This is a genomic window from Pedobacter gandavensis, from assembly GCF_032678745.1.
Taxonomy (GTDB): Bacteria; Bacteroidota; Bacteroidia; order Sphingobacteriales; family Sphingobacteriaceae; genus Pedobacter; species Pedobacter gandavensis_C.
On sequence record NZ_JAVTST010000005.1, the window covers coordinates 173014 to 230684 of the forward strand.

A 57671-nucleotide genomic window follows, 5' to 3' on the forward strand; every position below is an offset into this window, starting at 1 on the left:
TTTTTGACAAAATAAATCAATTTTATGTATAGACCATTGTTTTCTATAATGTATTTTTGATTTTTTATGGCAGAGCAAGAAAAATTACGGATAGATAAGTACTTATGGGCAATAAGATTATTTAAGACCAGGAGTTTGGCGACAGAGGCTTGTAAGGCTGGTCGTGTAAAATTTAATGGTAATAATCTTAAAGCTTCTGCAATAGTCAAACCTGGAGATGTGTATCAGGTATCCAAAGGAATAGAGAAGAAAGTGATTGAAGTGGTAGAGCTTTTATACAATAGGGTAGAGGCGAAAATTGCGGTGACAAAGTATAAAGACATCACTCCTTTAGAGGAGACTCAGGGCTATAAATCGATGTTTCATTCGCCAGTATTGATCAGAGACCGTGGAGCAGGCAGACCAACAAAGAAAGACCGTCGAGAGATTGATGATTTGACCGGTGGTCTTTTTGAAGAAGAAGAAAAGCAGTAAGGACTATTTCAATAGTCTCATCCTATAGGCTTGCATTGCTGTTGTGCCAAGTTGTTTAATCAATTGATAATTGGCAACAGCACCCACAGCAGCTCCTACTATTGGTAATAGCTGGGCGAGTTTGGCAAGATCAATGTAATCCCGGTATTCCTGTTGAAAGGTTTTCCAGTCAAAACTGTCCACATTTCCGGGAAGTATATGTAGTTTTTCTTCCCAGTTTTCCATATGCATGAAAACTTTTGTACGTCCCTGCTGACTGGAGAAGGCCAGTTGGAAAATGTACAACAAGTATAAACGCTCTCTATAATCTTTTACGTCGAAACCATATAGGGCGGCGATTTCAAACAACAGTTTCATTTTTATACTAATGAGGATTGGAAAATCAGCCATGCTCATTAGAAAACCACCGGCACCTGTAATTCCACCTTCAGCAGCTCCGGTTTTACAATAATTGTCAATTTTCGACTTCACTAACGCTTCTCTATGGACCAGACTCATTTCCAATGCAGGTGTGTTAGAAGTGGTGTAGGTAGAACCATAAAGCACTCCTTTGATCATATTTTTGATGGTAACCGTAATCGCAGTATGAACTTTTTCAGGGATATAGCTGTTGATTTTCTTCTGAATATTATTGGTCATTTTATTGAAAAATGAGGGTTTAAGTCTCATTTTCCGTTTCCAGAATTCCAGTTCTATGGTTATTTTTTCTTCGTAATTCACGATTGCATATTACAATAATTATTCCTTAAAGATTAAATTTTAAGTAGTTGCTTATTACAATTGAAAACTATATATTTAGTTATTCCTAATTAAACCTAAATTCCTAATTATGTTCAACTCAAAGAAAATTATTTTTTCACTATTGTTGTTCAGCTCAGCTTCTGCTGGGGCTCAGCAGGTAGTGTTTAGCACTAAGACCCCCAAGGGAGGCGAGCCCCTTAATTTTACTTATGATCCAACTGGTGGTAGTTTTGCTAAAGAAAAGGAGATTCAATGTAAGGTACAGTCTTTCGTGAATCTTAAACGACAACTTGTAAATGTTACGCTTAAAAAAGAAGGGAATGTTTTTAAAGGAATGTTCATTCCTGCAGATAGCACAGATCTGGTTTGCTTAGTTTTTTCTGCGAAAGCACCTACTGAACTTAGTCCGCAGGGATATTATACATTGTTCTACGATAAAGGAGCAGTAAAAGGAAATGCTTACATGGCAGAAGCGCAGTTACTCACTGTAATGAGTAGACAGGTAGGCTTAAAGGCCGATCCGGCTAAAGCTGTGAAATCTTATGAGCTGGCATTTGCTACAAACCCAGCTTTAAAAGCCGCGTTTAGCGGAGACTACCTGAGTACTGTTTATGGGGTAGATAAAGTGAAAGGAACAGGATTGATCAATAGTAAGATTAAAGGCTACCAGGTACAGAAGGATCCTAAAGAAGTTGATCTGATGACTTTAATGACATTGCATCTTTTACTCAAAGATAAAGCAGCCGCTGACTCTTTAAGGCCAATCATTATTGCCCGTTATCCTACTGGAAATTTAGCTTTTAATGCTGCAAGAACGCCAATATATAAGGAGAAAGACCCTGATCAGATAGCGCTGAAATTAGAGGAGCTGGTGAAAAAGTTTGGCCTGGACCCAGAAAAAAAAGAGGATGCGTTGAAAATCAGTAGTTTATACTGTCCGCTGGTTCACCTGTATGCCACGAAAAGAAATATGGATAAGTTTAATTTGTATTCAGCAAAGATTGTCAATAAAACAGCCTTGGCCTCTTTAGCTAACTCCGTGGCCTGGGGCTTAGCAGAGAAAAATCAGGAAATCGACTTTGCAGAATTGTTATCAAAAAGATCTCTGACATTGCTTGAGTAGGCTAAGAATGAAGAAGTACCAGATTATTATTCCTCAAAAGATGAATACATTCAAGGTATTGAACGTTCATATCAAACAAATGCGGATACTTATGCCTTGATCTTACATCATAAAGGAAATGATAAAGAAGCAGTGATATATCAGGAAAAAGCATTGTCTGCCGCAGATGAGGAAGGTAATGACCGTTATGTCATGTACCTAGAATTAGCAGGTGATCCTGAAAAGGCATTCAAAGTTGCTGATGCTTATTTGAAAGAGGGGAAAGGAACTGAAGCGATGAGAACCAGGTTTCAAAAGCTATACGAAAAGAAGAATCTAGCTGTTCCTTTTGGTACTTATATACTGGATGTTGATAGAGCAGCAGTTGCAAATATGCGTGCAGCTTGGGCAAAAAAAATGATTAACCTTCCTGCCCCAGCGTTCAGCCTGAAAAACTTAAAGGGAGAATCCATTAGCTTGGCTAGTCTCAAAGGAAAAGTTGTGATTCTGGATTACTGGGCTACCTGGTGTGGGCCATGTGTGGCTTCTTTCCCAGGGATGCAGAAGGCTCAGGAGAAATATGCTACTGATAAAAATGTGGTGTTCTTGTTTGTGAATAGCTGGCAGAGAGAAGACAACAGAGAGCAGTTGGTGAGAGACTTTTTAACAGAGAAGAAGTATGATTTTAATGTGCTTTTTGATACGAAGAACAAGGAGAACCCGGAAATATTTGATGTAATCAGCGCTTACAATGTAAGCGGAATTCCTACTAAATTTATCATCGGTCCGGATGGAAACATCAAGTTTAAAGCAACTGGATTTTCAGGATCAGCTGAGGGGGTGGTAGAGGAGTTGGATCAAATGATCAGTCTTGCCAAATCAAAATAATGTAAAGCCATCCTGAAAGCGTATTATTGAAGCCTGCAACAATTTCTCAGCTGGACATTCCTTTCAGGATGACTTTCTTTATTAATCTAATAGGTTACTCTCATTTGAGATTGCTCCCAAAGTTTAAAAGCCTGTATGGCTTCATCTCTTAGCATTTGCTGTATAGGCAAGCTGCGCTCAATCATTGGCTTTTCCAGTTCTTCATAGATGAATTGATCATCGAAGCCGATATTTGCTGCGTCCACCTTAGTATTGGCGTAATAAATAGTTGTTATTCTTGCCCAATAGACAGCACTCAGGCACATCGGACAAGGCTCGCAACTGGTGTAAATAACACAGCCACTCAGGTCAAATGTTTTTAGTTTTTTACAGGCGATTCGAATAGCCGATACTTCTGCGTGAGCTGTTGGATCATTTGTACTGGTTACTCTATTGCCACTTTTTGCAATTACTTTACCATCTTTTACCACTACTGCACCGAATGGACCACCAAGTTGCTCGGTCACATTCTTTTCAGAAAGGCCGATGGCTAGACGCATGAATTTCTCGTGTTGTTGTTTTGTAACGTCCATTTTAATAATTTAGATTGTTTGAAGGAATCCTGTTTAGATTCATAGCATCACTTCCCAGGTAAAATTCAGAGCAAAAAAAATGCCCCGATTACTCGGAGCATTTAGGTTCATCAGAAGATGATTATTTTTTGTCTTTTGAATAAGCTGCGTTTAATCCTACGATTACTTCACTAGTAACATCTAAAGATTCATCAGCGAATAAAATCGCACTGTTGCCTTTTGAATAAGTTAGAACCATTTTGAAGCCTTTTCCTTTTGCATAAGTTTTCAAGTATTCTGCAACTTTATCATATAATTTTTCATTCTCAGTAGCTTGCTCGTTTTGAAGTGCAGCACCTGCATTTTGAGAATAAGCTTGTAATTCTTGTTGTTTACGTGCTAATCTTTCTTCTGTAGCAGCTCTTTGATCAGCAGGCAAAGTGTTTTGTTGTTGTTGATATTGAGCTACTTCACGTTGGAAAGCCTGTTGCTTAGAAGCAAGGTCTGTCTGTGCAGTTTTCGACTTTGCATCAAGTTTAGTTTTTAAGTCTTTGAAATACTGATATTTTGTTAACAGGGAATCAGAGTTCACATAGACGATTTTCTCTGCAGCTGCTACTGTGGTCGATTCAGATTTTGGAGCAGTTGTTCCTGCGTTTTCTTTGTTCTGGCATGAGGCCATTACGGAAACTAATGCAACTGCAGTAGCAATGCTGCCAAGTTTTAATGTTGATCTTTTCATCTAATGATTATAATTGATTTTTTGTTTTAATTTTTTGAACCTATCCTCCTTCCAGCTGTTTTAAAACTGGTTTTTCTGGATATCTACTTCCCCCAGAAATGATAAATTTCAACAAATATAAAATTTCAAATTTAGTATCCTAAAAAACTACGATTTTTAGCTCATTTTTAGTGCTTTTTTGGTCAAATAGTTATCCACATTTGCGGTTAATTGGGCTAAAATGGTTATTTTTGAATCTAATTGTTTTTTTAAAAATTATGAGCGAAGAAAAGGATCCAAAGTCAAATTATTCGGCAGATAATATACAGGTTTTAGAAGGTTTAGAAGCGGTGCGTAAGCGCCCTTCGATGTATATAGGAGACACCGGAGTAAAAGGATTACACCATTTAGTTTACGAGGTAGTAGATAACTCTATTGATGAGGCGTTGGCAGGTCATGCTGACACGATATATGTAAATATTCTTAAAGACAACTCGATCAGAGTTGAAGATAACGGTCGTGGTATTCCTACAGGAATTATGCAGAAAGAGCAAAAATCAGCTCTTGAAATCGTAATGACAGTATTGCATGCCGGGGGTAAATTTGATAAGGATACTTATAAAGTTTCCGGTGGTCTGCATGGTGTTGGGGTAAGTTGCGTGAACGCATTATCAACGCATTTAAAAGCAGAGGTTCATCGCGAAGGAAAAGTTTGGGAACAGGAATACGAAAAAGGAAAGCCACAGTACGATGTTAAAATCGTGGGTGAAACAGATAAAAGAGGAACAGTTATTACGTTTACTCCGGATCCTGAAATCTTTACGCAAACTTTAGAGTATCGTTACGATACTTTAGCCAGCAGATTAAGAGAATTGTCTTTCCTGAATAAAGGAATTAAACTGACACTTACTGATGAACGTGAATTAGACGAAGAAGGAAATCCGATTACGGAACTTTTCCATTCTCAGGGTGGTTTGAAAGAATTTGTTCAGTTTTTAGATGGAGGTCGTCCTTCATTAATTGCAGAGCCGATTTATGTAGAAGGAATCAAAAATGGTATTCCGGTAGAGCTTGCTTTGCAATACAATGATAGCTATGCGGAAAACGTACACTCTTACGTAAATAATATCAATACACATGAGGGTGGTACACACATTGCAGGTTTCAGAAGAGGTCTAACCAGAACATTAAAAGCTTATGCTGATAAATCTGGATTGCTTAAAAATGTGAAGTTTGAGATTACCGGTGATGACTTCAGAGAAGGATTAACTGCTGTTGTTTCTGTTAAAGTACAGGAGCCTCAGTTTGAAGGTCAGACTAAAACAAAATTAGGTAACTCTGAGGTAATGGGTGCAGTTGATATCGCCGTTGGTGAAGCGCTGAACAATTACCTTGAAGAAAATCCAAGAGAAGCAAAGCTGATTGTAAATAAAGTAATTCTTGCTGCTACAGCACGTGCTGCTGCACGTAAAGCACGCGAGATGGTACAACGTAAGAGCGTAATGGGCGGTTCAGGTTTACCTGGTAAGCTAGCCGATTGTTCTGATAGTGATCCGGAAAAATGTGAGATTTACCTGGTCGAGGGAGATTCCGCAGGTGGAACTGCCAAACAAGGTAGAGATCGTAATTTCCAGGCTATCCTTCCACTGAAAGGTAAAATCCTTAACGTAGAGAAAGCAATGGAACACAAAATCTACGAAAATGACGAGATCAAAAATATGTTTACAGCATTAGGTGTAAGCATTGGTACGCCGGAAGATGATAAAGCACTGAACCTAACTAAACTTCGTTACCATAAGGTAGTGATTATGACGGATGCGGACATCGATGGATCACACATTACCACTTTAATCCTTACTTTCTTCTTTAGATACATGAAAGCATTGATTGAAGCCGGTTATGTATACATTGCAGCTCCACCATTGTATCAGGTTAAAAAGGGTAAAGAGCATGAATATTGCTGGAATGACCAACAACGTGATCAAGCGGTACAACGCTTAAAAGGTGCAGGTAAAGAAGAAAGTGTACACATCCAACGCTATAAAGGTCTTGGAGAGATGAACGCAGAGCAATTATGGGATACTACTTTAAACCCATCAACGCGTACTTTATTACAGGCAACTATTGAAAATGCGGCTGAATGTGACCATACCTTCTCTATGTTAATGGGAGACGAAGTTGGTCCAAGAAGAGATTTCATTGAAAGAAATGCAAAATATGCTAAGATTGACGCTTAATTAGCGGTTCAAATTAACAATTAAATAAAAAAGGAGGTACCATTTCGGCACCTCCTTTTTTATTTATAACAGAAATCTGTATGGAATTATTACCTATTTAATTTTAATGCTTAGCCTACTAATTGCTATATAAGAATAGCTTGAGCTTTTTATAATTGATTATCGCCTGATATTGTAAGAGGATATCGCTACCAATAATACCTGCAATCATGGGGTGGCCCATTTGATCATAAGCATGGTTTACAGTCTCCAGGTCTAACGCTACCGTTTCATAGTCGTTAATAACCAACCTGCCCATTTTAATCTTAGGAATGGTAGCTTGGATAGTACTGGAGGTAGCAAACAGTGTAGTGGCATGGGTTTCTTCGCTATAAGCGAGTTCTGAAATGTTGTTTTTGATCAAAGTGATGTCAAACACGGAGCGGGATGCTCCAGTATCCAAAACAGCGAAACACTTCTTCCCAAAAACAACAATTTCCACCAATAAGTGGAAACCGTCGTCTTGTAGATTTATTAAGGTTAAAGGAACAGTAATCGTTCTCATTAATTTTATACTAGTTTCATATCATGTAAAACACCGTTCATGGCACGAACGGCATCAGCACTTTTATTAAAGGAAGCTTGTTCCTCTTCAATCAATTTATAATCAATTATCTTTTCCCAGCCATTGCGACCAACAATTACCGGAACACCCAGACAGATGTCTTTCTGACCATATTCGCCATCAAGTGCTACACAGCAGGTAAATAATTTCTTTTCATCACGAACAATACTTTCTACCAAAGCAGCGCCTGCTGCACCTGGAGCATACCATGCTGAAGTACCTAGTAAGCCGGTTAAAGTTGCTCCACCAACCATGGTATCGGCAGCAACTTTATCTAAAACAGCTTTATCCAACAATTCAGTTACCGGTAAACTTTGATAAGTCGCATAGCGTGTCAATGGAATCATCGTTGTATCTCCATGTCCTCCGATTACAAAACCCTGAAGGTCATTTGAATTGCAGTCTAATGCAACACTTAAATAATATTTAAAGCGGGCGCTATCTAAAGTTCCGCCCATACCGATAATTCTATTTTTAGGTAATCCTAGTGATTTTAAAGCCAGATAGGTCATCGTGTCCATCGGATTACTGATCACAATTATGATCGCCTCCGGAGAATATTTGAGAATATTTTCTGCAACAGCTTTAACGATGCCTGCATTGATTCCGATCAATTCTTCACGGGTCATTCCCGGTTTACGAGGCAAACCTGAAGTGATCACTGCTACTGCAGATCCTGCAGTCTGACTATAATCATTCGTAACCCCTTTTATTTTTGTATCAAAGCCCAATAGAGTGGCCGTTTGCATCATGTCAATTGCTTTGCCTTCCGCAAAACCTTCTTTGATGTCTAATAAAACAAGCTCTTCTGCTAATTCTTTTCTGGCAATATTATCTGCACAAGTGGCGCCTACAGCGCCGGCACCTACAACCGTTATTTTCATAATGAATCTAATTTTATTTTTATTATAAGCGGCTTGTGGCCTGCTTACAGGGGTTAAATCTATTATTTTTTAATGCGCATTGATAAAGTAATTTACAATATAATTATTTATTAAAGCAAACCTGCTATTAGGGAGGCTTCCCGCCGAAGTTATAAATTTAGGTCAGTTTAAAAAACGCTTTTTAAAACTTTCTTCAACCTTGCTGGTTTTATGATAAAGAATTTACATTTGCTTAATAGTCGCAAACTAATGAACCCTATTATGGATAATGTACCTGTGGAAAAAGTTGATATCATGTCGTATGCAGGGAAGTGGTATTCTTTATATTCGATACCCACTTTCATTGATAAGCACTGGCGCCAAACGGTGGAAACATACGTGATCCATCCAGATGGTTATTATGCTGTTTTTACTGGTTACAAAGTACAGGGTGAGGATAAACAAAAGTATTTCAGATCTAAGCTTTTTGTAGTTCGTGGGAGTAGAAATACCCGATTTAAAGCAGAATTTATCTGGCCGGTAAAAGTAGATTACTGGGTGATTGAACTTGCTGAGGACTACTCATATGTGGTAGTTGGTCATCCGAAATTTAAATACCTTTTCATTATGGCAAGAAAACCGAACATTCCGGAAACATTACTTGTCGAAATTATAGACCGCTGTCATAAAAAGGGTTATGACACAAGTAAGCTGGTTTCTCAGGAACACAAGACTTCCGGGCCTATTCCTGTAGTCCATTCTGTGTAAAACTTACCGCTCTTCTGTGTAAAAATTAACCCCTTCAATTACTGGGAGAACTGAAATTTCCGTATTTTTGATCAATCATATTGATTTCTAAAAAGACGATTTTCTAATTACCTAGCTATGTATTTGATTTTTGATACCGAAACGACGGGATTGCCACGCAATTGGAACGCTCCGATTACCGATACGGATAATTGGCCTAGATGTATTCAGATTGCATGGCAGTTACATGATGCGCTTGGAAATCTGATCGAACATCAGGATTATCTGGTAAAACCTGAAGGTTTCAATATCCCATATGATGCAGAGCGAATTCATGGTATTTCTACAGAATTGGCTGCTGAACAAGGTATCCCTTTAGCAGAAGTATTAGAGAAGTTTAACGCTGCCCTGGCAAAATCTAAATTTGTTGTTGGACAAAATGTTGGCTTTGACGTCAATATCATGGGCTGTGAGTTTCATCGTTTAGGAGTCGAAAGTCCGATGGCTACCATGCCAGTATTGGATACTTGTACTGAGGTGACCGCAGAGTTATTGCGTATTCCAGGAGGTCGCGGTGGTAAATTTAAGCTGCCAACACTTACAGAGCTTCACCAATACCTGTTTGGTACTCCGTTTTCAGAAGCCCACAATGCTACAGCTGATGTGGAAGCAACTACGCGTTGCTTTTTGCAGCTGATCAAGATGGGAGTTTTTACACTGGAGCAATTACAGACGGATGCCAATTACATACCTAACTTTAATGAGCGCAATCCAGGAACGATAGAAAGGATTGGTTTAAACCATGTTAACTTAAAATCGGCTTCTGAAGAAATCAGGAAACGCCTTCAGAAAACTGAGGCTCCGAAAGTATCTAAAAAGACACTGGAAGAGAATAAGCAAGAATTGGCCAATGTTGCCTTTGCGCATTTACATAACCATACTCAGTTTTCGGTACTTCAATCTACTATCAATATCCCTTCATTAATTAAAGCTACAGCTGCACATAAGATGCCCGCAGTAGCAATGACAGATCATGCGAATATGATGGGGGCTTTCCATTTTGTGGCGCAGATCCTAAACCACAATAAGGGAGTGGAAACCAGAAACAAAGAGGCCATAGAAAAAGGAGAAACACCGGATGAGGTAATCATAAAGCCTATTGTGGGTTGCGAGTTCTTTGTATGTGACGACCATTTAGATAAGAAAAGAAAAGACGATGGCTACCAGGTGGTATTACTGGCGAAGAACAAGCAGGGCTACCATAACCTGGCAAAAATGTCCTCTATCGCGTATACGAAAGGATTTTATTATATCCCCCGGATCGATAAAGCTGTAATTGAACAATATAAAGAGGATATCATTGTCCTGTCGGGTAACTTGTATGGTGAGATTTCCAGTAAATTACTGAACCTAGGTGAGAAGCAAGCAGAAGAAGCATTGTTATGGTGGAAATCACAATTCGGTGAAGATTTCTATATTGAAGTGATGCGTCACAACCAGGAAGATGAAGACATTGTCAATGTCTCTTTAATCGCACTGGCTAAGAAGAACGATGTTAAGGTGATTGCCACCAATAACACCTATTATATTAATAAAAGAGATGCCAATGCTCATGATATTTTATTGTGTGTAAAAGACGGGGAAAAACAGGCCACACCTATCGGACGTGGTAGAGGATACCGTTTTGGCTTACCAAATCAGGAGTATTATTTTAAAACTCCTGAGGAAATGAAAAACCTTTTTGCCGATTTACCAGAGGCAATTATCAACATACAGGAAATTGTAGATAAAATAGAAATCTACAAACTAGCCCGTGAAGTCCTCTTACCTAAGTTCGATATTTCTGAAGAATTCCTGGTAAAAGAGGATGAAGAAGATGGAGGTAAGAGAGGGGAAAACAAATATTTACGCCACCTGACTTATGAAGGAGCGAAAAAACGTTACGGAATCATCACAGACGATATAGCCGAACGTTTAGACTTCGAGTTACAGACCATTGAGAAAACCGGATATCCTGGATACTTTTTGATCGTTCAGGATTTCATTGCTAAGGCCAGACAGCTAGATGTGTCTGTCGGTCCTGGAAGGGGATCTGCTGCGGGGTCTGCAGTAGCCTACTGTTTATGGATTACCAATATTGACCCGATTAAATACGACCTGCTATTTGAGCGTTTCTTGAATCCGGATCGTGTTTCCATGCCCGATATCGACATCGATTTTGATGACGAGGGACGTGGAAGGGTAATGGACTATGTAATCAATAAATATGGAGCCAATCAGGTAGCGCAGATCATCACCTATGGTACGATGGCCGCCAAATCTTCCGTTAAGGATACCGCAAGGGTATTGGATTTACCGCTTTATGAGGCGGAGAAAATAGCGAAGCTGATTCCTAATATGAAGCTTGCTAAAATTTTCACTTTGGATGAGAAGAGCCTTAGAGGGGCACTTCGGGCAGATGAATATGAAAAGGTAGTAGAGCTGAAGTCTTTGGCAGGAGCTAATGATTTAGGTGCTAAAACTTTGGAACAAGCGCAAATCCTGGAAGGCTCTTTAAGAAATACAGGGATTCATGCTTGTGGGGTGATCATTACACCAAGCGACATTACGAACTTTGTGCCGGTAGCCACCGCCAAAGATTCAGACCTGTATGTGACCCAATTTGATAACTCCGTTGTAGAAAGCGCCGGCTTATTGAAAATGGACTTTTTAGGGTTAAAAACATTAACCCTGATAAAAGACACTGTGAAATTGGTTAAATTCAGACATAAGATAGACCTTGATCCGGATAATTTCCCGATTGATGATGCGAAGACTTATGAGCTGTTCCAACGTGGAGAAACCATCGGGATTTTTCAATACGAGTCGAATGGAATGCAGAAGTACATGAAAGAGTTAAAGCCAACCGTTTTCGGGGATTTAATTGCCATGAATGCACTTTACCGCCCGGGACCTCTGGAGTATATTCCAAGTTTCGTACGCAGGAAAAATGGAGAGGAAGAGATTAAATACGATCTTGATGCCTGTGAAGAATATTTAAAGGAAACTTACGGAATTACAGTATACCAGGAGCAGGTGATGCTTCTTTCCCAAAAACTTGCTGGATTTACCAAAGGTGAGGCCGACGTTCTGCGTAAGGCAATGGGTAAGAAACAGAAAGATGTATTGGATAAAATGAAGCCTAAATTTGTGGCTCAGGCGGCAGAGAAAGGTCATGATCCTACTATTCTAGAGAAAATATGGAAGGATTGGGAAGCGTTTGCATCCTATGCCTTTAATAAATCGCACTCTACTTGTTATGCCTGGATCGCTTACCAGACCGCTTATTTAAAAGCGCATTACCCGGCAGAATATATGGCTGCGGTACTTTCCAACAACATGAGTGACATTAAGCAGGTAGCCTTCTTTATGGAAGAATGCAAGCAGATGGGTGTTTCAGTACTGGGACCGGATGTAAACGAATCGGGCACTAAATTCTCGGTAAATACCAGCGGCCAAGTACGCTTTGGTCTTTCCGGGATTAAAGGTGTAGGGGAGAAAGCAGTAGAAAGTATCATTATAGAACGCACAGAAAGTGGTCAGTATAAAAGTGTGTACGACTTTGCCAAGCGTTCAAATACCCGTACAGTAAATAAGAAAGCTTATGAAAGTTTCGTCTATAGCGGTGCTTTTGATGGGTTTGGATACCATAGAGCACAGTATTTTTTTGTTGGTATTAACGACAAAATGAATGGGATAGAGAAGATGATCAAGTTTGCCAATGATTTTCAGAACAATGAATCTTCAGCGCAATCTTCCTTGTTTGGTGGAACCGCCTCTGATATGGTATATGAACCAAGTCTACCAGTATCTCCGGAATGGACTTTGATCGATAGGTTAAAATACGAGAAAGACGCCATTGGAATCTTTTTAAGTGGACATCCGCTGGACAACTATAAATTAGAACTGAAAGAATTCTGCCAACATAAGGTAAGACATCTTTCTATAGTAAATAAAATCAGAACTGGTGATTCTACGGAAGAAGTACTGGCAGAGTTTGAAGGCATTAAAAACAAAGAACTGGTAGTAGGCGGATTAGTGGTGATTTCTGCACAAAGAATGACCAAAACCGGGAAACCTTTCGGAACCATTGTGTTTGAAGATTATGAAGATACTTGTGAACTGGCGCTATTTGGTGATGATTTTATCAAATTTAAACAGTTTCTTACCGATGGATATTTCTTACAGATACGAGGTAGAGTAGGGGAACGTTTCCGAAAAGAAGGAGACTGGGAGTTCAAAATCACATCTATCCATTTATTATCTGAATTGCGTGATAAACTGGCGAAAAGTGTGACTATTCAAGTACCAATTGAAAAGATAACAGATGACTTCATGCTAAAAATCAATGCTATTCTTGAAGAAAATAAAGCGAGTACCGATCACCAGAACTGTCAGTTATTATTCGATGTTTACGATAGAGAGCAGAATGTGAATGTTAAACTGCCTTCCAAATCATTGAAGATTAATCCTAATAATGATTTCTTGGAACAATTAACTGCGTTAAACGTAAATCCTAAGTTGAACTAATGTCATTTTGGCATTGTCAGGGTGATGGCATTACAATTGATTATATCTTTGCATAGAGTTTGAATTTAAAGGTTAGATTTGCCGCTTCAAACAAATAGACGATACAATAAAAAAACTAATTAAATAAAAATAAGAATTATGGCTTTGGAAATTACAGATGCAAACTTCGAGGAAGTTGTATTAAAATCAGATAAACCCGTTTTGGTTGATTTTTGGGCAGAGTGGTGTGGTCCATGTCGCATGGTAGGACCAGTAGTAGACGAGATCTCAAAAGAATACGAAGGAAAAGCAATCGTAGGTAAAGTTAATGTGGACAACAACCCTCAAATCTCTACTCAGTTCGGGATCCGCAACATTCCAGCGTTATTGTTCTTCAAAAACGGTGAAGTAGTAGATAAACAAGTTGGTGCTGTTCCAAAATCAGTATTGGCTCAAAAATTAGATGCACAGTTGTAATCAACTCAACATATACTAGTTAAAAAAGCGTTCATAGATTTATGAACGCTTTTTTTATATTTACCATATGCAGTATCCAATAGATGAGCAAGCAATCTCTTTCCATGGCAATCTTGAGTTATTAGCCAAACAAGTAGTTGAAGGCTTTATAACCGGCCTTCACAAAAGTCCTTTTCACGGTTTTTCCGTAGAATTTGCCGAACACCGCTTGTACAATGTAGGGGATAGCGTGAAAAATATCGACTGGAAGCTTTTTGCAAAAACAGATAAATTATTCAGCAAACGCTTTGAAGAAGAAACCAATCTGAGGTGTCAATTTATTGTGGATGTTTCTTCCTCTATGTATTTCCCTTCCGGAGAATACAATAAACTTAACTTTTCTATACAGGCTACTGCAGCTTTGATCTATTTATTGAAAAGACAAAGAGATGCTTTCGGACTCAGCCTGTTCTCTGACCATTTGTTATTGAATACTCCTGCCAAATCGACAACTACACATCAGAAATACTTGTTTAGTCATTTGGAGCGGGTATTAAATACCGCATCGATGAATGTAGAGACCAATGTAGCACAAGCCTTACATCAGGTTGCAGAATTGATCCATAAACGTTCATTGGTGGTGATTTTTAGTGATATGCTGAATAACGATCAAGGTGGCGATCATTTAGAAACCTTATTTTCCGCGCTTCAGCATTTGAAATTTAACAAACATGAAGTCGTTATTTTCAATGTAACGGATAAAGCAAAGGAAGTCGATTTTGAATTCGAAAACCGTCCTTACGAATTTATAGATATGGAAACTGGAGCCAGCATTAAAGCGCATACGGCAAATCTGAAAACGGATTATTTAGCCAGAATGAGCCAATATAGACAGGCCATCCAGTTGAAATGCAGCCAATACAAAATCGACATGATTGATGCCGATATTGCTGCTGGATTTCAACCTATTTTGGAGGCCTATCTGATTAAAAGACAAAAAATGAGTTAAGCGGAAGTTACTGCAACTACGTTTCTTAGGATCACTTCGCAAGCATATTTGATTTCTTCTTCTGTGATAATCAATGGAGGAGCTACACGCATGGAATTGCTACAATGAAGGAACCAGTCGCTGATTACTCCATCTGCAATACAGGCATCAATGATTTTTTTATTGATCTCAAAGTTTTCAAATTCAATAGCCATCATCAAACCTTTTCCGCGAACTTCTTTAATGGCAGGGTGAACCAGGAGCTTTTTAAATAATTCTCCTTTTTCTTCTACACCATCTACAATGTTTTCTTTTTGGATTGTCTGCAGTGTCGCTAAACCTGCAGCACAGCTCACTGGGTGGCCGCCAAAGGTAGTAAGATGGCCTAAGATAGGATTTGTTGCCAAAGCCCTCATAATCTCTGTAGAACTGATAAATGCACCAATTGGCATACCGCCACCAATACCTTTAGCCAGTAAAAGAATATCAGGAGTAATTCCGTAATGCTCAAAACCAAACATCTTTCCGGTACGTCCGAAACCGCATTGAATCTCGTCAAGTACCAATAAGGTACCTGTGGCTGTACATTTAGCTCTTAATGCTTCAAAATAAGCTTTATCGGCAATTCTGAGCCCAGCCTCACCCTGTACTGTTTCCATAAATACAGCTGCAGTGCGGTTTGTAATTAAATCAAGATCTGCTAGGACATTAAAATTAATGAAACTAATATCGGGAAGAAGTGGTCTGTAGGCTTGTTTAAATTCTTCATTGCCCATTAAACTTAAAGCACCCTGGGTACTGCCATGATAAGAATGATGGCAGGAAATAATTTCAGAGCGACCAGTAAATCTTTTGGCCAGTTTCATCGCTCCTTCTACAGCTTCTGCACCGGAATTAACGAAATAAGTACAGTTTAAATGAGCTGGAAGTACATCTGCTAAGGCTTTAGCAAAGTTTACCTGTGGACTTTGAACAAATTCACCATAGACCATGATGTGCATATAGTTTTCCACTTGTTCTTTTACCGCATTGACTACCGCAGGGTGACAATGGCCAACATTACTCACACCAATACCGGCAATTAAATCCAGGTGTTTTTTGCCTGTAGTATCATAAAGATACATCCCGCTGGCTTTAGTAAATTCTAAAAGAAGTGGTTCTAGTGTAGTTTGGGCGTTATGTTGAAGGAATAATTGACGTTGTGTAAGCATACACAAAAATACAAATTAATTCCGCTCAGGCCTTCCATTTTTGTATCTCGATAGGAGTTCTCTTTTAAAAGTCTCCTGAGCGCGGTAATATTTTCCAACCGTTTTAATAGGTAGGCTTGATTTCAATTTGTAATAATACTTTTTCTCAATTGATAAGTCCCTTTGTTTGAAGTTCAGCTCGTTCACAATAAGACTTTGGATCTCTGTATCAGATAAATTATCGATTTCAGTAATCTTTCTAAAGCTGATCATATTTTGAGCTCTTTCCTTACGTAAAGCAGACTGTTCTTTTTGGAAATCATTATATATCGGCCAGAAGATCTTTGCTTCATCTTCAGAAAGGTCTAACTTCTGAGTTAAATAGCTAATCCTTAACGACTCAATTTCAGCAGATCTTTCTCCCGATTTTTGTGCGGAAGCAAGAAAAGGTAACATAAAAAGAACTGCGGCAATAACTATATTTTTCATCGGTTTATTTTTATTTTTTAGCAAGCAATCAACTGAATAATGAATTATAAATCTGAGGCAATATCATTTTGGCTATAGTTACTGAGGATATAGTTTTCCAAATCAGCATTTGCTACAGCAGGTTGTTCCTGCGTTAGACTATTAGATTGAATGTGTTCTATAATGACATTTTCATCAATGTCAAAAAGCATTTGTTCGGTTGCTACATCGGCAGAAAGTGCTTGTGATGCGGCGTTATTTTGATAAAAATACATACCTAATGCACTAACAAGGACAAAACATGCCGCGGAGGCATATTTTAATGCCTTAGAATGCCACAAACGAACGGTTTTTGCTACTTTTTCTTCCGTGGTTTTAGCTGCAATTTTATCCTGCAGTTGCTGGAAATAATTTTGTGGTACCGTATACCCGACCACCTCTGCCTGGATTTTCGTGGAAAGCGATTCGAAGTAACCTGATGGCGTATTAAAACCTGATTCCGGCTGACTTGTTTTCAAGTCGTCCAAAAATATAGCTTCATGAATATTCGCTGGTAATCCTTCAAAATACCCTTCTGGAATAGAAAAAGGATGTTTTAGACGTAGCCCTGCCAAGTGGGGGGCTTCGTTCATCCATTCGCTATTTTCTAAATCATCTTTCATTGCACATATATTGATACATTTCAGGGCAAAAGGTTTAAAAGGTAATGTCTTCATTTAGCATAAAAGTTTCAACTTTCTTTACTGCGATATGAAAAGAAGCTTTTAAGGCACCTACACTGGTTCCTGTTATCTCTGCGATTTCTTCATATTTAAGATCGTCAAAATATTTCATATTAAAAATGAGGCGTTGTTTTTCGGGCAAAGTCAGTAAAGCCTGTTGCAATTTCATCTGTATTTTATCCCCATTGAAATAGGAGGAAGCCACCAGACTTTCTGCAAGCTCTTCAGAAACCTCATCCAAAGGGGTATTGTTCCGTTGCTTCTTTTTATTCAAAAAAGTAATAGATTCATTAGTGGCGATGCGATAGATCCAGGTATACAATTTGGAATCGCTGCGGAATTTCTCCAGATTCTTCCAGACTTTCACGAAAACTTCCTGAACAAGGTCGTCTGTGTCATCGTGGTCAATAACCAGCCGGCGGATATGCCAATAGATCTTTTGCTGGTATTTTTGAAGAAGCAGGTTAAAGGCTTCATTGCGAGTCTCTTTGTTGGAGAATTTCTCTAAAATTTCTAAATCTTCAACCTGCTTCATTTATTATGTTTAATCTGTTAATATGGACAGATATATTAAACGCCATTAAAGGCTTATTTATTGGCTCTTTTCATTACTTTTTGAACAGCTTCAACGATGTTGATCGTATCCAGGCCGTACTTCGTCATCAATTGATCAGGAGTCCCACTTTCACCGAAGCTATCATTTACAGCAACAAATTCCTGAGGTGAAGGCAATTCTGTAGACAATAATCTTGCTACACTTTCTCCAAGACCACCAAATTTATTGTGTTCTTCACAAGTTACTACACAACCAGTTTTTTTCACAGATTTTAGAATTGCTGCTTCATCCAATGGTTTAATAGTATGAATATTGATGATTTCTGCATCAATTCCTAGTTCTGCCAATTGCTCACCAGCTTCAATTGCTTTCCAAACCATGTGACCGGTTGCAACGATAGTTACATCAGTACCTTCGTTTACCATCCATGCTTTACCAATTTCAAACTTCTGATCAGGATCTGTAAATACTGGGATTACTGGTCTGCCGAAACGCAGGTAAACCGGGCCTTCAAATTCTGCGATGGCAATGGTTGCTGCTTTAGTTTGGTTATAATCACAAGTATTGATTACAGTCATGCCTGGAAGCATTTTCATCAAACCGATATCTTCTAAAATCTGGTGAGTTGCACCATCTTCACCTAGTGTTAAACCAGCATGAGAAGCACAGATTTTTACGTTTTTATTCGAATAAGCAACAGACTGTCTGATTTGGTCATAAACCCTTCCTGTAGAGAAGTTCGCGAAAGTTCCTGTAAAAGGAATTTTTCCACCGATGGTTAAACCAGCAGCAATACCGATCATATTAGCTTCGGCAATACCAATCTGGAAAAAGCGCTCTGGAAATTCCTTAATAAAGGCATCCATTTTCAACGAACCTACCAAATCCGCACAAAGTGCAACTACTTCCGGGTTTTTTTGTCCTGCTTCAAGTAATCCAGCTCCAAAACCAGAACGGGTATCTTTCTTTTCAGTATATGTGTACTTTTTCATGCTTAATAGTCTTTTAGGGTAGAAGGTAATTGTGCTAATGCTGCGGCTAATTGCTCATCATTTGGAGCAATACCATGCCATTTGTGTGATCCCATCATGAAATCCACACCATTACCCATGATGGTACTCATTAAGTTTAAAATTGGTTTGCCTTTACCGGTTAAAGATTTAGCGTAGTGTAAAGCTTTAACGATATCAGCCATATCATTACCGTTAGAAGTGATCACATGCCATCCGAAAGCTTCGAATTTAGCTTGTAAGCTCTCTAATGAAAGTACTTTTTCTGTAGGACCATCAATTTGTTGTCCATTGTAATCAATAGAAGCAATCAAATTGTCTACTTTATTGTGTGGAGCGTACATGATGGCTTCCCAATTTTGGCCTTCTTGTAATTCTCCGTCTCCAAGTAAAACGTAAACTGTGGAGTGGTCTTTATTTAATTTCTTTGCTTGTGCAGCCCCAATTGCTACAGACATTCCCTGACCCAAAGATCCGGAAGCAATTCTGATACCTGGAAGGTGTTCATGCGTGGTTGGGTGTCCTTGTAATCTAGAATTTAATTTTCTGAAAGTAGCCAGTTCGCTCACTTCGAAGTATCCTGATCTTGCAAGGGCACTATAGAAAACCGGTGAAATATGTCCGTTAGAAAGGAAGAATATATCTTCTCCTTTTCCATCCATTTTAAAATCAGTAGTGTGGTTCATGACATCAAAATACAATGCAGTCATAAAGTCTGCACATCCTAATGATCCTCCCGGGTGGCCCGATTGGCAACCGTGCACCATTCTAACAATATCTCTTCTTACTTGAGAAGCGATATCTTCTAATTCATTGATTGTATGTTTCATTAATTGGGGTTGTTGATTAATAGGACAAATGTAATTAAAAATACTTTGGACGTAACATCTTAAGCTAAAGTTCAGTAGAAAGGCATTAAATACAACTATTACCTTGTTTTTGTTTTATTTTTCTATCGATTTTTCATTATAAGCTTGATATTCCGAAGAATTCTATATTTTTAGGAACTTTTATGTTCGATTTTGATAAAAATACTAACCAAACTTCAAAAAATTGATAACAAAAAATACTCAAATTAAATCATGACAAACCAAACACAAAAATCAGTAATTTCTCCCATTGTAACCATTGGGGCTTTATTCTTCATTTTTGGCTTTGTAACCTGGGCCAATAGTACCTTAATTCCCTTTCTAAAAATAGCTTGTGGACTTAAAACAGACTTTGAAGCCTTTTTGGTGACCTTCGCTTCCTACATTGCTTATTTCTTTCTGGCGCTTCCTTCTTCATGGATTTTAAAAAAATTAGGATTTAAAAATGGAATTATTATCGGCTTACTGATTTTGGCATTCGGCTCACTGATTTTTATCCCTGCAGCAGAAACGAGAAGTTTTGGTCTGTTTTTAACGGGTATCTTCATCCAGGGTGCGGCTTTATCTTTACTACAAACGGCTTCTAACCCTTATATCAGTATCATTGGTCCAATAGAAAGTGCGGCAAAACGTATGAGTATCATGGGACTATGTAATAAATTTGCAGGCGTAATTGTACCAATTATTATGGGTACTATTTTCCTAAAGAATGCAGAAGAAATTCAGGGTAAAATTAATAACGTTGCCACTACATTTGCAGAGCGTGAAGTACTATTAGAAGAGGTATTAGGACGTGTACATACGCCATACATCGCATTGGCTATTGTGTTCACTCTTTTTGCTATTTTCATTAAATATTCAAATTTACCGGAAGTTGATCTGGATAAAGAAGAAGTAGGTGTTGAAGGTGAAGTAAGTGCCGCTAAAACATCGATCTTCCAGTTCCCACACTTGTTCCTTGGTGCATTCTGTATCTTCGTCTATGTTGCTGCAGAAGTGATGGCCGGGGATATCATTGGGGTATATGGTTCTGCTTTAGGTATCAGCCCGGATATTTCTAAATACTTTACTACCCTTACTTTAGCCAGTATGTTGGTAGGTTATGTGGTTGGTATTATTGTGATTCCTAAATACATCACACAACAATTTGCATTAAGAGTTTGTGCAATTTTAGGTATGATATTCGTAACTGGTGCTTATTTAACGCATGGTTATACCTCTGTTATTTTTGTCGGTTTATTAGGATTGGCGAATTCACTTATGTGGCCAGCCATCTTCCCTCTGGGTATTAAAGGGCTAGGTAAATTCACTAAAACAGGATCTGCGATTATGGTGATGGGTATTGCAGGTGGTGCAATTTGGCCGTTGATTTATGGTTATTTAAAAGACTATTTACATATGGATTTCCAACTTGCATTTTTTGCCAGTGTTCTACCTTGTTATTTATACATTTTGTATTTTGCTGTGGCGGGCCATAAAGTTCGTTCTAAAGGATAAGATTAAAAACCAATGCTGTGCAAATGGCATCCATAAAAAAAGGAGAAGCGAAAGTTTCTCCTTTTTTTATGGAACAAACTATTTTCGGGAAAGGATGTTGGTTTAAATTCGGGATATTTTTCATAACCCTATTTTCAGAAAACAGTTTATCTGCTTAATACTGAACAAAATGAATGCCTTCTCTGGAAAGTTAATTCCCCATAAATCATTATTTTTGTTTTCAAAGTTTGCCGGGGGGGCTTAACCTTTAATGTTTGTGTATGGCTATTTCTACCTTTAAAAGGAGGGTGAATAGTGTTTCTGTTATGGGGACATTATATCTTCTAGTCTCCCTAATTGTACTCAGCTATGGGATACTCCTTTTTACGGGTAATCCAGAGTTCCGTACCTGGTTTTCCCTTGCTTCAGCCATTACAATCCTTACTTTATGCTATATACTTGTTCGACAGTTTAGAAATGCCTTAAAAGCTAAGGAGGAAGAAGTGGTTAAGGAGCAGGCTTCAAAGCAAGAGCAACTTCATCAAATGCTGGATCATAAGAATAAGGAATTAAATGGAATAGCACAGGAGCTGGTCAAAGAGCGGGGAAATAGAGAATCATCGGAAAAAGCGAAGCAAATATTTCTGGTCAATATCAGCCATGAAATCCGTACCCCTATGAATGGGATCATGGGCTTTGCTCAGTTACTAGAGGAATCTCTGATTGATGAAGATCATCATGAATCGCTTCAAATGATCATCAAATCGGCCGATCAGTTAATGGCCATCCTCAATGACATTCTTGACTTTTCCAGATTGGAAGCTGGGGATATCAATTTTCAAAACCTTCCTTTTGCTTTAAAAGATACGGTGCATTCTATTTATAGAATGATGGAGCATGGGGCCAAATGTAAAGGATTGGATTTTAGTTATGAGATTGAGGATACCTTACCGGAAGTGCTGAGTGGGGATGCAGTTCGTTTAGGTCAGATCTTACTGAACCTGACTTCAAATGCCATTAAGTTCACCGAGAAAGGGGAGGTCAAAATCTCTCTAAAGCTGGTTGCTGAACAGGAAGACCGAGTCTCTATTGCATTTAAGGTCCAGGATACCGGAATTGGAATCCCCATGAATAAACAGCAAAAAGTATTTGATTTCTTTGAACAAGTAACCAATGATACTTCCAGAAGATACGCTGGAACCGGATTGGGCTTAAGCATCGTGAAACGTCTGGTAGAATTACAGGGAGGAGAAGTAGCCTTAGATAGTGTTTTGGGGAGGGGCTCTGATTTTCAGTTCAGGATGGACTTCGGAAAAGTAACAGATGAACTGAAAACACAAGTCATGAATACGAGGCGTAGACTTCAACAGACCGTTATACAAAATGGCAAGGGGATTAAAGTACTTATTGTCGAAGATAATCCAATCAACCAGTTATTGGTTATTAAACTTCTGGAAAATCAGGGCTATGAGATTACAGTAGCTGGCAATGGCCGGATTGCGCTGGAAGAATATGAGAAGCAAGCATTTGATATTATCTTAATGGATTTACAGATGCCGGAACTGGATGGTTACGAAACCACTAGGATCATCAGGAAAATGGAAGGAGATAAAGGCGACATCCCAATTGTGGCGATGACTGCACATACGATTAAAGGGGAACTGGAGAAATGCGTCAGTATTGGAATGAATGATTACATCTCTAAGCCTTTTAACGCTTCGGAATTGTATCAAAAGGTCGAAATGATCATAGAAAAAGCCAGGTCTATTGTCGCTGTGACCAACAAACCTTAAACCTGGCCCTTTTTTTATTTTTCTAATAATTCCAATACCTGTGCAGTAGCATTTTTGGTGTCTACTTTTGCAATAATATGTGTAATTACGCCATTTTCGTCAATCAGAAAGGTTTTTCTATTGGTTCCCATATACTTTTTACCATACATGTTCTTCTCTCCCCAAACGCCATAAGCTTCTACGATCTTTTTATCCGTATCAGCAATCAGCGTAAAAGGTAAATCGTATTTAGTAATGAATTTCTGATGTGATTGTTCATCATCTACGCTTACCCCTAATACCACAATACCCTTTGCTACCAGACCCTGGTAATTGTCTCTGAAATCACAAGCTTCCGTAGTACAACCCGGAGTATTGTCTTTTGGATAAAAATAAAGCACTACCTTTTTTCCTTTGAACTGGTTTAAGGTAACCGTATTTCCATTCTGATCTTTAGCGTTAAAATCAGGTGCTGCCTGACCTATAGTTAATTCACTCATAATGTTATTTATAAAACGTGATTGAATAATTTCTGTTGTTGCCTTTCATATCCGTCACTATGACTTCCAAAGTATGTTTTCCCGGTGCGATACTGCCATCAAAAGTATGCCACAGGCTGGCCGTTTTACTATCGAATTCCATCAAAATCCATTTGCCATCCACATAGCCATTAAAGCTTTTCAAGCCAGAAAGGTTATCTCTTAATTTAAAGGACATTTTACTAGTCCCCGCCATATTCTTTCCTTCAGAAATATTCAAAGGTGTCAGGGTCGGGGGAATGGTATCTATGGCAATATAAAAACTGCCAAAATTCCTTGGGTTTGCTTTAACATAGCCGTTGTCATAGGAGCCGCCTTGACTCGCTCCACTTCTGCTTAGGATCAATGCCTTTTCCTTATACTTGTCCAGACTGCTATCTGCCTTAATCCAAAGCTCAAACCCCAGATGTAGCGGAGTCAGGTTGTTGTGGATCTGATGTACCGCAGAAAAAGCATTTCCAGCTGGTTTAGGGAGGCTTTTATATTGGAAGTTCAGGTCGTTGTATAAAGTCCCTTTAGGTAAAATCACTTTTACTTCTGCAGTGTTAAACTCATTGATATTGCCATATGAATAAGCGGTTCCAGAAGCAGGTTCAGGTGTTTTGATGATGGCTTTTTCGTTGGCCTGCACCTTAAATGGCAATACACTCTTATTTCCTTTTGCATCCGTGATGATATATTTTAACTCGTGCAATTTGCCATCATTAAAATCTATCCTTCCATTGTTAACAAGATTACTATATATACCCAATGGATTTCCCGGATCTACAAAGCTCTTTTGTATGCTTTTCCTGGTATTGATAAATGAGGGATAGTCGATGTGTGAATTGATCGCTTTGCTGTTTTCAAATTTGAACCTTTCCATGGAAGAGGTGAAAACTATTTTACCATCCATTTCCAGCTCTATAGAATATACCCCGTTTGTACCGGAAGCACCATTATGCTTATCGGTACTGATGACGCCAAATCCAACCTCTCCAGCTAAATTGATAGTGTTGACCTGATTCAGTGCGTATTTGCCACCTGCGCCAACCACCTGAAAATATTGCTTTGGGGTCAGCTCATTAAAAGGCTTCTGATTTAAGCGGTATACATACATTGCATAGATAACCGGTGGAATATTGTCAGGAATTTCAAAACCAAATAACTGTGGATTAATCGTAGCTTCAGTTTTGGTATCCCTGATTTCAAAATGTAAATGTGGTCCGCCAGAACTTCCGGTATTGCCTGTGTAGGCGATAATATCCCCTTTGCGAACAGGAATTAAGGTAGCCGAAGGAAACTCATCGATTTCATACGATTTCTTTTGATACTGCGTGGTTTTTACCTGTTGTCCGATTTTAGGATTAAAGCGTGATAAATGTCCGTATACCGAAGTATAACCGTTCGGGTGCGTCAGGTAAACCGCCAGTCCAAAGCCACTATTTTGCACTCTTAAACGGGAAACGTAGCCATCGGCGATGGCATACACAGGATACCCTTCCCGCTGATTAGTGCGGAAATCCATTCCTGAATGAAAATGATTGGGTCTGAGTTCTCCAAAAGATCCAGCTAATGCCGGTGGTACAATATCCAGTGGAGACCTGAAATCTACCAATGGGTATTTCTGATTACTAAAAACCTGCTGTGCATTAGCTCCAAAACTATAAAGTGCCAAGGCCAGCAGTAAGAATTTTGCTTTAATCATTTAAGCTATTTTATATCAAAATTTAACAATTGCTGACCGTCCATCCAGGCTTCTAGTTTATCTCCCTCGTGTACCTGCCCAACGCCCTCTGGTGTTCCTGTGAAAATCAGGTCTCCCTTTTTCAGGGTGAAGTATTGTGATATATAAGAAATCAGATATTCAAATGAGAAGATCATATTTTGTGTATTTCCTTGCTGGCGCGTCTCTCCATTGATCTGAAGTTCAAAAGGAAGATTGTGCAGGTCGGTTAATGAAGCTTTTGGAACAAAACTCCCAATAGCAGCGCTATGGTCAAATGCTTTCGCTAATTCCCATGGCAGGCCTTTTTCTTTATGGCGGGTCTGGATATCTCTTGCAGTAAAGTCGATCCCAACACTCACCTCTTCGAAGTAATTTCCTGCGAATTTTTCAGCGATATGTTTTCCTTCTCTACAGATTTTTAATACCACTTCCAACTCATAATGAATGTCGGAAGAAAACTCAGGAATATAAAAAGGTTTGTTTTCTCTTAAGGCAGCAGTGTCCGGTTTTAAAAATATAACTGGAGTTCCCGGAACAGGGTTGTTTAATTCTTTGGCATGCGCAGCGTAGTTGCGGCCAATGGCAATGATCTTCATCTTCAGATTTGGGATTAATAATTATGGAACTAACAAGATTCGGCCCTGAAAGTTTCTTCCTCCCCAAAAATACTAAAGAATAGGGGGAATTATAAAACGGAAATACGTTTTACTATGGTTTCAGATCCAGAAACGACCTTTAGGAAGTAAATTCCACTGTTTAATCGGTTTGGAATGGTGTAGCTTTTAGTTTGTTCTCCAGCTGAAACTCGCTCATTGGCAAGGGTAACCACTTCATTTCCTAGTAAGTCCATGATTTTTACAGAAAGATTAGACTCCCGATCCAATCGCAGAATCAGGTTAATCTGGTCGGTTACCGGATTTGGATAAACTTTTAATACACTAAGAATTTTATCGCCTTTAATGTTAGTGCCTCCTTTTGAATTCGCCAGTACTTCGTTATAAGGAATATAACCGAATGTTGATTTAGGCTTATATGTAGGAACATTGGCTTTGATTTGCGGTGTCTTGTAAATCTTTTTCGCCCTTACATTAGAAATGGTGCTATCCTGGCGCTGTGCTAAAACATTTAGGCCGCAGAAAACACTCAGGCATAAAATGCAAGAAATCTTCAAGAGCAGCTTAGTTTGTAGTTTTATATTCATGCTTGGATAGTTCCAAAAATATAAATAAAAAAACAAAAAAATCAATGCTTTTGTTCAGTATTTTAATATTTAACAATATTTAACAACTTATGTCGTTCTCTCTTCTTTGTATTAGGAAACCATAATCTGTATTCTAAAATATTATTGGATTGTAAATTTGTTTATTTACTGTAATTTTACCGCATAATTAGAACAAGGTGTCGAATCAGAAAAATTTAAATGCGCTCAGTGCCGGAGGGTTACTCATTAGTTTAGGGATTGTTTATGGAGATATTGGAACCTCACCACTCTATACCCTGAAAGCGATTTTCACGGCAGTGAAAGGGGCGGGACAAGCGGTCACTCCAGAATTGGTACTTGGTGCAATCTCTTGTATCATATGGACACTAACCTTACAAACGACAATTAAGTACGTCGTCATTACACTTAAAGCCGATAACAAAGGGGAGGGTGGGATTTTCTCGCTATACTCCTTGGTGCGGAAGAATGCCAAATGGCTCGTCATACCTGCCGTAATTGGTGGTTGTGCGATGCTCGCCGATGGAATCATTACTCCCAGTATCACGGTAACTACTGCTATTGAGGGATTACAACTGAAATTCCCAGATGTGCCTGTTATTCCAATCGTTATTGCCATTATTACCGGACTCTTTATCATTCAGCAATTTGGAACCAACCTCGTTGGGAAACTGTTTGGTCCAGTCATGTTTTTATGGTTCAGTGCATTAGGAGTATTGGGGTTACTATTTGTAGTTCAGGATTTCAGTATTCTCAAGGCTTTAAATCCTTATTATGCGGTAGTATTATTGATTGATAATCCCGCGGCATTACTCATTCTAGGTGGTGTATTTCTATGTACTACTGGAGCAGAAGCTTTGTATTCTGATATGGGACATTGCGGAAAAAACAACATCAGGGTAAGCTGGGTGTTTGTAAAAGTGATGTTGATCTTAAATTACCTTGGACAAGGGGTTTGGGTACTACACCGTCCTCATTACGAGGTGGAATTGAATCCTTTCTTTGAAATTGTTCCTCCCGCGTACCTATTGTTTATGGTAGCCCTGGCTACTTTAGCTGCGGTAATTGCCAGTCAGGCGATGATTACAGGTTCCTTTACACTGATCTCAGAAGCTGTAAGATTAAACCTATGGCCGAAAGTAAGAATCAATTACCCAAGTAATCAAAAAGGACAAATCTATGTGCCTTCTATCAACTGGCTGTTGTGGCTGGGTTGTGTGGCCATCGTACTAATCTTTAAGAAATCCGGTGCAATGGAGGGGGCCTATGGTCTTGCCATTAACTTAACGTTCTTATCGACCACTATTCTTGTTGCTGCCTATATGAAACGTAAAAAAGTTCCAGTCTACGTGATTGTGATCTTCTTGGTGATTTATGGCGTATTGGAATCTACCTTCCTGGTGGGTAACCTAGCGAAATTCTTCCATGGTGGATGGATGACCGTATTGATCGGTTCAGCCCTGTTTACGGTGATGTGGAGCTGGTATGTAGCTAGAAAAATCAAAAATAGATTTGTTAAATATGTAGAGATTGAGGATTATTTTCAGATTATTTCCGAGCTGAGTGTAGATGAGTCCGTTCCTAAATATTCTTCACAACTGGTTTATTTAACCAGTGCCAATTTTAAAACGGAAATTGAGTCTAAAATCATTTACTCGATCATTCAGAAAGAACCTAAACGTGCCGATATTTATTGGTTGGTACACGTTGATGTAGTGGACGAGCCGTATACAAGAGAATATAAAGTAGAATTCCTGATTCCAGGAAAGCTGATTCGTATCGACTTTAAACTAGGTTTCAGGGTAGAGCAAAGTGTGAACCTATTGTATAGAAAAGTAATTGAAGATCTGGTTAAAAACGGTGAAGTAGACATTACCAGCCAATACACCTCTTTAAATAAGCATAAAATTGCAGGTGATTTTAGATTCGTACTTTTAGAAAAACACTTGTCTAAATTCTCTAAACTGAGCTTCTATGAGCGCAGTGTAATGGATTATTATTTCATTCTGAAACGCTTCAGTCTTTCTGAAGAACGAAGTTTCGGACTGGATTCCAGTTATGTGGATGTGGAGAAAGTTCCTTTGATCTTTGTCACACCAGACGATATAGAGCTAACGAGGTTACCGGTTTAGACCGATAATTCCATAGCTGAAGGCTGCTCATATTATTTATGAGCAGCCTTTTTTAATTTAAAAGCAGTTACGGATTCCTCTATTGAAACCGCTATGTGCTTTAGGTCAACCTGCTGTTGTGATAAAACAAAGTGAAATCGTAACTGTCATTAACAGAATTGGGCATCCTTAATTTAAAATGCTTGCGTTTTATTTATTTTTTTATTGGATAACGTAGTTTAATATCGTGCTTAATTCGCAAATTATATAGGGTATTAATGCTCCGATTTCCTATTTTAGACGGACAATACTGAGCCTAAAACCAACCGTTTAAATGCCAATACAGCGCAGCGAAAGCTGGAATGAACATGAATTATTGATTCGATTGAAGGCTGGTGAAGAACCGGCCTTCGGGGAGCTGTATGCGCATTATAGTGAAATGATTTATGCCAGATTACTAAGGTTACTCAAAGATACTGATATGGCCGACGAGGTCATTCAGGAGCTTTTTTTAAGAATCTGGGAAAAACGCGGACTGATTAATCCCTCAAATTCCTTTAAATCCTATTTATATACCATCGCAGAAAATCTGGTGTTCGATCATTTTAGGAAAGTGGCCCGCGACCGGAAATTGCAGGAGTCATTTCGCTTAATGACCACAGAGATCTATAGCCATACTGAGGAAGATCTTTTAAATAAAGAAAGTAAGGTCATCATAGAAAAAGCAATAGCTACCCTGCCTCCTCAACGTAAAGCAGCCTTCATATTGTGTAAAATTGAAGGGAAGAGTTATGAGGAAGCGGCTATAATTATGGGCATCTCCGCCTCAACAGTTAGCAATCATTTGGTAAAGGCAAATATCGCCATCCGTACTTATCTTGGTAACTCAGAAGAGTTACTTCCAGCCTTGTTTGCAATTGCCTTAATTGGAGCGATTTAATTTTTTTTCATTTTAGAGTAGTGTGTTTTTTCCTGACAAGCGTATTAGGTTGAAAAGGAAACCACTTGAAAAAAGATATAGCCCATACTGAATTGTTTAAAAAGTACCTGGATAATGCCTGCACAACTGAAGAAATTGAGTTGTTAATTGCTCATTTTGGTACACTTACCGAAAAAGACCTGAGAAAATCAATAAGTGATGCTTTGCGTGTGGAGGATGATCCTGTTGCTTTACGCCCGGATATAAAACAACATCTTGCCCTGATCTATCATAACATGCGACCTCAATTGAAGAAAGAGGTCGCGCATCAGATCAAAATACTTCCTTTTCATCAGCGTAAGGTGTTTTTATACTTTTCTGCAGCCTGTATCTCGTTAATTCTCATCGGAATAATTGCGATATTTCAGCAGGATTATTTGAAGAAAAATTTAAATAATCTCGTTTCTTCCCCATCTGTTAAAGATATTCCGGCAGGTGGCAATAAAGCAGTTTTAACGCTTGCCGATGGAAAGGTCATTACGTTGAATGGAGCAGCAGATGGTGCATTGGTAAAAGTTGCAGGAATGGTGATTCGTAAAACAGGCGACGGACAGTTGGTTTACGAAATTTCTGGACATCAAAACGCTACCTATAACACGATCACTACACCAAAAGGCGGAACCTATCAGGTTAAATTATCCGATGGTACGCATGTTTGGTTGAATGCAGCCTCCAGCATCAGGTTTCCAACGAGTTTTGCATCCCTTAAGGAAAGAACGATCGAATTAGTTGGTGAAGCTTATTTTGAAGTTAGTAAAGACGTAAAACACCCCTTTAAGGTCCATACTGCTCATCAGGAGGTAGAAGTATTAGGCACCCATTTCAACATCAGTAGTTATGTGGATGATGAGCAGGTAAAAACCACCTTGCTGGAAGGGGCTGTGAAGGTAAGTAATCTGCAGCAAGAGGGTGTTCATGTGATCCTGAAACCTGGACAGCAGTCTGTGATGGCTCAGGGACAAATTAAAATCACTAAAGCAGATATAGAGGAGGTACTGGCATGGAAAAATGGGCTCTTTGTATTCAATGATGAACCTTTGGAACACATCATGAAAAGAGTAGCAAGATGGTATGATGTGGAGGTGGTATACGAACCAGGTCTGGATAAAAATAAATTGTTCGGCGGAAGTGTTTCCCGTTTCGATAATGTATCAAAAGTATTAAGACAGCTTGAACTTACAGGCGGTGTCCATTTTAAAATTGAAGAAGGGAGGATCATTGCAATGAAATAACGCTACACTCATTTGAATGCAAATCAAGCAAACAACCCAACCAACTATTGCTGATAAAAACAACAGCGCAGGCCTTTTGAAAACCTAAGCAAAAGACCAGTACTGAAAAAACCGGAGGTGCTTGGAACCACCCCCGGTCAACTGTTTTGATTTGTCAATTCTTAAAAAGAATCAACCATAATAAGTTTTACAATTACGGGAGCCTGTTAATTTTCGAGGTTTCGAGGCTTCCGCAACTAACCAAAACAACCAAATTTATGAATTTTAATCAACTAATCAGGCATCGTTTGCCTTTAGTTATACCTAACCAATTACTCCGTATTATGAAATTGATCATTGTGATAATGACTGTTTTTTTATTACAAGTGAGTGCCAAAACCAATGCCCAAAACATTACGCTCAAGAGGGATCAGGCAAGTTTAAAAAGCATCCTTCAAGAGATCAGAAAACAAACCGGTTACACCGTGCTGTACGAAACCAAACAGCTGGATAAGACCACACCGGTAAGTGTTAATTTCAAGGAGACTCCGCTAAAAGAGGCCTTGACGAAAATTCTGGATGATCAGGGCCTGGCATTCTCTATCGAAGACAAAGCGATTTCGATTAAACCAAAGGAAAAGAGCTTGTTAGATAATTTGTACAACTACATCGTAGCTGATGACATCAAAGGCCGTGTGCTCGACGAAACCGGAGAGCCTCTGCCTAGTGCCAGTGTGGTGGTAAAGGGAACAAAAACGATAACGCGAACGGATAAAAATGGGGCATTTGTGATTGCTGCTGATAAAGGAGCTGTACTAGTGATCTCTTTTATAGGATATGATCCTTATGAGTATACGGTTAAAGACAAGAGCGAGCCGGTAGTAATCCGCATGAAAGTGAGTACAATGGCTTTAAAAGATGTAGTGGTGACGGGTATTTTTGAGCGTTCTGCTAAAACCTATACCGGATCGGCAAATACAATTACCGCAAACGATATCCGTAAAGTTGGAAACCAGAATGTATTGGGTGTCCTGGGCGTATTGGATCCTTCAGTTCAGATTCCACAGGATATCTTAAATGGTTCTGACCCAAATAAAATGGCTCAGATCAGACTGAGGGGAACTTCCAGTTTACCTACCAATACCATTATAAATCCAATGAGTAAAAGTAACCTTAGAAATGAGAAGGATTACTACAGTGCTTATGGCAAAAGTGTAGATGAGATCAAAAATACCTATACGGTAAATCCGAACCTTCCGCTATTTGTCCTGGATGGTTTTGAGGTTTCCATCAGCCAGATCAACGACCTTGACATCACGTTAATTCAGAGCATCACTATCTTAAAGGATGCTTCGGCAACGGCGATTTATGGTTCAAGAGGAGCAAGCGGAGTGATTGTTGTGGAAAGGGTAAAACCACCGACAGGCCAGTTAAGGTTCAATTACAAATTGGATTTAACGGTTGAACTTCCTGATTTACATGACTATAAGTTGTTGAACTCCAGGCAGAAACTGGAAGCGGAAAACCTGGCAGGAGTATACAATACAGGATTTACAGATATGGATCAAAATCTTAAATCGCTTTATAATGAGCGATATAAGGAGGTATTGCGTGGTCGTGATACGTATTGGCCGTCATTACCTCTTGAAAACACCCTAAGTCAAAGACATGGTTTAACAATGGATGGTGGTTCCGACCGCATGACCTATGGTCTGGATTTTACCTATAATGACCGGAATGGGGTAATGAAAGGTTCAGATCGTACCTCTTATAATGGAGGAATTTATCTTAATTTTCGCGGAGATAAGTTTTTGTTGAGCAACAGATTGAGTCTGCAATATACCAACGCCACCAACTCTCCATGGGGCTCCTTCTCTCAATATGTAAAAATGAATCCTTATTTCAGCCCTTATGATCAAAATGGAAATGTTTTACTTTACCTGCAAAGAAAGCCTGTTAGTTTTCAGGGGGAGGTATATGGAGATATTTATAATCCTGTGTACAATACCACTCTTAATGGTAAAGATTTTAGAAAGACGGGAAGTCTGATCAATAACACGGCAATTACCTACAACTTCAATAGAGACCTGAGCATAAGGGGACGGCTTTCATTAACCTCTCAAAATAACAATAGTGAGGTATTTTTACCAGCAGACCATACCATTTTCAGGGCATTGAATACCAGTGTTTTTGAACGTGGTTCCTATACCTCTGGTTATGGTAAACTGTTCTCATATGATGCCAATATCGATCTTAACTACAACCGTAAACTGGGTAAAAGTCAGATCTATTCAACGTTCAGTGCCAGAGCAAATCAAAACAGTAATGAAAATGTAATCGTCCAGGTAAATGGACTACCAAGTGCGTTGACGGATTACGTTTTTTATGGGCGTAAATATGTGAATGATCGGCCATCGGGTTCAGAATCGACGGTGAAATCACTGGGCTTCCTGGGCAATGTTAACTATAGCTATGATAACCGTTACTTCGCAGATTTTTCTTACCGCCTGGATGGTTCATCCGGACTGGGCTCAGATAGGTTATTCGCTCCTTTCTGGTCAGTAGGAGCAGGATGGAATATTCACAATGAAGCTTTTGCAAAGCAACTATTGGAAAATGGTACAATTTCTCAGATTAAGTTAAGGGGGTCAACCGGTTTAACTGGTGCCCAGCAGTTTGATCCCTATATGGCCTACCGTACTTATAATTATTTCCTCAATGAATCTTATGGTAGCACTATTGGTGCAAGTTTACTTAGTATTGGAAATGAAAGCCTGACCTGGCAAAGTACCATGAAGTACAATGTAGGTGCCGACATTACGTTGTTTAAAAACCGCCTGATGGTCAACGCGGATTATTACTACGATTATACGGATAAGTTTATCGCTGACTTTAACCTGCCGCTTTCTACAGGTTTCGAAACCTATAAAGGAAATTTAGGCTCGCTAGGAAGTCATGGTTGGGAATTGAGATCCAGTTTCCAGGCAATTACTGCTGCTAATTTCAATGATTTTAGCTTGATGCTGATGGGGAATATTGGGAGCAATAATACCAAGGTTAAAAAGATCAGTAATGAACTGAAAGCCCAGAATGAGAAACTGTTCAACTCTGTAGATAATACCAGTCCTTTTCAAAGGTATGAAGAAGGTAAATCCCTGGATGCAATCTGGGTGGTGCCTTCATTGGGTATAGATCCAGCTACTGGTCATGAAATGTTCCTTAAAAAGGATGGTACCTCCACTTTCACCTGGGATGCTAAGGACATGGTTTCATTTGGGGTTTCTAATCCTAAATACCGTGGAAGTCTTGGCGCTTCAATGGCGTATAAAGGACTACAATTGACTACGTATTTCTCCTATAGATTTGGTGGACAGTATTTTAACCAGACTTTGCTGAATAGAATAGAAAATGTAAATCTGGTAGACAATGCGGATGTCCGTGTATTGACTGAACGCTGGAAACAAGCTGGAGACATTGCTTATTTCAAATCTATTGCCATTGCAGGAGCTAAAACGAAAGCCTCATCCAGGTTTGTGCAAGACGACAATACATTGGAAATGACTTCCCTTTCCTTATTGTACCGCATCGATCCCTCAAAATTGAAATCCTTAAAACTGAGAAACTTGAATTTCGGGGTCTATGCGAATAATTTATTCCGGTTAAGTTCCATTCAAATGGAACGTGGATTAGATTATCCGTTCACCAGAAGTTTCTCTGTTTCTATTCAAACTGGTTTTTAACATCATCAATTTAAATCATGAACAAAAAATATATAGCATTATTACTGCTGGTCATTGCCAGCTGCTACTCCTGCAAAAAATACCTGGATGTAAAGCCTAAGTCTCAGATCAAGGAAGAATACCTTTTTGAAAAAGAAAGAGGATTTATTGATGCACTATCCGGAATTTATACACTTATGGCTAGAAAACCGCTTTATGGCGATAACCTGAGCATGTCATTTTTGGATGCCCTGGCGCAACGATACAGAGGCGAAAAGAAAACCAATCCTTATTATAATACGATCAATTACAACTATAATACAGATGATGCTCAAGATGGCAAATTGCTCCCGGTAAAAACCACGATCAGAAGCATTTGGCTTTCAGCTTATAGCGGGATTGCCAACGCAAATAATATTTTAAGTAATATGGAGGAAAAAAGGGCTGTATTCACCGGAGATAATTACAATCTGATTAGAGGGGAAGCCTTAGGTTTAAGGGCATTTCTGCATTTCGATCTGCTGCGGATGTTTGGTCCAATGATGGCTGATCAGGCAACAGCGAAATCAATTCCTTACCGAACCCTGGTGAGTAGAGAGGCGCAGCCTTTGTTACCTGCCAATGAAGTGATCAAATTAATTATCAATGATCTTCTGGAAGCAGAAAAATTGCTGTCAAAAGATCCAATAGTTAGCGGAGCAGCAAATGATTACATCGATTTTAGTAAAGACCTCAGAAAGTTCAGAATGAATTACCTGGCGGTACAAGCTACTTTAGCAAGAGTTTACCAGTACAATAACCAACCTGATGAAGCTTATGCTTATGCTAAAAAAGTAATTGCCTCTGGGAAATTTAGCTTTGTCACCAGTCAGGATATCAGTACAGAAGGGGTATGCCGCGATCGTACTTTTAGAAACGAACAATTGTTCGCTTTGCAGATTAACAATATGAAAGCCTATACCGATAGCTATTTCAACAGAAATCCAACCAACTTCGAAGGATATTTTCTGAACAATGACAATGCAGTTATTGAAGCGCTTTTTGAAAAATCAAGTACAGATTACAGACGCCAATATCTGTGGTCAACTTTTGAAGGGAAATTGGTAAGTACTAAGTATTTGCAATTGGAAGATAATGCTGTTGGTTGTGTATGGCCGAAAAATGTAGTGCCGGTAATTAAAATTAGTGAGATTTATTATATCGCCGCCGAATGTGCTCCGGATTTGAATGAAGCCACTGAACTCCTTAATGAAGTATTGAGTCATCGTGGTCTCGACCCACTGCTAGGTATTAGTAGCAAAGCAGCTTTAAAAGAAGCTTTAACCAAAGAATATCAAAAGGAGTTTTGGGCCGAAGGACAGTTGTTTTATTATTATAAACGCAACAAGTTTAGCCAGATTCCAGGTAGTAATGTGCCTGCCGACAGTAAGGTATATGTATTGCCAGTACCCGAAGATGAGTTGATTTTTAATAATTAATTAAATCAAAATGAAGAAGTTATTGACCATATTAATGGTATTTGGAATATTTGCAGCCTGTAAGAAGGAAAGCCTGCAGGCCTATACAGAAAAACCAAGAATCTATTTTAGATTGGAAAAAAAAGTTTTTTACCTCCCTTTTCCAACTGCAACTGCAGGAAACCTGAGGATTGATTATCTGCCACAAAATAGTATTAAAAAAACGGATACCCTGGCTTTAATAGTTCAGGCGAGTGGTCCTGCATCTGATAACCCAAGGGCTTTTGTACTGGAAAGAAGTGCCAAACCTGGAAATGCAGTAGAAGGTGTAGACTTTGATTTGCTGGATAAAGATTTCGTTATTCCTGCCGGAGCTTTTAATAAAGCTATCCGTGTAGTAGTCAGACGTACATCTGGTATGACGAAAAATGAACTGTCTTTTGCCTATAATCTGAAAATGAATGAACATTTCGAATTAGGCCCCTTGGCGGATACAACTAATTATTTTTCTAATGAAGGGGTAACGAATATGGTGGCCATTAATTTTGTGGCCAGAGATATTGCTATAAAACCAGCCAATTGGGATACTTTCCTGCTCAACTATTTTGGGGCGTATAGTGAAGTGAAATACAGGTTTATAATTGATGTATTGGCTAAAATCAGTTTCCCTAGTGATACTCAAGCTGCGGTAATGACAGGTAACAGAACGAGACTGAGAACGGCACTAACGAAATTTAATACGGGTCGTCCTGAAAAATTGAAAGATGAGAATGGAATTGAAATTTCTTTTTAAACAGAACTTAGATGAACAAAATATATAAAACCACCTATGGTATTGCCATTCTATTGTTGATGGTGCTTACTTCCTGCATGAAGCAAAATCTGGGCGAATACACACCTGAGAAGGTCAATGATCTTACGATAAATGGGAGCTTGAAGGATGCTTATGTAGTAAATGTTGATGACGTATTAAAACTAGATGCCAGCGCAGAACAAAGTCTGGGAAACGGAGAGCTGAGTTATAAGTGGTACTATTACTCCAACGCTACATCTACTGCAACTACTATCGATGCGGGTAATACTGCTCAACTTGTACTTAAAATTAATATGGCTACAGGTTCCTATGTGTTGGTTGCTGAATCCACAGATCAAAAGACCGGCATAAAGGCCTATAAAAAAATCGCGCTGACTGTAAAGCGAATGAACTCAGAAGGCTGGTTACTCCTGACCTGGAAAAATAACATCACCAATCTTTCTATTGTAAGTTCTGAAAATGATGTGCTGAGAAATTTCCTGATTCCTTCATCAACGTACCCAATTTTGTCCAAACCTGAAAAGTTGTACTGTCTCAATTATCCTGGCCCAAAGATACAGCCTATTGCCATTAAAACCGGACAATCTAAACTGTTCTGGCTCAACCGGAATACGTTTGAAGTAAATAGCGATGAAAATGATGCTTTTGCTTCCGGCCAAAGCCCGGTGATGTCCCATTTTGACGCAGATTTGTATTTCTTTTCCTATTATTTGTGGGATACTGACGGACTGGTATACAGAACTAATGGTGGACCGGATGCAAATTATCCCTCTCTATTTGATCAACCGATGGGAGGTAATTATAAAGCCTCAAAATTCACCTTGTCAGTGAGAACAGGATCTCCGATAACGACTGTTTTTTATGACGAGCTATCCAAAGGTTTTATGTATCAGGCTTATGGAGGAAATCAACTATTGCCTTTCCAGAAGAAACCTGTTGATGCCCCTTTTAATATGAGCAGCTTCACTGATGAGATTAAATTCACTGATGCCGGTGCAAGTGATAAAACTTATGTGGTGGGCAGAAACAGTCGTGGTGAACATAATTTGTATACCATGGACCTGAATAAAGCATTGGATATTTATCCGGCGATGGCTGTGGATAAACTGGATATTCCAACTAATGTGACACCTTCTTTTTATGCGGTTTCAGGGAAGTTACCATTACTTTATTACATCATTGACAACAGCATTTATTTGTATAAAATGGGGGAGAAGAAATCTTTGCCTGCTTTGTATACTTTTCCTGCTGATGAAAAAATTGTGGCTTTTAAGATGTTCAGAGAAACGCTGCTCATGAATGAAGCTAAAAATCCATTCGTGAATAACCGCTTGGTGGTTGCGGTAAACAAGGGGGAAGAGGGGGTTTTATATACCTTCGATTTGTCTGCTACCGGCGCGCTAAAGACGGGTAGGTATGCAACAAGAAATGATGGCTTTGACACAATTATAGACATTGCTTATAAAGAGTTCCGTTAAGCACAGCACATGAAAATCATTAAGAAAATTAGTATCGCCATGCTTTTTATAAGCATGGCCTTACCTGCGCTTGCACAGGAGCGTAAACAAGGTGTTTCGAAAATACGCATTACTGCAGCTTCCAAATTTAACAATACCAAACTTACCATTTACCAGGAATGGCCAGTAAGAAAACTCATAGATACCTTGCACTTAAAGGAAGGTGATCAGGAATTGCACATCATCGATAGTTTACCTGCGGTGTATTCACTGAATATCAGAAAGCCTTATGCCAGTACCAATATTCTATTAGATGGAGGAACGACTTCAGTTGCTTTTAATGATGGGGAGACAAAGGTCAGCGGTGGTAAGCTGGAAATGAAGCTTCAACAACATCGGGCTACATTGGCGCCTTTGGAAAAAGAGTGGCAGGGTTTAGGTAATCAGTACATCAAGGAAACCGACATGGAGAAAAAAATCATCCTGGAAAAAAAGACCTATATAGTAGCAAATTCAGTATCAAAAGAAAGACTGAGGTTTGTTCAGGAAAACAGTACAAACACTGCAGGAGCCTGGATGGCCCAAAGTTACGCCTATGCCTGGACGGCTGAAGCACTGAAGATTTTAAGCCCTTTATTTCAAAAGCAGCAATGGGCGAAGGCTACCTATCAGCAGCTCAGTGCAAAATTAGAAGCCTTCAATGCTGTTCAGATGACCGGCAAAAAGGCGCCGGAATTTACCCTTACTTCAATGCAGGGGATTTCGGTATCATTGGATAGTATTCTAAAGAAAAATGAATATGTGCTGATTGATGTCTGGGCGTCCTGGTGTACCCCTTGCAGGGTAACCAACAGAAAATTGGCCCCAGAGTACGCCGAATTGAAAAAGAAAGGAATTGAATTTGTCTCAATTTCTGTTGATGAGGACCCTGCGGCCTGGAAAAAAGCGGTGCTGGCTGATAAAATTCCATGGATGCAACTGCTCAGCGATAAAGCCATGAAGGGCAATTTTGCAGCAGCATACCAGGTACAAACCCTACCTAGTACCTTTTTAGTAAATAAACAGGGAGTGATTATTAAACAACATGTAGAAATCGCTGATCTCAAAAAATTATGAAAAATATATTATTAGGCTTTTGCCTTTTGTTGGCGCTCAATGCAAGTGCACAAATCAAAAAAGTAACCATTCAAGGTGAAGTAAAAGGATTAGGAAATAATGACCTGGTGTTGCTGAATGTAGACCAAACTGAAATTTGTAGGACTCAGACTAAAGATGGTAAATTTAAACTTATCGCCAATATGGAGATCGGAGACATGCGTTATTACTACCTGCATGCACCTTCAGTTGGACCATTAGGGAGGTCGATGAGCATACCCACAATTTCTTTTTTTGTAAATTCTCCAAAGGTTGAGATTCAGGCGGAACTTAAAGACAAAGCGATGTCGATTTCTGCGGTGAAAGGTTCGCCGTTTGCCAGAGAGTATGATAAATTATATAAAGGTTTAGCTGCGAATAAGGCGATTGAAGCAGCAAGTAAGCCTTATAATGAAGCCTTCAGGTTATACAATACGGTAGCGAAAACTCCTGAAAATCAAGCTAAATTAAAAGATGCAGGCAAGGTGCTTGATTTGCTGTTTCAACAAAAACAGGAAGAAATCATGGCACTGGTCCCTAAATATCCTAAAAGTATGCCTTTGGCCGTGATGGCGAGTCTTTATACCATGAATACTGACGATGTCCAAAAAATGGAGGAATTTTTAAATCAATTCGATCCTTCCATTCGTCATTGCTATTATCTGAAGCAAATAGAGAGGAAGATCAATCGCATAAAGTCCGTGTCCATTGGTCAGCAGGCTCCGGATTTTGAGTTAAAGGATCTGGAAGGGAAATCCGTTAGCCTAAAAGCTTTAAGAGGAAAATATCTTTTGCTGGATTTCTGGGCAAGCTGGTGCGGCCCTTGCCGTAAGGAAAACCCAACTGTAGTAAAAGCTTATGATGCGTTTAAGGCAAAAGGTTTTACGGTTCTTGGGGTATCACTGGATTCTAGCGAACCAGCCTGGAGAAAAGCTGTTAAGGAGGATGGTATGCCCTGGGTACAGCTGTTAAATGACAAGAAAATTGGTGTGGAGCAGTTGTATGAAGTGAAAGGGATTCCTGCCAATTTCCTGATTGACCCTCAAGGAAAAATAATTGCAACCAATCTAAGAGGTGCTGCTTTGGAAGAAGCACTGGAGAAATTCATAAAATAGATTCTTTTAAAATACTTAATACATAACCGATGACTAAATTAAAAGTATTGGTGTCACTATTATTGTGGCAAGGGGCGGTATATGCACAAAAACCAAACATAATCTTATTGAAAAATGCGACCATTATTGATGGTGATGCGAATGTGAAACCGCGAATTGGCGCTGTGCTAATTGAAAATGGCCTGGTTAAATCAGTGTCCTTTGCACCTTTGAAAGGGGTCAATAGTAAAACCACGGTAATCGATTGTAGCGGTAAATTTATAACTCCAGGATTGATGGATGCTCATGTGCATTTAGGTACTGGAGACCTGAAAAATCTTAACTCTGCACATTCCAGGGCGGACAGTATCATGGCGAATTTATTACGACATGGCATTACTACAGTACGGGATATGGCAGGTAATGCGCCTTTTTTAGCGGAATGTAAAAAGAAGGTTGAGAAAGGTAAGCAGGCTGGACCTGATCTATACTATGCTGCACAGTTTGCTGGTCCGGGTTATTTCAAAATGCTGGGTAATGGACGTGATGGAGGAGTAGATTTGGGTAATACAGCATGGTACCGGGCAATCAGTAGTAAGGCAGACGTGAAGCCTGCCATTCTTGAGGCAAAGAAAGCCGGAGTAACAGGAATAAAAATTTACGCCGACTTGAGTAAAGAGCTGATTTCCGAAATTACCAATGAGGCACACCAGCAAGGCTTATTGGCCTGGGCTCATGGTGCTATTTTTCCTTCCAAGCCTATGGATGTGGCAAAGTCCAATGTAAATAGCATGTCGCATGCTAATGACCTTGTTTTTCAGCAAATCAAAGGGGATACAATCGAGATAGGTGCGGCCTGGGCGCAGTTGTATAAAGGCTTGAAATTAGATGATCAGGCTAGAGATCAAATGCTATTGGAAATGAAGAAGCGGGGCACATTTTTAGATCCGACCGTTTTTCATGCTGAAAATAATAGAATGGTAAATGCAGCTTTGATTACCCGCCGTGCAAATGAATTAGGTGTAAAGATTGTCACTGGAACCGATTGGATTTATCCTACTAAGAATGAAAGTGTTCCCTTGCTTGATGAAATGAAGTTGCTGATTGATAAATGTGGTCTTTCTCCATTACAGGTAATTCAGTCTGCAACAATAAACGGGGCCTTGGTTACAGGTTTAAAAGATCGAGGTCTGGTTCGTGCAGGAAAAAGAGCGGATTTATTAATATTAAATTCAGATCCATTGAAATCTTTGGATGCTTTTGATCAACCAGATATGGTTATAAAAGAAGGCAAAATAGTGGTTTTTTGAGGAGTACTATAAATGATGTTAAAAAAAAAGGCTCCGGGGAGGAGCCTTTAGTGTTGGTCGTCCGACCGAACAACTATAGGGATAATTATAGGAGGGCAATATAACCGGTACAAATACCATAACTAAGATAGGGAATTATTTTTGATAAATAGGGGCTTATTAGGTAAAAATGAATATTATGCTGAAAATAATGTTTTTTATAAATTCATTTTATGAAATTAATATTTATTATTAGAAAATTTGATTTCTTTTTTCTTTCTTATAGAAAAGACTAAAATGAGTGACAAGGTGGCATCAATATCTTTTTTTATGCTTAAAGTCTAGCCTTGGATTTCCTCTTTTTCTGCCCGTATTTAAGGTGTTGAAATCAGGTAAAAATGGCCTTTCTGTTTTGCTCTTGTTTTGCTCTTCTTTTGCTTTTGTTTTGCTCCAGTATTGCGTAAGCAAAACAAGAATAAAAGGAGGACAAAAGAAGAGCAGGGAAATTTAAGGACTCCAAATAGAGTCTGTTTTAAGTTAATTAATAGTTAATGTTCAGCCGGACTGATAAAAAAAACAGCAAAAAAAAATAGGGTGCCTTTTTAGGCACCCTATCCTATAAATTGATCAGGGGATTAGGCAATCGCTTTGCTTTCTTTACCCAGTTTACTATGTCTGTAACCATATAGGAAGTAGACTACGAGTCCGATAGCCAGCCAGATGCCGAAACCGATCCAGTTGGAAATCCCAAGTTCACACATCATATATAAACAACTCATCAATCCTAAAACAGGAATTAATGATAGATTCTTAGTGATACAGAAATAGGTGATCACCAAACAAATGATGAAGAAGATCCACATCGGAATTTTATGTTTAAAGAGCGCCCATCCTTCTTCATATTTCTTCTCTACACTTACGGCAGACTGATCTACGAATTGTTGATATTGCAGTTCAGATAACTCGCTCAGGTATCCTGCAGCATCCAGGTTTTCTCCTGGAGCAACTTTTACCGGGCCATTTTTTATCTGTTCTTTTACTGACTCTAGTTCGGTACCATTCAGAGAAGTGATAAAATGAACAGGTTCATTGATTCTTGGTGTATTGAAAATGAAGGCGTTTGTTTGCTCCTTAAAAGCGGTAAACCCATAAATTAATGCAGCAATCAAGACAATAGGGATAATGAACTTAGAGTTTACATAAGGAGTTTTAAATTTACCTCGTTGAATGTTTGGCTTGTTTTGAAGCACCAGTACACCAGCACACACCAATACGAATGCAAATAGCGTTCCTATAGAACAAAGATCTGTTACGATTGTCAGGTTCATAAATAAGGAAGGAATTGCCACAACAAAACCAACTACAATCGTTGCAAAAGAAGGTGTTTTATAGACGGGGTGAATTTTCGAGAAGGATTTTGGTAATAAACCATCTCGACTCATGCTCATCCAGATTCTAGGTTGTCCCATTTGGAAAACCAATAATACACTGGCCATGGCAAATACTGCACTTACTGCAATAATTCCACTCATAAGCTTAAGGTTGATATGGTCAAATACAAAGGCAAGGGGATCACCAACAGCTAGAAGACTGTAATTAACAATTCCAGTCAGTACCAGGGCTATGGCAACATATAAAACCGTACAAATGATGATCGCCCACATCATTCCTCTTGGAAGATCCCGTTGTGGGTTTTTACATTCTTCTGCAGTGGTAGAGATAGCATCAAAGCCGATATACGCAAAAAACACTGCCGATACGCCTTTTAGTACACCTGATACACCATTAGGAGCAAATGGATCCCAATTCGCAGTATCCACGTAGAAAATACCTACAGATAATACCAATAAAATCACGGCAAGTTTGACAATTACCATGGCATTACTTGCGTTCCTGGATTCTTTCATTCCTCTGTAAATCAGCCAGGTAATCAGGATGATAATTCCCAAAGCAGGAATGTCAGCTACGATGTGGAAATTGCCAATTTTTGGAGCAGTAATCCAGGCATTATTGGCCAGTTTAGTGGCTTCATCCAGGTTAGCGAAATCTTTCCCTGCATTAACCAGGGCTTCTGCGTGTTTATGACCGTTATAGGCAGAAAGGTAGTCCATGGTGGCCCACTCGGGCACATGAATTCCTTTGATGCCGAGGGCAGGAATATTTATGGAGGAGAGTAGGCCCGTAAAATAATCGGACCAGGAAATCGCTACGGTTATATTCCCAATAGAATATTCCATGATCAGCGACCAGCCAATGATCCAGGCTACCAGCTCGCCAAAGGCAACATAAGAGTACGTATATGCACTTCCTGAAACCGGTACCATAGAAGCGAATTCCGCATAGGCGAATGCCGCAAAACTACAGGCAATTGCAGTAAAGATGAATAGAAATATTACCGCCGGACCGCCATCGGCGCTTGCTTTTCCAATGGTACTGAAGATACCGGCGCCAATAATGGCCGCTATTCCAAAGGCAGTAAGGTCTCTTACTCCCAACGTCTTTTGTAAGGAGTCGCCATGCTCTCCATGGCCCTTTGCTGCATCTTCTAATATCTTGGATATAGACTTCTTTCTGAAGAGTTTTTCAAACATTGAATGGTGGTTAGTTTAGTTTGTAATATCCAAACTTATAAATTACTTGTAAACAATTAACCTAATTTCTGTAATTCGTCTTTTACAAAGGAAGCAAGTTCCTGAATATAGCTCAGACTGAAGTCGAATTTAATGCCCGCTGTTTCATAAATTTCATTGATCGGTTTGGTGTAACCCAGCGCTAATGCAGCCAGATATTGTTCCAATGCTTTTTGCGGATTTTCTTTGTAATTTTTCCAGATCGCAATGGCGCCCAATTGTGCAATCGCATATTCTATGTAATAAAAAGGAACCTCAAATAAGTGTAATTGCTTCTGCCATAGATTGCCAAATTCAGCCTCCTGGCCCTCCCAATCTGCAAAACCTGCACCAAAACGCGCATAGATTTGTTTGAAAGTCTCTTCTCTGTCGGCGGCATTATGACCAGGATTGGTATAAATCCAATGTTGGAACTGATCGATAACCGCTACCCATGGAAGGGTTTTCAATACATCTGCAAGTTGTTCTTTTTTTGCACGTAATAAATCTTCCTCATTGTCGAAATAAACATTCCAGTAATCCATAGAGATCAGCTCCATACTCATTGAAGCCAGTTCTGCTACTTCCGAAGGACAATGTTTAAAATCATTAAGCTCGAGTTTGGCTGTCATAAAAGTATGAATCGCATGTCCGCCTTCATGTACCATGGTAGTCAGGTCTCTCAAAGAACCCGCTGAATTCATGAAAATGAAAGGTGCGCCGGTTTCTGCTAAAGGATAATTGTAACCGCCTGGTGCTTTACCTTTTCTGCTTTCTACATCGAAAAGATTATTTGCCTTCATAGTGGCCAGCATTTGTCCCAGCTTTGGATCAATCGCATTGAAACATTCTATGCTTTTATCGATTAGTTCAGTGCCATTTTTGAAAGGCTTTAAAGCTGCTTTTCCTGTGGTACTCACTTCCATATCCCATGGTTTCAAGGTGGTTAAGCCTAAAGCATCTGCACGTTTCTGCGCCTGTTCTTTTAATATTGGTACCACTTGTTTCTCAATGGCCTCATGGAAATGATAACAATCCTGTGAAGTATAGTCAAATCTGCCCAGTGCCTGGAACATATAATCTCTATAGTTTTCGAAACCTGCGTTTAAAGCTACCTGATGACGCATCACCAACAGTTCATCGAAAAGGATGTTCAAATCGTCTTTGTCTACCAAACGGCGTTGCTGAATGGTTTCCCATGCTTGCTGTCTGACAGCTCTATCAGTATCTTTAATGAAGTTCGAAGCTTGTTCAAGGGTATATTCCTGGCCATTAATTTCTACACTCATGGCACCGGTAATTCCCTGATAACGCTGTTGAGCTACCTGTAATTTAGTCAGTAGTTCCACATTCTCTTCCCTATAGATTTCAATTGCTTTTCTGATCGCTCTGATGTATACGAAATATTTTTCCTGATCCAGCTCATCGATAAAAGGACTGTCATTAAATTTTTGGTTGAGTAGATTGGCAATAGGTGAGATCTTTGGCTCGATCTCCGTTGCGAAGTATTGAAAATCTGCCACTAGTTTTTCATTTGCTGTATCACAGCTCATGCGAATGTAGCGCCAGGCAAAATCTTCTTCCAATGCTGCTTCCAGTTCACTTTTGTCTTTCAGCCATTTTTCAAGTTCCTGAACATTCGCAATAGGACGTTCCAGCAGTTCGTCCAGAATAGGGGATAAGTTGTCCCATTTCATTTCCAATTGCTGCGGGATATAAGCTCTTTGCTTTACCGGTATATTAAGATTGATCATAACTTTTTTTAAATAACTAAGGCAAATATAATGAACAGGGGGCAGAGGCTTATAATTCTGTTAAAGTAAAATTGGGCTTAAACTAAAAAGCCTTTTTCAAGTTCAACTTGAAAAAGGCTTTTCCTGCAATATCGTTTGGAATTAGTAGAACAATGTTCTCATTAAGGCATCTGCAAGGAAGCAAGCTGCAAAAATTACAGAAGCAAAACCATTGGTGGTCATAAATGCTTTGTCTACTTTGCTAATGTCATTTGGTTTGACCAATAAATGTTGATAAATCAACATCGAGCAGAAAAAGGCAACACCCAGGTAATAAAACCAGCTAAAGTTATCAGGAGCCAATGCAATAGGTGCAATGACACATAGCGCAGAGGCTACATGGAGTCCTTCTGAAAGTTTCAAGGCATTTTTGATGCCCAATGCTGCAGGGATGGAATGCAATTTTTCGTCACGGTCAAAACCTTCATCCTGAAGGGCATAAATGATGTCGAATCCACTTACCCAAAAAAGTACTGCAAAAGAATACAATACTGGAATCAAGGCGAATTCTCCCGTTACAGCGATATAAGCACCAATTGGAGCCAGTGATAGCCCTAAACCAAGCACCATATGACACAGGGCTGTAAACCTTTTGGTATAACTATAAAACAACACTACAAACAACGCTACCGGTGATAAGTATAAACACAGTGGGTTGATAAATGCGGTAGTCACTACAAATAAAATACAGTTGATGATCACGAAGATCAATGCTTCATTGGCGGATACTCTTCCTGCCGGAATATCACGCATTTGTGTACGTGGATTCTTGGCATCGATGTTTCTATCCAGGTACCTGTTAAAGGCCATTGCTGCATTACGGGCAAAGACCATACACAACAATACCATTACCAATAACATCCAATTAAAAGGACTGGAGGTGGTGGTTACACCCAGGAAAAATCCAATCATTGCAAAAGGAAGTGCAAAAACGGAATGGGCAAACAAAACCAGTGAAAAATATTTCTTCATATCACCAATACCTGTTTAGTCTTCTCTCGGCGTTAAAATCGGCATGGCAAAATCAAGATTCGTCTGATCAATAAAGTCCAGAATTTGATCTCTACCTTGATGTTTCTCCGCAGAAGTCACGAAACACGGTGGGATCTCTTCAAACCAACCGCCTAATGCTTTCTTAAAGGCTGCAATGTTCTTGTCGGTTTTTACTGCCGATTGTTTATCCGCCTTAGTGAATGCCAATACAAATGGAATTTGGATTTCTCCCATCCAGCAGCAGAACTCAAGGTCAATCTTTTGAGGCTCCAATCGGCTATCGATCAGGACGAAAACGCATTGTAAGCTTTCTCTTTTGGTGATGTAGTTGCGGATAAATTTCTCCCAGTTTTCTCTGCTGTTCTTAGAAACTTTGGCATAACCATATCCTGGTAAATCTACAATATACCATTTCTCATTGATAAGAAAATGGTTAATTAACTGGGTTTTACCCGGCCTTTGGGACGTTTTTGCTAAACCATGCTGATTCACCAGCATATTGATCAATGAAGACTTCCCTACGTTGGAACGTCCGATAAATGCATATTCGGGCATATTGGCAACAGGCAAAGCTGAAACCTTTGTATTACTACAAATAAATGTTGCTGATTTTATAATCATTTGACAAAGGTAGAAAATTAGTTTTCAACAATACTTATCTTTGCGCCTTACCATGAACGAAAAGATCACACCATACCAGTCTGCAACCGCTACTAAAAAGGAACAAGTAGCCTCTATGTTTGATAACATATCTGAAACTTATGATTTTTTAAATCACTTTATGTCGCTCGGAATTGACATCCTATGGCGAAAAAAGGCGATTGGAGAGCTGAAAGCGCTACAGCCACGCCTAATCCTTGACGTCGCAACAGGTACCGGAGATTTCGCTTTTGAAGCGATAAAAATTCTTAATCCGGAAAAGGTAATTGGTGTAGATATTTCTGATGGAATGTTAGAAGTAGCACGTAAAAAGATAAAAGAGCGTAATTTGGGCGGTGTTTTCTCTGTTCAAATGGGCGATTCTGAAGGTTTACATTTCGAAGACAATCATTTTGATGCAGTCACGGTAGCCTTCGGCGTAAGAAATTACGAAAATCTGGAAAAAGGATTGGCAGATATGTATCGCGTGTTAAAACCGGGGGGTAAAATCGTGATCCTTGAGTTCTCGAAACCAAGGAAATTCCCAATTAAACAAGGCTATAATTTTTATTTTAACCATATCACTCCATTGTTTGGAAAGATTTTTTCAAAAGACAATAAAGCCTATACTTATTTGCCTGAATCTGTAGCTGCATTCCCGGATGGGGAAGCTTTCAATCAAATGATGACTAAAGTTGGTTTTAAAGAGGCAAAAGATAACCGATTGACATTTGGTGTCTGTGCCATCTATACCGGTGTGAAATAATGTTATAACCGAACTTAGGTTCTTTTGCATAAAATCACGATCTTCCAATTAAAGAATTCAGATGAAAATAAAATCCTTCCTTTTTTCTCTTTTGATGCTTGTGGTGGGAACTGCAAATGCGCAGAATTGGGGCGGAGGGATAGACGATTCTAATCTCCATTTTGGTTTTACTTTTCAATATATCTCCTCGGAGTATAAGGTGTTAAAGAAGTTAAATTGGAAGGAAAGTCCAAGTGATTTTTCAGACTTACCATCAGAGATCCCTAGAGGACTGAGTTCGATCGCTGCGAAACCCTCTCCAGGATTTGGAATCGGTTTTGTAGTCAATCAAAAATTATTGGAAAATGTAGACCTGAGGTTAACACCTGTATTGGTGTTTAACGATCGGGTATTGACTTACAGGTTTGAAAATCTCCCGATTACATCTGGGCAGCCTTTTTCAGAAGTAGAAAAGAAAGTACAGTCAACTCTCGTTGAGTTTCCTCTGGGGTTGAAAATTAAGTCTAACAGAAGAAATAATTTTAGGGCCTACATGATTGGCGGCATTAAATACTCTACGGACATTTCCTCCAAGAAGAACAGGGACAATTCAAATGTTCCGAATCCAATGGAAATGATCCTGGTTAATAAAAGAAGCTTCCTTTCTTATGAAGCCGGACTAGGAATGGATTTGTATTTTGAATACTTCAAAATGTCACCGGAATTGAAATTATCTTATTCTTTTGATAGTGTCATGAAGAGGGAGAAATTGCATGTGTTTTCCAATCCAATCGACAAGTTGATGCTGCGTCATGTGACCTTCAGTTTGTTTTTTGAGTGATTTGTCAGATTTTTTTTAGTTTTGTTCAGGCTATGATCATTCGCCTAGCGGCGCAATACCCATACTCAAGTAATACCGAGACTAAAAAGGAAGCATCCATTTTTTAATAATTAGCAATAAAAAAGAACATACCAATGAAAACTGCATTAATTACAGGAGCAACTTCAGGAATTGGAGCCGCCTGTGCTGATTTATTTGCTGCACAAGGTTACAATTTGATTCTTGTTGCCCGAAGAGAAGAATTGTTGAAAGAAGGAGCCAGAAGCCTGGAAGAGAAACACGGAATTGAGATCAAAGCACTGGTTGCAGATGTCAGGATTCATGATGATCTTTCATATGCGCTGGAAACTTTGCCGGCCGCCTGGAAACAGGTGGATGTGCTGATCAATAATGCAGGATTAAGTCAGGGATTAGACCCGATTGATAAGGGGAGTATTTCGGATTGGGATACCATGATTGATACCAATGTAAAAGGCTTGCTTTATGTTACTAAGATTGTGTCAAATTGGATGATTTTAAGAAAATCCGGCCACATTATTAACATTGGCTCTATTGCCGGACAAGAAGTTTATCCAAATGGAAACGTATATTGTGCCACAAAACATGCAGTTGATGCCCTCAATAAAGGTATGCGCATTGATTTATTGCCTCATGGCATTAAAGTAACCGCCATCAATCCGGGAATGGTAGAAACGGAGTTTTCTAAAGTTCGCTTTAAAGGAGATGAAAGTCGCGCTAAAAAAGTATACGATGGTCTGGAGCCTTTAGTGGCCAACGACATCGCGGAGGCCATTTGGTTTGCGGTAAGCAGACCAGCACATGTCAATATTAACGATATGTTGATTATGCCAACAGCACAGGCATCAGGTGCCATTATTAAAAGAGATTAAAATTTCAATTCAAAAGATATGATATCAAATACTATAGATCAGGAGATTAAAAAAGCGATGCTTGCTAAAGATCAGGCAGCATTAAGAGGTTTAAGAGCGATTAAAGCGGCTATCTTGCTAGCGAGAACAGAAAAAGGTTCAGCAGAAGAGATCAGTGAGGAAACAGAAGCTAAGATTCTTCAGAAACTGGTAAAACAACGTAAAGAATCGTCAGACATTTACAAAACACAAGGTCGCGAAGATTTGAGCATCATCGAAGAAGAAGAAATCGCAGTGATCAGCCAGTTCTTACCTAAGCAATTGGATCAGTCAGAAATTGAAGCTATTGTTGCTCAGATTATTAAAGATTCTGGTGCTACTTCAGCAAAAGAAATGGGAAAAGTTATCGGCCTTGCCAACAAAGAACTTGCGGGTAAAGCAGACGGTAAATTGATCGCTGAAATCGTTAAAACGCAATTGGCATAGTATATGCTGGAATTGTATGTGTTTAAACTTTTTTCCAAAATTAATGTCTTAAATTACATATAATTTAATTTACTGCACTAACTTAGTAGCATTACCTTATTAACACAAAATATGAAATACGAAGTAATAGACGAAGACGGGTTTAAATATATTGAGGCTGGAAAAGGAGAACCCCTGGTATTACTTCATGGTTTAATGGGTGAGTTGAGCAATTGGGAACCAACGATAGATCATTTCAAAGAAAAGTATCACGTTATTGTACCAATTTTACCACTTTATGAACTGCCTATACTTACCTTAGGTGTAAAAAGTTTATCAAAATATATTCACAAATTTTTAAAGTATAAGAAACTTAATCAGGTAGTTTTAATCGGTAATTCATTAGGAGGGCACATCGGATTAGTCTTTACTGCTGCTCATCAGGAAAACGTAAAAGCACTGGTGTTGACCGGAAGTTCTGGCTTATATGAAAATGCATTTGGCGGATCTTTCCCAAAAAGAGAGAACCGTGATTATATTAAAGAAAAAGTGCAGTTTACCTTTTATGATCCAGCAACAGCAACGGAAGAACTGGTAGATGAAGTATATAAAAGTGTAAATGACCGTTCACGAGTGATCAGAATTCTGGCTTTAGCAAAATCCGCTATCCGTCATAACATGTCCAAAGAACTGTCAAGAATTACGATTCCAGTTTCCTTAATTTGGGGGAAACAGGATAAGATTACACCTCCAGAAGTAGCGGAAGAGTTCCATGAACTGTTGCCTAATTCGGAGTTAAACTGGGTTGATAAATGTGGACATGCACCGATGATGGAGCGTCCTGAAGTTTTCAACGAATATTTGGAGAAGTTTTTGAATAGAATATTATTAAAATAGTATCATAGTAATGTTTGCAGCTGAACTCATATCGAATTCAATTCCTCCGCTAAAGACTTCTGATTCGGTTCAGAAAGCTTTGGAAAGGATGACTGAGTTCAAGCTCTACCATTTACCCATTGTCAATGAAACACAGTTTCTGGGATTACTTGCTGAGGAAGAGTTAATAGAAGTAAGGGATGTCACTCAGGCAATCGGAAGCTTGCCTTTGTCTATTTTAAACCCTTTTGTGTATGAAGATGCACATATCTATGATATCATCAGACTTTTTCATCAATTGCATTTATCGGTAATTCCGGTGCTGGACTATAAAAAGAACTATTTGGGGCTTATTTCTATTAATAACCTGTTGGATTATACAGCGGATATTTATGCAGTGAAGGAGCCAGGAGGGATTATTGTGCTGGAAATCAGCAACCGCAATAACTCCCTTTCCCATATGGCACAGATAGTGGAAGCAGACAATGCGCAGATCCTTTCTTCTTATGTGCAATCTTTTCCCGATTCTACCAGATTAGAGGTGACTTTAAAGATCAATAAAACTGAGTTGTCGGGAATTATCGCCTCCTTTGAGCGATATAATTACCAGGTAAAAGCTGTGTTTAACAGCACCATTTCAGACAATGGTACCGAAGACAGATATAATTCATTTATGAATTATTTAAACGTATAAACCCCATAAATGAGAACTGCAATATACGGTAGAGAGTTCAATAATAGTGTTCTACCATACGTACAGGAAGTATTCAATGTGTTGGGGGAGTTAAAAACACCCATTCTTGTTTACAAAGATTACTTTGACTTTATTAAGGATAAAATAAAGCTGCCAGAGGGCATTGTCGTTTTTAGTCACCATACCGAACTGGTAGGTCAGACAGACGTGCTGATTAGCCTTGGCGGGGATGGTACCCTGCTTGATACTTTATCGCTGATCCGTGATTCAGGCATCCCTGTAATCGGGATTAACTTCGGCAGGTTGGGCTTTTTAGCCAGTATCAACAAAGATGAAATCCGTGTTGCAATTGAAGCTTTACGCCAGAAAGCATATGCGCTAGATAAAAGAACCTTGCTTAGCCTGGATTCTAAATTTGACTTGTTTGGAGAAGAGAATTTTGCGCTAAACGACATCACCATCCATAGAAGAGATAAATCAGCGATGATGATCATCCATGCTTACATGAATGATGAGTTTGTCAATTCTTACTGGGCTGATGGTTTAATCATTGCCACACCTACAGGTTCTACCGCTTATTCATTGAGCTGCGGTGGGCCTATCATTTACCCAAGTTCACAGAATTTTGTCATCACACCGATTGCTCCCCATAACCTTAATGTTAGGCCGGTCATCATTCCTGATGATGTGACACTAACCTTTGAAGTGGAAGCCAGAAGTGCTAAATTCCTGGTATCTTGTGATTCCAGAACAGAAACAGTAGACCGTTCTGTGAAGTTAACCCTGAATAAAGCTGCTTTTCATGTCAATCTGATTAGATTAAATGACGAAAGTTATTTGAAGACATTAAGAAATAAACTACTTTGGGGGATCGATACCCGAAATTATTAAGATGCAATACAGAACTCAGCTTTTCTGTTTTTTTGCCCTTCTTTTCATTGGATCTCCTGCCTTTGCCCAGAATCTGGAATTTGGCCTGGTCGGTGGAGGGGCAGGATATATGGGAGATCTGAATCAAACTAATCCATTGAAGGTAAGTGGTTTCTCTGCAGGGGCGAATGTTAAAGTAAACTTTGATCCTTATTGGAGCCTTGGCGTACATTATATGCATGGCAAGATCAAAGCAGATGACCTGAAATCTGATAATGCGCAGTTTAGAGATAGAGGGCTTAATTTTAAAAGCACTTTAAATGAAGTGAGTCTGCAGTTGGATTTCAATTTTTTTGAATATTTTGCAGGCGGTGGAACTAAGAGTTTTACGCCTTATATATTTGTTGGGATAGGCGGGGTTTGGTTTAACCCGATTGGGAAGTATAATATTCCTTCAAATCCAGGAGAAAAGGAATATCAGCTTCGCTTTTATCGTACAGAGGGACAAAAGGAAGCGTACAGTAATTCGGCCATAGCGGTGCCTTATGGAGTTGGTTTTAAGGTCAGGTTAAAAGAGAACTGGGGCTTATTCTCTCAGATCGGCTATCGGACGGCTTTTACGGATTATTTGGATGATGTGAGTGGCAGATATCCTGCAGATGATTATACAGCCAATGACGCGAGAGAACTGGCTGATATTCGTTTAGGCCTGTCAGGTTTTCCTCCATACGACCCTTCATTACCGGTTAATAAACTACACGGGACTCAAAGAGGAGACTTAAGAAAAAGAGATACTTATATGTTTGTAGGTATTGGCATATCTTATACCTTTGTGTCCCAAAAATGTTATACATTTTAAGCATATTTGCAATCATAAATGGGATTTAAAGAACAAATTGACGTTACACGCCTGCCTGAACACATCGCAATCATCATGGATGGAAACGGGAGATGGGCAAAAAACCAAGGTAAATTCAGGCATTTTGGTCACGAAAGTGGCGTGCTATCGGTGAAAGATATTGTAGAAGGCTGTGCCGATATCGGTATTAAGTACCTGACTGTATATGCCTTTTCTACTGAAAACTGGAACAGACCTATTGAAGAAGTAAATGCTTTAATGGAATTATTGATCTCTACCATTAACCAGGAAACCGCTACGCTAAATAAAAATAACATCCGATTAAATGCCATCGGCGATATCGCTTCTCTACCTCAAAAATGTATTGATGATTTGAAAAGTGCGATGGACAATACGGCTAAAAATACCCGTTGTACTTTGACGCTTGCATTGAGCTATAGTGCAAAATGGGAGATTTTAGAAGCAGCGAAAAAACTGGCTCAAAAAGCTAAAGATCAAGAGATTGAAATCGATGCGATTAATGAAGAACTTTTTTCTGCCCAACTAACCACCACTAATATTCCTGATCCAGAGTTAATGATCAGAACCAGTGGAGAACATAGGGTTAGTAATTTTCTGTTGTGGCAGATGGCTTATACTGAACTGTATTTTACCGATACGCTTTGGCCTGACTTCAGAAGGGAAGACCTTTTTGAAGCGATTGTAGACTACCAAAAGCGCGAACGTCGTTTCGGTAAAATTAGTGAACAATTGAACTAATTTTACTTTTAACACTTTTTAACATGTGTTTAAATTAACTTAGCATCGATTTTTAGATTGTAAATGAAAAGAATATATCAACTCATACTATTGTTATTGATTGGTTTACCAACAATGGCACAGATCCGTCCTCAGTCCAATCCTGCAACTCCTACATTAAAAGTTAATGGCCTGGATCTGGATTATTTTAACCCCAAGGAGTACACTATTGCAGATGTAACCCTGTCAGGAACAAAATTCTTAGATAAAGATGTGATCATTACCCTTTCAAAATTGATTAAAGGGGAACGCATTGTACTTCCTGGTGAAGCAACAGCAAACGCAATTAAAATCCTTTGGGAACAAGGATTATTTGATGATGTACAATTAGACATTACGAAAATTGAAGGTGATTCAGTTTATTTCGATATCGAAGTAGTAGAACGTCCTCGATTGTCTTCTTTCGATATTCAAGGGGTGAGTAAATCTCAGAAAACTGATATCCTGGAGAAACTGAATGCGAAGTCTACAAAGTCTATTATCAACGAGAACTTATACAATTCAACTACCAGTATCATTAAAAAATACTTGTTGGAGAAAGGTTATTTCTTTACGACGGTTAGCTATAAAACTAAACCAGATCCAAATCAGGAGAATCATGTAATTTTAGAAGTTATTGTGGACAAAGGCCGTAAGGTGAAAGTTCATGAAATTGACTTTACTGGAAATACGGTTTTCTCTGATGCGAAACTGCGCAAGTTCTTAAAGAAAACAAAACAACAAGCTTTCTATAAAGTATTCGGTTCGGGTAAATTCAATAAAGAAAAATACGACGAGGATAAGAAAACATTGGTTGCTAAAATGCAGGATAAAGGTTACCGTGATGCGGTAATTCTGAAAGACAGCATTTACAGATATAACGATAAATCTATCGGAATTAAGATAGATCTATTTGAAGGTCCTAAATACTATTTCGGAAATATCAGCTGGGTAGGGAATGCAAAATATGCAGGAAAAGACCTGGAACGTATTTTAGGAATTGAAAAAGGAGAGGTTTTCAGTGAAGAGAAACTGGAGACTAAGTTAAGAGGTAGTGCCAACAGTGATGATGTATCTAGTTTATATCTGAATGATGGTTACTTAACCTTTAACGTAGATCCTATTCAGACTAAAATTTATGGTGATACTGTAGATGTAGAAATCCGCATTTATGAAGGTCCTCAATACACAAATAACCGCATTACCGTTAAAGGAAATACCATCACTAATGATAGAGTAGTACTTCGCGAGGTGCATACTAAACCGGGTGATAAATTCTCAAAAGATCTATTGATCCGTACGGTTCGTCAGATTGGACAATTGGGTAACTTTGATGAGTCTAAAACAGTACCTACTCCTAAGCCAAATCCGGCTGATGGAACAGTGGATATTGAATATGCAGTAGAAGAAAAACCTTCTGATCAGATTGAATTGTCTGGTGGTTTTGGTGGTGGTAACATCATCGGTACCTTAGGTCTTACTTTCAATAACTTCTCTTTAAGAAACCTTTTCAACCCAAGTGCTTATAAACCTTTACCAAAGGGTGATGGTCAGAAATTAAGTTTACGTGGACAAACAAACGGTAAATATTACCAGTCTTATAGTTTCTCTTTCTCTGAGCCATGGTTAGGTGGTAAGAAACCAGTTAGTTTTGGAGTAAGTGCATTTACATCTTTACAGTCTAACGGCTTAAAAGAATTCGAAGTACGTAATGGTCAAGGTCAGCAACGTATCAGGTTGAACGGGGTAACGGTTAGTTTAGGTAGAAGATTAAACTTCCCGGATAATTACTTCCAGTTGAGCCATGCCTTGAGTTTCCAACAGTATATCCTAAACAATTATGGTGGTTATAAATTTAGTACTGGTACTTCTTATAACATCAGTTTAGCACAAGAGTTGAGCAGGGATTCACGTGATTCTCCAATCTTCCCGGAAGGTGGTTCATATTTCAAATTCACAATTCAGGCAACACCTCCATATTCATTGCTTAATAAATTGAATTATGCGACTGCTCCTGATAAAGAATTCTATAAATTCACTGAGTACCACAAATGGAAATTTGAATCTCAATGGTTCCATAAACTTGCCGGTAAATTTGTAGTAAAAGCACAGGCACAGTTTGGTTTCCTAGGTTCTTATAACAAAGCTGTTGGTGATCCTGCTTTCGAGCGTTTTAAACTGGGTGGTGATGGTATGCAAGGATTTGACTTCCTGCAAGGATCTGAGCTAATCGCTATGCGTGGTTATGCCAACTCTGCAGTAATTCCTAAAGGTGCAGACGTAAACATTGCACAACAGTCGGGTAGCCCTATCTTCACTAAATATGTGTTGGAAGTAAGATATCCGGTAATTAAAAGTTCATCGGCAACGGCATTCCTTGTAGCTTTCGCTGAGGGTGGTAATACCTGGAACAACTTTAAAGATTTCAATCCTTTTAACGTTAGACGCTCTGCAGGTTTTGGTGCGAAGATATTTTTACCGATATTTGGATTGTTGGGTATTGATTATGGTATTCCTTTTGATAAGATTCCTGGAGTGGAGAATGGAGGAAAGCAATCGTTTACCTTTAGTATTGCACAACAGCTAGGCGGATTTAATTAACGTTAGGAGTAATAAAAAAACAGGCTATGAAAAAATACCTTTTAATATGTTTCTTAAGCTTTACCTGTATGGGAGCTTTTGCACAGAAGTTCGCTTATGTAGATACAGAATATATCTTAAAACACCTTCCGGAGTATAAGTCTTCCTTGAATGAACTGAATGTTGCTTCGCAACAATGGCAGGGACAGGTAGATCAGAACTTTGTGGAGATTGATAAAATGTACAAAGCTTATCAGGCAGATCAGGTATTGCTTACCGCAGATATGCGTAAGAGAAGAGAGAATGATATCATTGAAAAGGAAAAAGAAGCTAAAGATTTTCAACGC

General features: G+C 39.0%; 50 protein-coding genes (1 of these 50 running past the window's edge). 31 read left to right on the forward strand and 19 right to left on the reverse strand.

All coding sequences use genetic code 11. The features are described from left to right. Positions 1-66: 66 nt before the first annotated feature. Entirely contained in the window at positions 67-474 is a 408-nt protein-coding gene (locus R2S10_RS17010) for an RNA-binding S4 domain-containing protein (RefSeq protein WP_316841606.1), read from the forward strand. Between the two features lie 3 nt (positions 475-477). On the opposite strand, the gene R2S10_RS17015 is transcribed toward R2S10_RS17010, so the two are convergent. Continuing rightward, positions 478-1194 (reverse strand): EcsC family protein, encoded by a 717-nt coding sequence (locus R2S10_RS17015; protein WP_316841607.1) that lies wholly within the window; start codon positions 1192-1194, stop codon positions 478-480. A 109-nt stretch (positions 1195-1303) separates the two neighbouring features. Here R2S10_RS17015 and R2S10_RS17020 point away from each other — a divergent pair, with 109 nt between their 5' ends. Continuing rightward, entirely contained in the window at positions 1304-2338 is a 1035-nt protein-coding gene (locus tag R2S10_RS17020; protein ID WP_316841608.1) for a hypothetical protein, read from the forward strand. A gap of 96 nt (positions 2339-2434) precedes the next feature. After that, on the forward strand, positions 2435-3205 hold the full coding sequence (locus R2S10_RS17025) for a TlpA disulfide reductase family protein (protein WP_316841609.1): 771 nt from the start codon (positions 2435-2437) through the stop codon (positions 3203-3205). An 86-nt stretch (positions 3206-3291) separates the two neighbouring features. On the opposite strand, the gene R2S10_RS17030 is transcribed toward R2S10_RS17025, so the two are convergent. Beyond that, complete coding sequence (locus R2S10_RS17030; protein ID WP_316841610.1) at positions 3292-3777, reverse strand: nucleoside deaminase; 486 nt, start codon at positions 3775-3777, stop codon at positions 3292-3294. Positions 3778-3898: 121 nt separating this feature from the next. Beyond that, complete coding sequence (locus tag R2S10_RS17035) at positions 3899-4498, reverse strand: OmpH family outer membrane protein (protein ID WP_316841611.1); 600 nt, start codon at positions 4496-4498, stop codon at positions 3899-3901. 257 nt (positions 4499-4755) lie between these two features. Here R2S10_RS17035 and gyrB point away from each other — a divergent pair, with 257 nt between their 5' ends. Then, on the forward strand, positions 4756-6714 hold the full coding sequence (gyrB, locus tag R2S10_RS17040) for a DNA topoisomerase (ATP-hydrolyzing) subunit B (protein WP_316841612.1): 1959 nt from the start codon (positions 4756-4758) through the stop codon (positions 6712-6714). A 118-nt stretch (positions 6715-6832) separates the two neighbouring features. Here the strand turns inward: gyrB and R2S10_RS17045 are convergent, their stop codons facing one another. Together R2S10_RS17045 and mdh are read right to left on the reverse strand one after the other, a co-directional pair. Next, positions 6833-7258 carry an aspartyl protease family protein gene (locus R2S10_RS17045; RefSeq protein ID WP_316841613.1) on the reverse strand — a complete coding sequence of 142 codons (426 nt, stop codon included), beginning with the start codon at positions 7256-7258 and terminating at the stop codon, positions 6833-6835. A gap of 5 nt (positions 7259-7263) precedes the next feature. Next, positions 7264-8202, reverse strand: coding sequence for a malate dehydrogenase (mdh, locus tag R2S10_RS17050; RefSeq protein ID WP_316841614.1), 939 nt, complete (start codon positions 8200-8202; stop codon positions 7264-7266). Between the two features lie 261 nt (positions 8203-8463). On the opposite strand from mdh, the gene R2S10_RS17055 reads away from it, so the two are divergent. The 4 genes from R2S10_RS17055 to R2S10_RS17070 all read left to right on the forward strand — a co-directional run bounded on the left by R2S10_RS17055 (position 8464) and on the right by R2S10_RS17070 (position 14941). Further along, positions 8464-8949, forward strand: a complete 486-nt coding sequence (locus R2S10_RS17055) for a lipocalin family protein (protein WP_316841615.1) — start codon at positions 8464-8466, stop codon at positions 8947-8949. 117 nt (positions 8950-9066) lie between these two features. Beyond that, complete coding sequence (dnaE, locus tag R2S10_RS17060; RefSeq protein ID WP_316841616.1) at positions 9067-13497, forward strand: DNA polymerase III subunit alpha; 4431 nt, start codon at positions 9067-9069, stop codon at positions 13495-13497. Between the two features lie 138 nt (positions 13498-13635). After that, positions 13636-13953 (forward strand): thioredoxin, encoded by a 318-nt coding sequence (gene trxA / locus R2S10_RS17065; protein WP_062550270.1) that lies wholly within the window; start codon positions 13636-13638, stop codon positions 13951-13953. Between the two features lie 67 nt (positions 13954-14020). Beyond that, entirely contained in the window at positions 14021-14941 is a 921-nt protein-coding gene (locus R2S10_RS17070; protein WP_316841617.1) for a DUF58 domain-containing protein, read from the forward strand. On the opposite strand, the gene R2S10_RS17075 is transcribed toward R2S10_RS17070, so the two are convergent. From R2S10_RS17075 to R2S10_RS17100, 6 genes are read right to left on the reverse strand one after another with little or no spacing between them, the layout of a single operon-like run. Beyond that, complete coding sequence (locus tag R2S10_RS17075) at positions 14938-16131, reverse strand: aspartate aminotransferase family protein (RefSeq protein ID WP_316841618.1); 1194 nt, start codon at positions 16129-16131, stop codon at positions 14938-14940. The genes R2S10_RS17070 and R2S10_RS17075 overlap by 4 nt on opposite strands. Before the next feature lie 15 nt (positions 16132-16146). Next, positions 16147-16599, reverse strand: coding sequence for a hypothetical protein (locus R2S10_RS17080; RefSeq protein ID WP_316841619.1), 453 nt, complete (start codon positions 16597-16599; stop codon positions 16147-16149). A 44-nt stretch (positions 16600-16643) separates the two neighbouring features. After that, a complete protein-coding gene (locus tag R2S10_RS17085; RefSeq protein ID WP_316841620.1) occupies positions 16644-17294 on the reverse strand; it encodes a hypothetical protein in 651 nt (216 codons plus the stop codon). Beyond that, positions 17275-17835: an RNA polymerase sigma factor gene (locus R2S10_RS17090; RefSeq protein WP_316841621.1), complete on the reverse strand. Its 561-nt coding sequence runs from the start codon at positions 17833-17835 to the stop codon at positions 17275-17277. The genes R2S10_RS17085 and R2S10_RS17090 overlap by 20 nt, the downstream gene beginning before the upstream one ends. Before the next feature lie 53 nt (positions 17836-17888). Further along, positions 17889-18848 (reverse strand): transketolase family protein, encoded by a 960-nt coding sequence (locus tag R2S10_RS17095; protein ID WP_187667350.1) that lies wholly within the window; start codon positions 18846-18848, stop codon positions 17889-17891. 2 nt (positions 18849-18850) lie between these two features. Further along, positions 18851-19717: a transketolase gene (locus R2S10_RS17100; RefSeq protein WP_410478998.1), complete on the reverse strand. Its 867-nt coding sequence runs from the start codon at positions 19715-19717 to the stop codon at positions 18851-18853. Positions 19718-19948: 231 nt separating this feature from the next. On the opposite strand from R2S10_RS17100, the gene R2S10_RS17105 reads away from it, so the two are divergent. Together R2S10_RS17105 and R2S10_RS17110 are read left to right on the forward strand one after the other, a co-directional pair. Continuing rightward, positions 19949-21232, forward strand: coding sequence for a sugar MFS transporter (locus R2S10_RS17105; protein WP_316841623.1), 1284 nt, complete (start codon positions 19949-19951; stop codon positions 21230-21232). A gap of 260 nt (positions 21233-21492) precedes the next feature. Then, positions 21493-23004 carry a response regulator gene (locus tag R2S10_RS17110; RefSeq protein ID WP_316841624.1) on the forward strand — a complete coding sequence of 504 codons (1512 nt, stop codon included), beginning with the start codon at positions 21493-21495 and terminating at the stop codon, positions 23002-23004. A gap of 14 nt (positions 23005-23018) precedes the next feature. On the opposite strand, the gene bcp is transcribed toward R2S10_RS17110, so the two are convergent. The 4 genes from bcp to R2S10_RS17130 form a co-directional block, all read right to left on the reverse strand. Continuing rightward, positions 23019-23483: a thioredoxin-dependent thiol peroxidase gene (bcp, locus tag R2S10_RS17115; RefSeq protein WP_316841625.1), complete on the reverse strand. Its 465-nt coding sequence runs from the start codon at positions 23481-23483 to the stop codon at positions 23019-23021. A gap of 4 nt (positions 23484-23487) precedes the next feature. After that, positions 23488-25209 (reverse strand): M23 family metallopeptidase, encoded by a 1722-nt coding sequence (locus R2S10_RS17120; protein ID WP_316841626.1) that lies wholly within the window; start codon positions 25207-25209, stop codon positions 23488-23490. 5 nt (positions 25210-25214) lie between these two features. Continuing rightward, positions 25215-25826: a fumarylacetoacetate hydrolase family protein gene (locus tag R2S10_RS17125; protein ID WP_316841627.1), complete on the reverse strand. Its 612-nt coding sequence runs from the start codon at positions 25824-25826 to the stop codon at positions 25215-25217. An 89-nt stretch (positions 25827-25915) separates the two neighbouring features. Then, positions 25916-26431, reverse strand: a complete 516-nt coding sequence (locus R2S10_RS17130; RefSeq protein ID WP_316841628.1) for a T9SS type A sorting domain-containing protein — start codon at positions 26429-26431, stop codon at positions 25916-25918. Positions 26432-26628: 197 nt separating this feature from the next. Here R2S10_RS17130 and R2S10_RS17135 point away from each other — a divergent pair, with 197 nt between their 5' ends. The 10 genes from R2S10_RS17135 (at position 26629) to R2S10_RS17180 (ending at position 41735) form a co-directional block, all read left to right on the forward strand. Beyond that, positions 26629-28581: a KUP/HAK/KT family potassium transporter gene (locus R2S10_RS17135; RefSeq protein ID WP_316841629.1), complete on the forward strand. Its 1953-nt coding sequence runs from the start codon at positions 26629-26631 to the stop codon at positions 28579-28581. Between the two features lie 313 nt (positions 28582-28894). After that, complete coding sequence (locus R2S10_RS17140) at positions 28895-29500, forward strand: RNA polymerase sigma-70 factor (protein WP_316841630.1); 606 nt, start codon at positions 28895-28897, stop codon at positions 29498-29500. Positions 29501-29565: 65 nt separating this feature from the next. Then, on the forward strand, positions 29566-30771 hold the full coding sequence (locus R2S10_RS17145) for a FecR family protein (RefSeq protein ID WP_316841631.1): 1206 nt from the start codon (positions 29566-29568) through the stop codon (positions 30769-30771). A gap of 344 nt (positions 30772-31115) precedes the next feature. After that, positions 31116-34490, forward strand: coding sequence for a SusC/RagA family TonB-linked outer membrane protein (locus tag R2S10_RS17150; protein ID WP_316841632.1), 3375 nt, complete (start codon positions 31116-31118; stop codon positions 34488-34490). Between the two features lie 17 nt (positions 34491-34507). Then, positions 34508-35947 (forward strand): RagB/SusD family nutrient uptake outer membrane protein, encoded by a 1440-nt coding sequence (locus tag R2S10_RS17155; RefSeq protein ID WP_316841633.1) that lies wholly within the window; start codon positions 34508-34510, stop codon positions 35945-35947. Between the two features lie 10 nt (positions 35948-35957). Next, complete coding sequence (locus R2S10_RS17160) at positions 35958-36719, forward strand: DUF4843 domain-containing protein (RefSeq protein WP_316841634.1); 762 nt, start codon at positions 35958-35960, stop codon at positions 36717-36719. Between the two features lie 11 nt (positions 36720-36730). Then, positions 36731-38218, forward strand: a complete 1488-nt coding sequence (locus R2S10_RS17165; RefSeq protein ID WP_316841635.1) for a PKD-like family lipoprotein — start codon at positions 36731-36733, stop codon at positions 38216-38218. 9 nt (positions 38219-38227) lie between these two features. Continuing rightward, positions 38228-39313 carry a TlpA disulfide reductase family protein gene (locus R2S10_RS17170; RefSeq protein ID WP_316841636.1) on the forward strand — a complete coding sequence of 362 codons (1086 nt, stop codon included), beginning with the start codon at positions 38228-38230 and terminating at the stop codon, positions 39311-39313. Continuing rightward, positions 39310-40446, forward strand: a complete 1137-nt coding sequence (locus R2S10_RS17175; protein WP_316841637.1) for a TlpA disulfide reductase family protein — start codon at positions 39310-39312, stop codon at positions 40444-40446. Before R2S10_RS17170 ends, R2S10_RS17175 begins: the two co-directional genes overlap by 4 nt. A 29-nt stretch (positions 40447-40475) precedes the next feature. After that, positions 40476-41735: an amidohydrolase family protein gene (locus R2S10_RS17180; RefSeq protein ID WP_316841638.1), complete on the forward strand. Its 1260-nt coding sequence runs from the start codon at positions 40476-40478 to the stop codon at positions 41733-41735. A gap of 614 nt (positions 41736-42349) precedes the next feature. Here R2S10_RS17180 and R2S10_RS17185 read toward each other — a convergent pair. From R2S10_RS17185 to yihA, 4 genes are all read right to left on the reverse strand, one after another. Further along, positions 42350-44305 (reverse strand): amino acid permease, encoded by a 1956-nt coding sequence (locus tag R2S10_RS17185; RefSeq protein ID WP_316841639.1) that lies wholly within the window; start codon positions 44303-44305, stop codon positions 42350-42352. A 56-nt stretch (positions 44306-44361) separates the two neighbouring features. After that, entirely contained in the window at positions 44362-46077 is a 1716-nt protein-coding gene (locus R2S10_RS17190) for a M3 family oligoendopeptidase (RefSeq protein WP_316841640.1), read from the reverse strand. A gap of 141 nt (positions 46078-46218) precedes the next feature. After that, a complete protein-coding gene (locus R2S10_RS17195) occupies positions 46219-47088 on the reverse strand; it encodes a UbiA-like polyprenyltransferase (protein WP_316841641.1) in 870 nt (289 codons plus the stop codon). Between the two features lie 15 nt (positions 47089-47103). Then, entirely contained in the window at positions 47104-47730 is a 627-nt protein-coding gene (yihA, locus tag R2S10_RS17200; protein WP_316841642.1) for a ribosome biogenesis GTP-binding protein YihA/YsxC, read from the reverse strand. A 52-nt stretch (positions 47731-47782) separates the two neighbouring features. Between yihA and ubiE the strand changes: the two genes are divergently transcribed. The 11 genes from ubiE to R2S10_RS17255 all read left to right on the forward strand — a co-directional run. Next, positions 47783-48514 carry a bifunctional demethylmenaquinone methyltransferase/2-methoxy-6-polyprenyl-1,4-benzoquinol methylase UbiE gene (ubiE, locus tag R2S10_RS17205; protein ID WP_316841643.1) on the forward strand — a complete coding sequence of 244 codons (732 nt, stop codon included), beginning with the start codon at positions 47783-47785 and terminating at the stop codon, positions 48512-48514. Positions 48515-48575: 61 nt separating this feature from the next. After that, positions 48576-49334 carry an outer membrane beta-barrel protein gene (locus R2S10_RS17210; protein ID WP_316841644.1) on the forward strand — a complete coding sequence of 253 codons (759 nt, stop codon included), beginning with the start codon at positions 48576-48578 and terminating at the stop codon, positions 49332-49334. Between the two features lie 134 nt (positions 49335-49468). Continuing rightward, positions 49469-50224 carry an SDR family NAD(P)-dependent oxidoreductase gene (locus R2S10_RS17215; protein ID WP_316841645.1) on the forward strand — a complete coding sequence of 252 codons (756 nt, stop codon included), beginning with the start codon at positions 49469-49471 and terminating at the stop codon, positions 50222-50224. A gap of 18 nt (positions 50225-50242) precedes the next feature. Continuing rightward, positions 50243-50689 (forward strand): GatB/YqeY domain-containing protein, encoded by a 447-nt coding sequence (locus tag R2S10_RS17220; RefSeq protein ID WP_316745817.1) that lies wholly within the window; start codon positions 50243-50245, stop codon positions 50687-50689. A gap of 111 nt (positions 50690-50800) precedes the next feature. Further along, positions 50801-51565 carry an alpha/beta hydrolase gene (locus tag R2S10_RS17225; protein ID WP_316841646.1) on the forward strand — a complete coding sequence of 255 codons (765 nt, stop codon included), beginning with the start codon at positions 50801-50803 and terminating at the stop codon, positions 51563-51565. Between the two features lie 10 nt (positions 51566-51575). Continuing rightward, entirely contained in the window at positions 51576-52238 is a 663-nt protein-coding gene (locus R2S10_RS17230) for a CBS domain-containing protein (protein WP_316841647.1), read from the forward strand. 9 nt (positions 52239-52247) lie between these two features. Then, on the forward strand, positions 52248-53129 hold the full coding sequence (locus R2S10_RS17235) for an NAD kinase (RefSeq protein WP_316841648.1): 882 nt from the start codon (positions 52248-52250) through the stop codon (positions 53127-53129). A 1-nt stretch (position 53130) separates the two neighbouring features. Then, entirely contained in the window at positions 53131-53967 is an 837-nt protein-coding gene (locus R2S10_RS17240) for a DUF6089 family protein (RefSeq protein ID WP_316841649.1), read from the forward strand. Positions 53968-53985: 18 nt separating this feature from the next. Continuing rightward, positions 53986-54726: an isoprenyl transferase gene (locus R2S10_RS17245; RefSeq protein ID WP_182956870.1), complete on the forward strand. Its 741-nt coding sequence runs from the start codon at positions 53986-53988 to the stop codon at positions 54724-54726. 63 nt (positions 54727-54789) lie between these two features. Then, positions 54790-57345, forward strand: coding sequence for an outer membrane protein assembly factor BamA (gene bamA / locus R2S10_RS17250; protein ID WP_410478995.1), 2556 nt, complete (start codon positions 54790-54792; stop codon positions 57343-57345). Between the two features lie 26 nt (positions 57346-57371). Then, positions 57372-57671, forward strand: partial view of an OmpH family outer membrane protein gene (locus R2S10_RS17255; protein WP_316841650.1) — the 5' portion only. 231 nt of this gene lie beyond the right edge of the window; only the first 300 of its 531 coding nucleotides appear in the window; it begins with the start codon at positions 57372-57374; its stop codon lies off the right edge, out of view.

Excerpts from the sequence above, each read along its gene's own strand:
- R2S10_RS17215 (WP_316841645.1), top strand. The coding sequence starts at position 49,469 with ATGAAAACTGCATTAATTACAGGAGCAACTTCAGGAATTGGAGCCGCC.
- R2S10_RS17140 (WP_316841630.1), top strand. The coding sequence starts at position 28,895 with ATGCCAATACAGCGCAGCGAAAGCTGGAATGAACATGAATTATTGATT.
- R2S10_RS17085 (WP_316841620.1), bottom strand. The coding sequence starts at position 17,294 with ATGAAGACATTACCTTTTAAACCTTTTGCCCTGAAATGTATCAATATA.
- R2S10_RS17225 (WP_316841646.1), top strand. The coding sequence starts at position 50,801 with ATGAAATACGAAGTAATAGACGAAGACGGGTTTAAATATATTGAGGCT.
- gyrB (WP_316841612.1), top strand. The coding sequence starts at position 4,756 with ATGAGCGAAGAAAAGGATCCAAAGTCAAATTATTCGGCAGATAATATA.
- R2S10_RS17125 (WP_316841627.1), bottom strand. The coding sequence starts at position 25,826 with ATGAAGATCATTGCCATTGGCCGCAACTACGCTGCGCATGCCAAAGAA.
- R2S10_RS17190 (WP_316841640.1), bottom strand. The coding sequence starts at position 46,077 with ATGATCAATCTTAATATACCGGTAAAGCAAAGAGCTTATATCCCGCAG.
- R2S10_RS17195 (WP_316841641.1), bottom strand. The coding sequence starts at position 47,088 with ATGAAGAAATATTTTTCACTGGTTTTGTTTGCCCATTCCGTTTTTGCA.
- R2S10_RS17035 (WP_316841611.1), bottom strand. The coding sequence starts at position 4,498 with ATGAAAAGATCAACATTAAAACTTGGCAGCATTGCTACTGCAGTTGCA.
- R2S10_RS17230 (WP_316841647.1), top strand. The coding sequence starts at position 51,576 with ATGTTTGCAGCTGAACTCATATCGAATTCAATTCCTCCGCTAAAGACT.
- R2S10_RS17180 (WP_316841638.1), top strand. The coding sequence starts at position 40,476 with ATGACTAAATTAAAAGTATTGGTGTCACTATTATTGTGGCAAGGGGCG.
- R2S10_RS17110 (WP_316841624.1), top strand. The coding sequence starts at position 21,493 with ATGGCTATTTCTACCTTTAAAAGGAGGGTGAATAGTGTTTCTGTTATG.
- R2S10_RS17095 (WP_187667350.1), bottom strand. The coding sequence starts at position 18,848 with ATGAAAAAGTACACATATACTGAAAAGAAAGATACCCGTTCTGGTTTT.
- R2S10_RS17010 (WP_316841606.1), top strand. The coding sequence starts at position 67 with ATGGCAGAGCAAGAAAAATTACGGATAGATAAGTACTTATGGGCAATA.
- R2S10_RS17220 (WP_316745817.1), top strand. The coding sequence starts at position 50,243 with ATGATATCAAATACTATAGATCAGGAGATTAAAAAAGCGATGCTTGCT.
- yihA (WP_316841642.1), bottom strand. The coding sequence starts at position 47,730 with ATGATTATAAAATCAGCAACATTTATTTGTAGTAATACAAAGGTTTCA.
- R2S10_RS17175 (WP_316841637.1), top strand. The coding sequence starts at position 39,310 with ATGAAAAATATATTATTAGGCTTTTGCCTTTTGTTGGCGCTCAATGCA.
- R2S10_RS17055 (WP_316841615.1), top strand. The coding sequence starts at position 8,464 with ATGGATAATGTACCTGTGGAAAAAGTTGATATCATGTCGTATGCAGGG.
- R2S10_RS17240 (WP_316841649.1), top strand. The coding sequence starts at position 53,131 with ATGCAATACAGAACTCAGCTTTTCTGTTTTTTTGCCCTTCTTTTCATT.
- R2S10_RS17120 (WP_316841626.1), bottom strand. The coding sequence starts at position 25,209 with ATGATTAAAGCAAAATTCTTACTGCTGGCCTTGGCACTTTATAGTTTT.
- R2S10_RS17165 (WP_316841635.1), top strand. The coding sequence starts at position 36,731 with ATGAACAAAATATATAAAACCACCTATGGTATTGCCATTCTATTGTTG.
- R2S10_RS17245 (WP_182956870.1), top strand. The coding sequence starts at position 53,986 with ATGGGATTTAAAGAACAAATTGACGTTACACGCCTGCCTGAACACATC.
- R2S10_RS17155 (WP_316841633.1), top strand. The coding sequence starts at position 34,508 with ATGAACAAAAAATATATAGCATTATTACTGCTGGTCATTGCCAGCTGC.
- R2S10_RS17105 (WP_316841623.1), top strand. The coding sequence starts at position 19,949 with ATGACAAACCAAACACAAAAATCAGTAATTTCTCCCATTGTAACCATT.
- R2S10_RS17150 (WP_316841632.1), top strand. The coding sequence starts at position 31,116 with ATGACTGTTTTTTTATTACAAGTGAGTGCCAAAACCAATGCCCAAAAC.
- R2S10_RS17185 (WP_316841639.1), bottom strand. The coding sequence starts at position 44,305 with ATGTTTGAAAAACTCTTCAGAAAGAAGTCTATATCCAAGATATTAGAA.
- R2S10_RS17160 (WP_316841634.1), top strand. The coding sequence starts at position 35,958 with ATGAAGAAGTTATTGACCATATTAATGGTATTTGGAATATTTGCAGCC.
- R2S10_RS17130 (WP_316841628.1), bottom strand. The coding sequence starts at position 26,431 with ATGAATATAAAACTACAAACTAAGCTGCTCTTGAAGATTTCTTGCATT.
- R2S10_RS17210 (WP_316841644.1), top strand. The coding sequence starts at position 48,576 with ATGAAAATAAAATCCTTCCTTTTTTCTCTTTTGATGCTTGTGGTGGGA.
- R2S10_RS17090 (WP_316841621.1), bottom strand. The coding sequence starts at position 17,835 with ATGAAGCAGGTTGAAGATTTAGAAATTTTAGAGAAATTCTCCAACAAA.
- mdh (WP_316841614.1), bottom strand. The coding sequence starts at position 8,202 with ATGAAAATAACGGTTGTAGGTGCCGGCGCTGTAGGCGCCACTTGTGCA.
- bamA (WP_410478995.1), top strand. The coding sequence starts at position 54,790 with ATGAAAAGAATATATCAACTCATACTATTGTTATTGATTGGTTTACCA.
- R2S10_RS17075 (WP_316841618.1), bottom strand. The coding sequence starts at position 16,131 with ATGCTTACACAACGTCAATTATTCCTTCAACATAACGCCCAAACTACA.
- R2S10_RS17235 (WP_316841648.1), top strand. The coding sequence starts at position 52,248 with ATGAGAACTGCAATATACGGTAGAGAGTTCAATAATAGTGTTCTACCA.
- trxA (WP_062550270.1), top strand. The coding sequence starts at position 13,636 with ATGGCTTTGGAAATTACAGATGCAAACTTCGAGGAAGTTGTATTAAAA.
- R2S10_RS17170 (WP_316841636.1), top strand. The coding sequence starts at position 38,228 with ATGAAAATCATTAAGAAAATTAGTATCGCCATGCTTTTTATAAGCATG.
- R2S10_RS17045 (WP_316841613.1), bottom strand. The coding sequence starts at position 7,258 with ATGAGAACGATTACTGTTCCTTTAACCTTAATAAATCTACAAGACGAC.
- R2S10_RS17030 (WP_316841610.1), bottom strand. The coding sequence starts at position 3,777 with ATGGACGTTACAAAACAACAACACGAGAAATTCATGCGTCTAGCCATC.
- R2S10_RS17070 (WP_316841617.1), top strand. The coding sequence starts at position 14,021 with ATGCAGTATCCAATAGATGAGCAAGCAATCTCTTTCCATGGCAATCTT.
- R2S10_RS17020 (WP_316841608.1), top strand. The coding sequence starts at position 1,304 with ATGTTCAACTCAAAGAAAATTATTTTTTCACTATTGTTGTTCAGCTCA.
- dnaE (WP_316841616.1), top strand. The coding sequence starts at position 9,067 with ATGTATTTGATTTTTGATACCGAAACGACGGGATTGCCACGCAATTGG.
- bcp (WP_316841625.1), bottom strand. The coding sequence starts at position 23,483 with ATGAGTGAATTAACTATAGGTCAGGCAGCACCTGATTTTAACGCTAAA.
- ubiE (WP_316841643.1), top strand. The coding sequence starts at position 47,783 with ATGAACGAAAAGATCACACCATACCAGTCTGCAACCGCTACTAAAAAG.
- R2S10_RS17080 (WP_316841619.1), bottom strand. The coding sequence starts at position 16,599 with ATGAAAAATATAGTTATTGCCGCAGTTCTTTTTATGTTACCTTTTCTT.